Annotated in this window: 50 protein-coding genes (2 of these 50 only partly in view); 30 read left to right on the top strand and 20 right to left on the bottom strand. The window is 67.4% G+C overall.

What is annotated here, in order from left to right; translation table 11 throughout:
• On the bottom strand, positions 1 to 107 hold the 5' end (the start) of the coding sequence (locus EPA99_RS05770; RefSeq protein ID WP_129470236.1) for a glycoside hydrolase family 15 protein. It extends 1747 nt beyond the left edge of the window; 107 of the gene's 1854 nt are visible here — the first part of the coding sequence; its start codon is at positions 105 to 107; the stop codon falls past the left edge of the window.
• A 275-nt stretch (positions 108 to 382) separates the two neighbouring features.
• Here EPA99_RS05770 and EPA99_RS05765 point away from each other — a divergent pair, with 275 nt between their 5' ends.
• Positions 383 to 1966: a histidine kinase famiy protein gene (locus tag EPA99_RS05765; protein ID WP_277751641.1), complete on the top strand. Its 1584-nt coding sequence runs from the start codon at positions 383 to 385 to the stop codon at positions 1964 to 1966.
• A gap of 370 nt (positions 1967 to 2336) precedes the next feature.
• On the opposite strand, the gene EPA99_RS05760 is transcribed toward EPA99_RS05765, so the two are convergent.
• The 3 genes from EPA99_RS05760 to EPA99_RS05750 form a co-directional block, all read right to left on the bottom strand.
• Entirely contained in the window at positions 2337 to 2660 is a 324-nt protein-coding gene (locus tag EPA99_RS05760) for a hypothetical protein (RefSeq protein ID WP_129470234.1), read from the bottom strand.
• A 234-nt stretch (positions 2661 to 2894) separates the two neighbouring features.
• Positions 2895 to 3302, bottom strand: a complete 408-nt coding sequence (locus tag EPA99_RS18650; RefSeq protein ID WP_164978572.1) for a histidine biosynthesis protein HisIE — start codon at positions 3300 to 3302, stop codon at positions 2895 to 2897.
• 1 nt (position 3303) lies between these two features.
• Positions 3304 to 3651: a hypothetical protein gene (locus EPA99_RS05750; RefSeq protein ID WP_206733696.1), complete on the bottom strand. Its 348-nt coding sequence runs from the start codon at positions 3649 to 3651 to the stop codon at positions 3304 to 3306.
• 300 nt (positions 3652 to 3951) lie between these two features.
• On the opposite strand from EPA99_RS05750, the gene EPA99_RS05745 reads away from it, so the two are divergent.
• From EPA99_RS05745 to EPA99_RS05710, 8 genes are all read left to right on the top strand, one after another.
• Positions 3952 to 5154, top strand: coding sequence for an FAD-dependent monooxygenase (locus EPA99_RS05745; protein ID WP_164978571.1), 1203 nt, complete (start codon positions 3952 to 3954; stop codon positions 5152 to 5154).
• Positions 5155 to 5435: 281 nt separating this feature from the next.
• Positions 5436 to 6107, top strand: coding sequence for a thermostable hemolysin (locus EPA99_RS05740; protein ID WP_129470231.1), 672 nt, complete (start codon positions 5436 to 5438; stop codon positions 6105 to 6107).
• 5 nt (positions 6108 to 6112) lie between these two features.
• Positions 6113 to 7600, top strand: a complete 1488-nt coding sequence (locus tag EPA99_RS05735; RefSeq protein ID WP_425479173.1) for an AMP-binding protein — start codon at positions 6113 to 6115, stop codon at positions 7598 to 7600.
• Complete coding sequence (locus EPA99_RS05730) at positions 7597 to 8271, top strand: iron-containing redox enzyme family protein (protein WP_129470229.1); 675 nt, start codon at positions 7597 to 7599, stop codon at positions 8269 to 8271. Before EPA99_RS05735 ends, EPA99_RS05730 begins: the two co-directional genes overlap by 4 nt.
• The gene (locus EPA99_RS05725; RefSeq protein WP_129470228.1) at positions 8271 to 9110 is read left to right on the top strand and encodes an SDR family oxidoreductase; all 840 of its coding nucleotides are present in this window, start codon (positions 8271 to 8273) and stop codon (positions 9108 to 9110) included. Before EPA99_RS05730 ends, EPA99_RS05725 begins: the two co-directional genes overlap by 1 nt.
• Complete coding sequence (locus EPA99_RS05720) at positions 9091 to 9750, top strand: tetratricopeptide repeat protein (protein WP_129470227.1); 660 nt, start codon at positions 9091 to 9093, stop codon at positions 9748 to 9750. Before EPA99_RS05725 ends, EPA99_RS05720 begins: the two co-directional genes overlap by 20 nt.
• Before the next feature lie 23 nt (positions 9751 to 9773).
• Positions 9774 to 10448 carry a response regulator transcription factor gene (locus tag EPA99_RS05715; protein ID WP_129470226.1) on the top strand — a complete coding sequence of 225 codons (675 nt, stop codon included), beginning with the start codon at positions 9774 to 9776 and terminating at the stop codon, positions 10446 to 10448.
• A gap of 17 nt (positions 10449 to 10465) precedes the next feature.
• A complete protein-coding gene (locus EPA99_RS05710; protein WP_425479172.1) occupies positions 10466 to 11848 on the top strand; it encodes an ATP-binding protein in 1383 nt (460 codons plus the stop codon).
• Between the two features lie 229 nt (positions 11849 to 12077).
• Here EPA99_RS05710 and EPA99_RS05705 read toward each other — a convergent pair whose 3' ends face one another.
• From EPA99_RS05705 to EPA99_RS05665, 9 genes are all read right to left on the bottom strand, one after another.
• The gene (locus EPA99_RS05705; protein WP_129470224.1) at positions 12078 to 12620 is read right to left on the bottom strand and encodes a lipocalin family protein; all 543 of its coding nucleotides are present in this window, start codon (positions 12618 to 12620) and stop codon (positions 12078 to 12080) included.
• A gap of 8 nt (positions 12621 to 12628) precedes the next feature.
• Entirely contained in the window at positions 12629 to 13702 is a 1074-nt protein-coding gene (locus tag EPA99_RS05700) for an SAM-dependent methyltransferase (protein WP_129470223.1), read from the bottom strand.
• The gene (locus tag EPA99_RS05695) at positions 13699 to 14484 is read right to left on the bottom strand and encodes a DUF1295 domain-containing protein (RefSeq protein WP_129470222.1); all 786 of its coding nucleotides are present in this window, start codon (positions 14482 to 14484) and stop codon (positions 13699 to 13701) included. Before EPA99_RS05695 ends, EPA99_RS05700 begins: the two co-directional genes overlap by 4 nt.
• Positions 14481 to 15029: a DUF2878 domain-containing protein gene (locus EPA99_RS05690; protein ID WP_129470221.1), complete on the bottom strand. Its 549-nt coding sequence runs from the start codon at positions 15027 to 15029 to the stop codon at positions 14481 to 14483. Before EPA99_RS05690 ends, EPA99_RS05695 begins: the two co-directional genes overlap by 4 nt.
• Before the next feature lies 1 nt (position 15030).
• Complete coding sequence (locus EPA99_RS05685; protein ID WP_129470220.1) at positions 15031 to 16290, bottom strand: SAM-dependent methyltransferase; 1260 nt, start codon at positions 16288 to 16290, stop codon at positions 15031 to 15033.
• On the bottom strand, positions 16287 to 17054 hold the full coding sequence (locus EPA99_RS05680; RefSeq protein ID WP_129470219.1) for a DUF1365 domain-containing protein: 768 nt from the start codon (positions 17052 to 17054) through the stop codon (positions 16287 to 16289). Before EPA99_RS05680 ends, EPA99_RS05685 begins: the two co-directional genes overlap by 4 nt.
• Positions 17051 to 18328 (bottom strand): NAD(P)/FAD-dependent oxidoreductase, encoded by a 1278-nt coding sequence (locus EPA99_RS05675; protein WP_129470218.1) that lies wholly within the window; start codon positions 18326 to 18328, stop codon positions 17051 to 17053. The genes EPA99_RS05680 and EPA99_RS05675 overlap by 4 nt, the downstream gene beginning before the upstream one ends.
• 1 nt (position 18329) lies before the next feature.
• Complete coding sequence (locus EPA99_RS05670; protein ID WP_129470217.1) at positions 18330 to 19280, bottom strand: acyl-CoA desaturase; 951 nt, start codon at positions 19278 to 19280, stop codon at positions 18330 to 18332.
• Between the two features lie 80 nt (positions 19281 to 19360).
• Positions 19361 to 20128: a hypothetical protein gene (locus EPA99_RS05665; RefSeq protein ID WP_129470216.1), complete on the bottom strand. Its 768-nt coding sequence runs from the start codon at positions 20126 to 20128 to the stop codon at positions 19361 to 19363.
• Positions 20129 to 20275: 147 nt separating this feature from the next.
• Here EPA99_RS05665 and EPA99_RS05660 point away from each other — a divergent pair, with 147 nt between their 5' ends.
• The 4 genes from EPA99_RS05660 to EPA99_RS05645 all read left to right on the top strand — a co-directional run bounded on the left by EPA99_RS05660 (position 20276) and on the right by EPA99_RS05645 (position 23386).
• The gene (locus EPA99_RS05660; RefSeq protein WP_129470215.1) at positions 20276 to 20899 is read left to right on the top strand and encodes a sigma-70 family RNA polymerase sigma factor; all 624 of its coding nucleotides are present in this window, start codon (positions 20276 to 20278) and stop codon (positions 20897 to 20899) included.
• Entirely contained in the window at positions 20896 to 21576 is a 681-nt protein-coding gene (locus EPA99_RS05655; RefSeq protein WP_129470214.1) for a ChrR family anti-sigma-E factor, read from the top strand. The genes EPA99_RS05660 and EPA99_RS05655 overlap by 4 nt, the downstream gene beginning before the upstream one ends.
• Before the next feature lie 620 nt (positions 21577 to 22196).
• A complete protein-coding gene (locus EPA99_RS05650) occupies positions 22197 to 22616 on the top strand; it encodes a hypothetical protein (RefSeq protein ID WP_206733695.1) in 420 nt (139 codons plus the stop codon).
• 419 nt (positions 22617 to 23035) lie between these two features.
• Positions 23036 to 23386, top strand: coding sequence for a chloride channel protein (locus tag EPA99_RS05645; RefSeq protein ID WP_129470212.1), 351 nt, complete (start codon positions 23036 to 23038; stop codon positions 23384 to 23386).
• Positions 23387 to 23474: 88 nt separating this feature from the next.
• On the opposite strand, the gene EPA99_RS05640 is transcribed toward EPA99_RS05645, so the two are convergent.
• From EPA99_RS05640 to EPA99_RS05630, 3 genes are all read right to left on the bottom strand, one after another.
• Entirely contained in the window at positions 23475 to 23867 is a 393-nt protein-coding gene (locus EPA99_RS05640; protein WP_129470211.1) for a DUF4124 domain-containing protein, read from the bottom strand.
• Positions 23868 to 24390: 523 nt separating this feature from the next.
• Positions 24391 to 27195: a TonB-dependent receptor gene (locus tag EPA99_RS05635; RefSeq protein ID WP_129470210.1), complete on the bottom strand. Its 2805-nt coding sequence runs from the start codon at positions 27193 to 27195 to the stop codon at positions 24391 to 24393.
• A gap of 71 nt (positions 27196 to 27266) precedes the next feature.
• Entirely contained in the window at positions 27267 to 28493 is a 1227-nt protein-coding gene (locus tag EPA99_RS05630) for a cellulase family glycosylhydrolase (RefSeq protein WP_129470209.1), read from the bottom strand.
• A gap of 380 nt (positions 28494 to 28873) precedes the next feature.
• On the opposite strand from EPA99_RS05630, the gene EPA99_RS05625 reads away from it, so the two are divergent.
• The 11 genes from EPA99_RS05625 (at position 28874) to EPA99_RS05575 (ending at position 42876) form a co-directional block, all read left to right on the top strand.
• Positions 28874 to 29899: a glycoside hydrolase family 43 protein gene (locus tag EPA99_RS05625; protein ID WP_164978570.1), complete on the top strand. Its 1026-nt coding sequence runs from the start codon at positions 28874 to 28876 to the stop codon at positions 29897 to 29899.
• A 217-nt stretch (positions 29900 to 30116) separates the two neighbouring features.
• Entirely contained in the window at positions 30117 to 31046 is a 930-nt protein-coding gene (locus EPA99_RS05620; RefSeq protein WP_129470207.1) for a 2-dehydro-3-deoxygalactonokinase, read from the top strand.
• A gap of 78 nt (positions 31047 to 31124) precedes the next feature.
• Positions 31125 to 32270 carry an aldose epimerase family protein gene (locus tag EPA99_RS05615; RefSeq protein WP_241688273.1) on the top strand — a complete coding sequence of 382 codons (1146 nt, stop codon included), beginning with the start codon at positions 31125 to 31127 and terminating at the stop codon, positions 32268 to 32270.
• 370 nt (positions 32271 to 32640) lie between these two features.
• A complete protein-coding gene (locus tag EPA99_RS05610) occupies positions 32641 to 35391 on the top strand; it encodes a TonB-dependent receptor (RefSeq protein ID WP_129470205.1) in 2751 nt (916 codons plus the stop codon).
• On the top strand, positions 35388 to 36965 hold the full coding sequence (locus EPA99_RS05605; RefSeq protein WP_129470204.1) for an exo-alpha-sialidase: 1578 nt from the start codon (positions 35388 to 35390) through the stop codon (positions 36963 to 36965). The genes EPA99_RS05610 and EPA99_RS05605 overlap by 4 nt, the downstream gene beginning before the upstream one ends.
• 105 nt (positions 36966 to 37070) lie before the next feature.
• Positions 37071 to 37787 (top strand): FadR/GntR family transcriptional regulator, encoded by a 717-nt coding sequence (locus EPA99_RS05600; protein ID WP_129470203.1) that lies wholly within the window; start codon positions 37071 to 37073, stop codon positions 37785 to 37787.
• 10 nt (positions 37788 to 37797) lie between these two features.
• On the top strand, positions 37798 to 38433 hold the full coding sequence (locus EPA99_RS05595; RefSeq protein ID WP_129470202.1) for a 2-dehydro-3-deoxy-6-phosphogalactonate aldolase: 636 nt from the start codon (positions 37798 to 37800) through the stop codon (positions 38431 to 38433).
• Positions 38430 to 39578 (top strand): galactonate dehydratase, encoded by a 1149-nt coding sequence (gene dgoD, locus EPA99_RS05590; protein WP_129470201.1) that lies wholly within the window; start codon positions 38430 to 38432, stop codon positions 39576 to 39578. Before EPA99_RS05595 ends, dgoD begins: the two co-directional genes overlap by 4 nt.
• A gap of 5 nt (positions 39579 to 39583) precedes the next feature.
• Entirely contained in the window at positions 39584 to 40372 is a 789-nt protein-coding gene (locus tag EPA99_RS05585; protein ID WP_129470200.1) for an SDR family NAD(P)-dependent oxidoreductase, read from the top strand.
• Positions 40373 to 40374: 2 nt separating this feature from the next.
• Positions 40375 to 41286: an SMP-30/gluconolactonase/LRE family protein gene (locus EPA99_RS05580; RefSeq protein WP_129470199.1), complete on the top strand. Its 912-nt coding sequence runs from the start codon at positions 40375 to 40377 to the stop codon at positions 41284 to 41286.
• A gap of 30 nt (positions 41287 to 41316) precedes the next feature.
• Complete coding sequence (locus tag EPA99_RS05575; RefSeq protein ID WP_129470198.1) at positions 41317 to 42876, top strand: sodium/sugar symporter; 1560 nt, start codon at positions 41317 to 41319, stop codon at positions 42874 to 42876.
• Between the two features lie 661 nt (positions 42877 to 43537).
• Here the strand turns inward: EPA99_RS05575 and EPA99_RS05570 are convergent.
• From EPA99_RS05570 to EPA99_RS05560, 3 genes are read right to left on the bottom strand one after another with little or no spacing between them, the layout of a single operon-like run.
• On the bottom strand, positions 43538 to 44347 hold the full coding sequence (locus EPA99_RS05570; protein WP_129470197.1) for a MetQ/NlpA family ABC transporter substrate-binding protein: 810 nt from the start codon (positions 44345 to 44347) through the stop codon (positions 43538 to 43540).
• A gap of 45 nt (positions 44348 to 44392) precedes the next feature.
• On the bottom strand, positions 44393 to 45085 hold the full coding sequence (locus EPA99_RS05565) for a methionine ABC transporter permease (RefSeq protein ID WP_129470196.1): 693 nt from the start codon (positions 45083 to 45085) through the stop codon (positions 44393 to 44395).
• Positions 45082 to 46083 carry a methionine ABC transporter ATP-binding protein gene (locus tag EPA99_RS05560; protein ID WP_129470195.1) on the bottom strand — a complete coding sequence of 334 codons (1002 nt, stop codon included), beginning with the start codon at positions 46081 to 46083 and terminating at the stop codon, positions 45082 to 45084. Before EPA99_RS05560 ends, EPA99_RS05565 begins: the two co-directional genes overlap by 4 nt.
• Positions 46084 to 46383: 300 nt before the next feature.
• Between EPA99_RS05560 and EPA99_RS05555 the strand changes: the two genes are divergently transcribed.
• From EPA99_RS05555 to EPA99_RS05535, 5 genes are read left to right on the top strand one after another with little or no spacing between them, the layout of a single operon-like run.
• Entirely contained in the window at positions 46384 to 49503 is a 3120-nt protein-coding gene (locus tag EPA99_RS05555) for a hybrid sensor histidine kinase/response regulator (protein ID WP_129470194.1), read from the top strand.
• Positions 49500 to 50324 carry a CheR family methyltransferase gene (locus EPA99_RS05550; protein WP_129470193.1) on the top strand — a complete coding sequence of 275 codons (825 nt, stop codon included), beginning with the start codon at positions 49500 to 49502 and terminating at the stop codon, positions 50322 to 50324. Before EPA99_RS05555 ends, EPA99_RS05550 begins: the two co-directional genes overlap by 4 nt.
• The gene (locus EPA99_RS05545; RefSeq protein ID WP_129470192.1) at positions 50321 to 50911 is read left to right on the top strand and encodes a chemotaxis protein CheB; all 591 of its coding nucleotides are present in this window, start codon (positions 50321 to 50323) and stop codon (positions 50909 to 50911) included. The genes EPA99_RS05550 and EPA99_RS05545 overlap by 4 nt, the downstream gene beginning before the upstream one ends.
• Complete coding sequence (locus EPA99_RS05540; protein WP_129470191.1) at positions 50908 to 52032, top strand: hybrid sensor histidine kinase/response regulator; 1125 nt, start codon at positions 50908 to 50910, stop codon at positions 52030 to 52032. Before EPA99_RS05545 ends, EPA99_RS05540 begins: the two co-directional genes overlap by 4 nt.
• A 58-nt stretch (positions 52033 to 52090) precedes the next feature.
• On the top strand, positions 52091 to 53332 hold the full coding sequence (locus tag EPA99_RS05535; protein ID WP_206733694.1) for an FG-GAP repeat domain-containing protein: 1242 nt from the start codon (positions 52091 to 52093) through the stop codon (positions 53330 to 53332).
• 629 nt (positions 53333 to 53961) lie between these two features.
• On the opposite strand, the gene EPA99_RS05530 is transcribed toward EPA99_RS05535, so the two are convergent.
• Positions 53962 to 56799 carry a TonB-dependent receptor gene (locus tag EPA99_RS05530; protein WP_241688271.1) on the bottom strand — a complete coding sequence of 946 codons (2838 nt, stop codon included), beginning with the start codon at positions 56797 to 56799 and terminating at the stop codon, positions 53962 to 53964.
• A 142-nt stretch (positions 56800 to 56941) separates the two neighbouring features.
• Here EPA99_RS05530 and agaR point away from each other — a divergent pair, with 142 nt between their 5' ends.
• On the top strand, positions 56942 to 57409 hold the 5' portion of the coding sequence (gene agaR, locus EPA99_RS05525) for a transcriptional repressor AgaR (RefSeq protein WP_129470189.1). 321 nt of this gene lie beyond the right edge of the window; the window shows 468 of its 789 coding nt (coding positions 1-468); it begins with the start codon at positions 56942 to 56944; the stop codon falls past the right edge of the window.

The raw sequence follows: 57409 nt of genomic DNA, 5'->3' as shown, positions 1-57409 counted from the left end.
ACCGAGCGTCCCTCGCCCAGGGCGCCGTAATGCTCGATCGGCAGGACACCGTCGCGCCGCTCTGCCGTCTCGCACTGGCCGGTGGCCGAGCTTGCGTGATGTCCCATGATTGCCTGGCCTTGGTTCGACGGAAGAAGGGCGGACGTGCGTTTCGGCATGCGCGATGCCACGTCCGGCGCTGTGCTCTCAAGCTAGCAACGGACAGGCCAGAGGTCGTGAAGGGGCGCTCGTTCTCGCGTGTCCATCGCTGGAGGAAGCGGCCAGCCGCCGGTGTGAATACGGCGTGGGTGGAACTTGGACTCGCACCCAGCACAATGGCCGCGCCCATTGACCAGGACCCGCCGTGACGAGCGACCAGACCCGAGGTTTCCAGCCGCCCGCCATTCGCAACGCGGCGTATCAAGACAGTCTCGACATGAACCGGTCGGACATCTTCTTCAGCGCGGTGCAGACCACGCGCATGCCGATGATCATCACCGACCCGCATCAGCCGGATAATCCGATCATCTTCGCCAACCGCGCCTTCATCGAAATGACCGGCTATGCGCTGGACGAGCTGGTGGGACGCAACTGCCGCTTCCTGCAGGGCCCGGAGACCAACCGCGATGCCATCGCCGAGGTCAGGGAAGCCATCCACGAGCACCGCGACGCCGCGGTGGAGGTGCTGAACTACCGAAAGGACGGCTCCTCGTTCTGGAATGCGCTGTTCGTCTCGCCGGTCTTCAACGAGAAGGGCGAGCTGGTCTATTTCTTCGGTTCGCAGCTGGATGTCTCGCGCCGCCGCGATGCCGAGGATTCGTTGCGCCAGGCGCAGAAGATGGAGGCGCTGGGCCAGCTGACCGGCGGCATCGCGCACGATTTCAACAACCTGCTGCAGGTCATGTCCGGCTACCTGGAGGTCATCCTGAGCGCTTCGGGCGAGGAGGCCAGCGGCTCGCCGCTGATCCATCGCGCCGCCACCAATGCCCACGCCGCCGCAGGCAAGGCCGCCACGCTCACCCAGCAGCTGCTGGCCTTCTCGCGCCGACAGAAGCTGGAAGGGCGCACGCTCAACCTCAACGGCCTGGTGTCCTCGATGGTGGAAATGGCGGGCAAGACGCTGGGGGGCGATGTGGCCCTGAAGACCGACCTGGCCGAGGGCCTGTGGAACTGCAAGGTCGATCCGACCCAGGCGGAGGTGGCCTTGCTCAACCTGCTGATCAACGCACGCGACGCCTTGCAAGGCCGGGAAGACCGCCAGGTGACGCTGACCACCAAGAACGTGGACGTTAGCGAGTCTTCGCCCACGCATTACGACCAGCTGCCCCCCGGACGCTTCGTCATGGTGTGTGTGGCCGACAACGGGCACGGCATGTCGCAGGAAGTGCAGGGCCGGGTGCTGGACCCCTTCTTCACCACCAAGGAAGAAGGCAAGGGCACCGGCCTGGGGCTGTCGATGGTCTATGGCTTCGCCAAGCAGTCCGGCGGTACGGTGCGCATCCACTCCAAGGAGGACCAGGGCACCCGGGTCTGCCTGTATTTCCCGGCAACGGATGACGTCGCCAGTCGTGTGGCGCCGAGCAAGCGAGTGATGGACCAGGGGGGCTCCGAGCGTGTGTTGATCGTTGAGGACCGCGAGGACGTGGCCGCATTGGTGGAGATGCTGCTGGGCAATGCCGGCTACGACACGGTCACCGTCAACAACGGCAAGGCGGCGCTGGCGGCGATCGAAGAGGGGGGGCAATTCAACCTGCTGTTCACCGACCTGATCATGCCAGGCGGCATGAACGGCGTGGTCCTGGCGCGCGAAGTCCGTCGGCGGATGCCGAAGATCAAGATCCTGCTGACCACCGGATATGCCGAGGCGAGCCTCGAGCGCACCGATGCCGGCGGCAACGAGTTCGATGTCTTGAACAAGCCCTACACCACGGCGCAGCTGCTGAGGAAGGTGAGGGTGGTCTTGAATGGGCCCACTGGTGTGGGATGAGCCGTGTCAGAGCCGGGGCGCGGGATCGCGCCACCGGCTGCGCAATGGTCGGCTCGACACGAGGAGTCTTTGGCCAACTCGCCTCGAAGCGGACTGAGTGCGAGCAGGCAGTCTAGCGAGGGCCACCTAGAAACGACTTAAGGGCTAGCTCTTTAGGTAAGAGCAACCCGTCCTGGCGTAGCCCATGTGGCAACAACCGATTCGCGAGCAGCCCATGGGAGAGCTACTAATGCGACAGAAACTAATGTGGGAGCGGCTTCAGCCGCGAAGGAGCTTTCATGGGAAGGCCCTTCGCGGCTGAAGCCGCTTCCACAAGTTGTCATCGGCTAAGTTGAGCTTTCAGCGGCTTTGTAGCGCCGCCCGCCCTTGTTCAAATCGCAGTATCGAGATACTTCGAGGACAGCATCCCCACGCGCAGCTGATGCTCCCGAAGCGCCGCGTTGAGCCGGGTCAGGATCTGCGGATCTGCCTGTTCCAGCGTCTGCGCCAACTCGGTCCTGCTGGCGGCGTGCATGACCTCATCCAGCGTGCCCATCAACGTCGACGGTGCTGGGGTGGGGCTGCCCTCCAGGTTCCACAGCTCGGCCTGCCTGGCGCTGACGGCTTCGAAGATTGTCTTCGCACCGGCCGGCCAGCCCTGCCAATCCCCGTGTTCGGGCCCAAGAATTTCGAGAGGTGAGGTTGAGGTATTCATGCCGGTAGTTACGCATGGCCCGCATCTGCACGGTGTGAGCAATGCAGTGCCACGGAGTTGCACTTCGAGAAATCGGAGGGTCGCTGATCACATACGATCAGCGACCCTCCCTACGTTCGAACGGGAAAGCGGCGCGGGCCGCTGTCAACGCGCCCGGCCGAGGCTCGGCGGATGAGCACCGTGGCGATATGAGGGGGTCCTGACCATGCTTTCTCTGAAACAGGCAGCAATAGACTAGGCCTTGTTCGCCTTGCTGCGCGGGGCTGACTTTCTCGTCGTCTTCTTTGCTGATGTCTTGGCCGACTTCTTGGCTGCCTTTTTGGTCGACTTCTTGGTCGCTTTTTTGGCCACCTTTTGGGTCGTCTTCTTTGCAGCCCGCTTGGTCACCTTCTTCGCTGCTTTCTTGACCCTCTTCTTGGTCGCCTTCTTGGCGGTCTTCTTCGCAGCCTTCTTGGTCGTCTTCTTCGCGGACTTCTTGGCCACCGCCATGTTGTCCACCAGGTTCGGGTAGGGCCGGCCGGCCTTCTTCGCCCTGGCTTTGGCTTGCGACTTCTGCCCGCTGGACAGCTTCTTGGCCGTCGACTTCTTCGCGGGGCTGGGCTTCTTCCAGGGCGCTTTGGTTGCTTTCTTCGTAGTCGCCATCTTACTTCTCCTCTGCCTTGCGCATGCGTTGATCGAGCCGCTCGGCCCAGCGTTTGCCGGCGTCGCCGCCCCAGAGCTGCCAGGCGATGTAGCCCGCAGATGGATCGCTTCGGTTGGCCCAGCCCTTGCCCTGCTTGTCGACCTCGTGCCGGGCGAAATAGGACACCATGCGCCGCACGGTGGCCGGCGACAGGGTGGTCTGCGCGGCGAGATCGCGCGCACGGGCCACGCCCACGGCAGTGCCGCCCTTTCCATGTGCCTCGCGTAGCTTCAGGCCGCGGCTGGCCGCCTGCGCTGCACCCTTGGGCGGAGTGAAATCGATCGCGTCGTAACGACTGGAGCGGGCCATGCCGACTCTCCTGGGGACCAGCCGCGAGTCTGCGAACGGATCTGCCGACATGGCGTGAAAGGCGCAAGCGTGCTGGCGGCGTTGGTCCACTTCCTCGCGTCGCGTTCGCCCGGTGTCGCTGCGTCGATCGGCCGTGCGATGCGCACCCGATCACCTTGTGCGGTTCGGCCACTCAACGCACCAAAGGAGGAGTCGACCTCCCGGACACGGCTGGCACGCACGTGTCCAGCCAGCGTGAACCATGCACCTGCGGCACCATGCTCCAATGCGCGCACCACGCCACCCGAGCACAACGCCCGCATGACCACACCGCGCATCCTGATCACCGGCGCCAGCATCGCCGGCCCCGCACTCGCATTCTGGATGCGCAAGCTCGGCTGGGAGGTGGTGCTCCTCGAACGCGCCAAGGCCTTCCGTCGAGGCGGACAGAACATCGACGTCCGTGGCCCCGGGCGTGATGCGCTTGCCGCCATGGGGCTGCTGGATGCGGTCAAGGGTCGCAACACCACCGAACAGGCCTGGACCTTCGTCGATGAGGACAACACCGTCATCGCCCGCTTTGGACAAGAAGAGTTCGGTGGCGAAGGCCCCACCGCGGAGCTGGAGATCCTCCGCGGCGACCTGGCCAGCATCGTCGACGAGGCGGGCGATGGGGTCGAACATCGATACGGCGACTGGATCGAAACGTTGCACGACGATGGCGCCGGCGTCGAGGTCAGCTTCCACTCCGGCGCGAAGGAGCGCTTCGATCTGGTCGTCGCCGCCGAAGGCGCGCGCTCCCGGACCCGCGAGCTGGTGCTGGGCCAGTCCACGACGCTGGAACCCTTCGGCCTGTCCAGTGCCTACTTCTCCATCCCCAAGGGCCAGAACGATCACCAGGACGCACGCTGGTTCAATGCACCAGGCGGTCGCAGCGTGTTCCTGCGTCCGGATGCTCAGGGGCGCACGCGCGTGGTGCTGTCCATCCAGGAACAGCCCAGCGGCTGGGACGATCTCGAACCGCAAGCGCAGAAGCAGAAGATCGCCGAGCGCTTCGCCGACGCCGGCTGGGAAACCCCGCGGGTGCTTGAAGGCCTGTGGGCCACCGACGATTTCTACTTCCACTCCATCGAGCTGGTGAAGATGCCGCGCTTCAACAAAGGGCGCGTGGTCATGACCGGCGATGCCGCGTGGGCGGTCATGGGGTCGGGCACCACGCTCGCCCTGATCGGCCCGTATGTGCTGGCCGGCGAGCTGGCCAAGGGCGGTGATATCGCCGCGGCGCTGGACCGATACAACGACGTCATGCGGCCCTTCGTCGACAAGGCCCAGGACATTCCGTCCTGGGGACCCAAGGCCCTGCAGCCGCAATCGCGTGCCGGCATCGGCATCCAGCATGCCTTGCTCAAGGTCGCAGCCTCACCGGCAGTCCGCCCGCTGATCGCCCGCTTCGCCTCGGGCGGCAGCGGACTGCCCGAGCTTCCTGCCTATCCCGAACTCACCGGGCGCACACGCGTGGGCTGACACACGTTGTGCGCGATGGCGATGCCCGTCTGATGGGATCGACAACGGTTGAGCTTCTGGTCGAGCGCACGCGCTCAAGCCGTGCCCTCGGCCGTTGTCGCCCTTTGTGAAACGTTGCGACATGCGGGTTGTGACCGCCAAGCCGCCTGGGTGCGATGACGCTGTCTCTGCTTCGTTTCAGCACCCTTCTTGAGAGATTCACGGGATTCTCCTGAATCTCTAACAATCGGCTAACACGCGGCTAATTGAGCCTTAATCGAGCGTGCCCAGCATGCCCGGCCATGAACCAGCCATCCCCTCACATCCCATTGGCGCCCGTCCCCGGTCGCTTCGCCCAGGCGCGCTGTCTGTTGCCAGGGCATCCTGAGCGCGCAGCGGTGGAGTCGTTCATCGCGGGCATTTACCACGAGCGCTTTGGTGCCCAGCTCAGTCAGTTTCCTCGGCATCTGCTGGCCTACCACGATGTGGAAGGGAGGCTGCTGGCGGCCGTCGGCCTGCGCTATGCCGGCGACGGCCCATTGTTCCTGGAGCGGTATCTGGACGAGCCCATCGAGCAGGCCCTGGCCCGCGCCGGGCGTGCGACAGCAAGACGCGAGCGCATCGCCGAAGTTGGCAACTTCGCCACGCGCACGCCGGGAATCGCTCGTGAGCTCATCGTGCAGCTGGCCTGGCTGTTGCGCACCGGTGGCATGGACGTGGTGGCGTTCGTGGCCACGCGGCAGCTGCGCAACGCCTTCGATCGCCTGAATCTTGCGCCAGTGGAACTGGCCATCGCACAGGCAGCGCGCGTGGGCGAGCAGCGCCAGCACTGGGGCAGCTACTACGACACCCAGCCGCGGGTGATGTGTGGCGATCTCGCGCAGGGCATTGCCTTCCTTCGCAACCGCGCCGCGCAGCCGGCACCGGTGGACGAACCGGTGCATCGGTGCGTCGGAGCAGAGGCATGTGCGTGACGACCATCGACGCTCTGTGGCGGCAGCTGGGCCAGCATCCGCAGCGCATCCTCACCGCATCGGCCAGCCATGACGACCGCGACCTGCTGTCCCGCATTGAGCGTGTCGTCGCGGTGCTGCAGCAGCTCCAACTGCAGCGCGTGGCCAGCCGGCTCGACAACGGGCTGGACTGGCTCGTGCTCGACCTGGCGCTGCGACGCATCGGCGGCGTGCACGTGCCGTTGCCGACGTTCTTCTCGCCGGAGCAGGTTCGGCACGCGCTTGCCTCCAGCGGCGCGCAGGCGGTGTTCATCGCCTCCGGCACGGTCGCGCCGGTCTCCACGCGCAGCACTGGCCGAGAGATCGACGGCCTGGATCTTGCCTCTTGCCGGCTGCTGGATGAAGCCAATCCAACGCCATTGCCCGAAGGCACCGCCTGCATCACCTATACCTCGGGCACCACCGGTCGCCCGAAGGGCGTGTGCCTGGATGCCCAGACCTTGCTGCAGGTCGCCACCTCACTGGCCGAGGCCGCCGAACCGATCACGCCTCGCCGCCACCTTTGCCTGATGCCCTTGTCCACGCTGCTGGAGAACGTCGCGGGCCTCTACGCCGCGCTGTTGGCCAACGCCCAGATCGCGCTGCCGTCGCTGGCGGAGATCGGCTACACCGGCGCCAGCGGCCTGGATGTGCCGACGCTGATCCGGTGCCTGCACCGCTACCAGCCCGAGAGCATCATCCTGGTGCCGCAATTGCTGACCGCGCTGGTGATGGCCGCCGAAGCCGGTGTCGCCCTGCCAGGCTCCTTGCGCTATATCGCGGTAGGCGGCGGGCGCGTGGCGCCTCACATGCTGGCCCGTGCCGCGGCGCTGGGCCTGCCGGTGTTCGAGGGCTACGGACTGACCGAGTGCGCGTCGGTGGTCTGCCTGAATCGCCCGCAGGCCAATCGCGCCGGCAGCGTCGGCCGGCCCCTGGCGCATGTGCGCGTGGAAGTGGTCGATGGCGAACTGGTCGTGCACGGCCCGCGCGCGCTCGGCTACCTGGGAGATGACGGCCTGCCACCCGGACCGATCCACACCGGCGATCTGGGGCATATCGACGCGGAAGGCTACGTCCATGTCACCGGCCGTCGGCGCAATGTCTTCATTACCGCCTTCGGCCGCAACGTCTCTCCGGAATGGGTGGAAAGCGAAGTGCTGGCGCACCCACAGTTCGCGCAGGTGTTGGTGTGGGGGGAGGCGCAGGCCGACAACATCGCGCTGATCGTGCCGCGCGGGACCGGCGTGGATGAAGCGCATGTCCAGCACGCCCTGGCCCAGGTCAATGCCGGCCTTCCGGACTATGCGCGGATCGCACGCTACCTCCCCATCCAGACGCCTTTCAGCGCCGGCGATGGCCTGCTCACCGCCAATGGCCGCCCGCGCCGGGACGCCATCCTGGCCCGCTACCAGACCGAGATCGACGCCTGCTATCGGCGTCCCGCCAATGTTTCCGTCACAGGAGTCACCGCATGAACTTCCACGATACGCTGCTCGAGCGAACCGCGCCCGAGCGCCAGCAGCTCCTCTGCATTCCCATCATCCAGTCCGCGCTGGCCGGCAACATCGGCCGGGAGGACTACCTGGCCTTCCTGCAGCAGGCCTACCACCACGTGCGTCACACCGTGCCGCTGCTGATGGCCTGCGGGGCACGCCTGCCGACGCGTCTTGAGTGGCTGCGTGAGGCGATCGGCGAATACATCGAAGAAGAGATGGGGCATCAGGAATGGGTGCTGGACGACATCGCCGCCTGCGGCGGGAACCGTGCCGCGGCGGCCGCCTCCACGCCGGCCCTGGCAACGGAACTGATGGTCAGCTACGCCTACGACACCATCCAGCGCGGCAACCCGGTCGGCTTCTTCGGCATGGTGCTGGTGCTGGAGGGCACCAGCGTGGCGCTGGCGACCCGCGCCGCCGATACCCTGCAGCAGGCCCTTGGACTGCCGCGCAACGGCTTCAGCTATCTTCTCTCGCATGGCGACCTGGACGTGGAGCATGTCGGCTTCTTCAAGGGGCTGATGGACCGCCTGGAAGATCCGGACGACCAGCGGGCGGTCGTGCACGCGGCGCAGCGCTTCTACACGCTGTACGGCGACATCTTCCGCACCCTGCGGGCCGATGGCGCGCGCCTGGCGGAGGTGGCGTGATGGACCTGCGTGGACGCACCGTCATCCTCACCGGCGCCACCGGCGGGATCGGCAGCGCGCTGTGCGCCGAACTGGTGGCTGCCGGCGCCCGCGTGGTCGCGGTCGGGCGCAGCCCGGGTGCGGTTGGCGCGCTGGCGGGCCGGTTCCCTGCCGGATGCGTGGTGCCGGCGATCGCCGACCTGGCCAGCGCGCAGGGCAGGGCGCGCCTGCTGGAGATCTGCGGCCAGCTGCAGCCCGCGCCGAGCCTGCTCGTGCTCGGACATGCCCGGGCCGGGTTCGGCCTGTTCGAAGATCAGACCGATCAGGCGATCGAGGTGCTGCTGCAGACCAACGTGGTCGGCTCGGTCCTGCTGGTGCGCACGCTGGTCCCGATGCTCCGCCAGCAGCCACAGGCCGCCGTCGTGGTCATCGGCTCGACCTTCGGCAGCCTGGCCTTCCCCGGCTTTTCCGTCTACAGCGCCAGCAAGTTCGCCCTGCGTGGGCTGACCGAAGCGCTCTCCCGCGAATACGCCGACACCGGCCTGCGCTTCCAGTACCTGGCGCCCCGGGCCACCCGCACCAGCTTCAACAGCGATGCGGTCGATGCGCTCAACCGCGAACTCAAAACCAGCGTGGACATGCCGGACGAGGTCGCCCGGCAGCTCATCGCGGCAATCGCCAGGCAACGCCCCAGGTTGCAGCTGGGCTGGTCGGAAAGGCTCTTCGCACGCATCAACGGCCTACTTCCTGGGCTGGTGGACCGCAGCCTGCGCACGCAGTTGCCGGTGATCCGCCGTCACGCCTCCCATCACCACTCCTTTTCGCAAGAGATGTCCTCCCATGAAGCGCACTCACCGTAAAACCCTGGCGTTCTTGCTGCTGGCCTCGTTCGTCTCCGTCGGCAGCGCCTGCGCGGCTGAGCTGGCCGCCGACGTGGCGCAGGTGCGCGACCGCTGGGCGCAGATCAACTACCGACTGCCCAAGAAGGAGCGCGAGGCGGCGTTCGAGGCCCTGTCCAAGCAGGCCGCATCGGCCCGCGCGGCCCATCCGCAACAGGCCGACGCGCTGATCTGGGAGGGCATCGTGCTGTCCAGCCTGGCCGGAGAGAAGGGCGGCATGGGCGCGCTGGGCCTGGTCAAGCAGGCACGTGGCGATTTCGAGGCGGCGCTCAAGCTGGATTCGCGTGCCCTGGGCGGCGCGGCCTACACCAGCCTGGGTGCGCTGTACTACCAGGTGCCCGGCTGGCCACTGGGCTTCGGCAACGACAACACCGCCCGCCAGATGCTCGGCAAGGGGCTGGAGATCGATCCCAGTGGCATCGATGCCAACTACTTCTACGGCGACTTCCTGCGCGACCAGGGCCAATGGGCCGAGGCCCGCGCTGCTTTCGAGAAAGCCCTGGCAGCGCCGGCACGACCTGGCCGCGAGGTCGCCGATGCCGGTCGTCGCGCCGAGGCCCAGGCCAAGCTGGATGAGGTCAAGCGCCACCTTGCGCATTGATCGGCCGCGCTCGACACTGACGCATGCGCATCCTGCTGGTTGAAGACGACCTCTCGCTGGGCGAGGGCATCCGCACCGCCCTGAAGCGTGGCGCCTTCGCCGTGGACTGGGTGCAGGACGGCGCTGCCGCCGTGCTCGCGGTCGAGCATGAGACCTTCGAGCTGGTCGTGCTCGACCTGGGCCTGCCCCGGCTGGACGGCATCGAGGTGATCCGGCGTGTGCGCGCCCGCGCCAACCCGGTGCCGATCCTGGTCCTCAGCGCGCGCGAGAAGGCCGCCGACCGTGCGCTGGGCCTGGACGTGGGTGCTGACGATTACCTGGGCAAGCCCTTCGACACCGGCGAGTTGCTCGCCCGCGTGCGGGCCCTGGTCAGGCGCACGAGCGGACGCGTGCGCCCCTTGCTGGAAGCCGGCCCGCTGAGGCTGGATCCGGCCACGCTCGATGCCAGCTGGAAGGGCAGGGCCCTGGACCTGACCCGCCGCGAGTTCGCGCTCCTGCGGCTGTTGATGGAACAACACGGGCGGCCGATGTCCCGCGACTCGATCCAGAAGCATCTCTACGGCTGGGACGAGGACGTGGCCAGCAATGCGGTGGATGTCCACGTGCACCAGCTGCGCCGCAAGATCTCCGCCGACATCGTGCGCACGGTGCGCGGCATCGGCTATGCCTTCAGCGAACCGGTGGACACCGGCACATGACATCGATCCGTCGCACGCTGCTGTGGTGGGTGCTCAGCGGCACCGCGGCCCTGATGGCCGTCGCGGGATTCTTCAGCTATCGGGCCGGCCTGCAGGAAGCCGGGGAGATGTTCGATGCGCGCCTGGTGCAGTCCACCCGCGTGCTGGTCGGACTGGTCAACGAGCCGCTGGGCGACATGGCCGCCTATCCGGGCGAGCCGATCGTCCTGCATGGCTGGCACGGTCAGGCCAGCGGCGTGGGCGAGGCGCTGGCCTTCAAGGAAGGGCACGCCTACGAGAGCAAGCTGGCCTTCCAGGTCTGGGATGCGCAGCGGCACCTGCTGCTGCGTTCGGACAGCGCGCCGACCACGCCGCTGGCGGCGCTGGCCGATGGCTATGCCACCGTGCGCATCGATGGCGAGCAATGGCGCACGTTCACGCTGCGGACCTCGCAGGGCCGCTGGTTCCAGTCCGGGGAGCGCGCCGATATCCGCCAGGAACTGGCCGAAGACATCGCCGAGGGTACCTTGCTGCCCCTGCTGCTCGCGCTGCCCCTGATGGCCTTGCTGATCTGGCTGGCGGTCGATCAGGTGACGCGCTCGCTGCGGCAGGTCTCGGACCAGGTGGGCGAACGCGCGCCCGAGCGCATGACGCCGCTGGATGCCGCGCATCTGCCGCGCGAGGTTGGCGGGCTGGTGCTCGCGTTGAACGGCCTGCTCGCGCGGTTGGGCGCGGCACTGTCGCGTGAGCGACGATTCGTCGCCGATGCCGCGCATGAACTGCGCACGCCGCTCGGTGCGCTGAAGGTGCACGCCGACAACGCCCGCCACGCGACCTCCCGCGAAGAGCGCACCCGCGCCGAGGAACTGCTGGCCGGCAGTGTCTTGCGGCTTGAGCGCCTGGTGGCGCAGCTGCTGGCACTGAGCCGGGCGGAGAATGCTGGCGGCGTGGTCCCGATGCGTCGGCTGGAGCTGTCCGCGCTGGTCCAGGGCGAAGTCGACGAGCTCAAGCCCCTGATCGAGCAGCGCCAGCAGCGTCTGGTGGTTTCGCTGGCGCCCGGCGAGATCCTCGGTGCGGAAACCCAGATCGCGCTCCTGGTGCGCAACCTGCTGGAGAATGCCGTGCGCTATGCTCCGCAGGGCGGCCAGATCCTGGTGGCATCGGCGCTCGAGGGCCACACCGTGTCGCTGCGCGTGGACGACAGCGGCCCGGGCATCCCGCCTGAAGAACGCGAGCGGGTGTTCGACCGCTTTTACCGCGTGCTTGGCAGCGGCGTGGAGGGCAGCGGCCTGGGCCTGGCGATCGCGGGCGAAGTCGCGCGCCTGCACGGCGCCGACATCCGCCTGGGGAGCTCCCCCGAATTGGGCGGCCTGCGCGTTGAAGTCAGTTTCGAGAGGGCGGCCACCGGGGGCGGGGACTGAGCGGGAACGCCGGAACTCGGCGGCGGATCGGCGCAGGTCGCGGGGCGCTCCTGAGCAGATGCAGCGGGCGAGCCTGTCATCTCCACAACCGTCACCATGACGCCGGCATTCGAGGAGATCAGGCGATGCCTGCGTTCTCGGATGTAGCACCACCCGGATGCAACCCCGCGTCACGGGCCGAACCCGGCCCGTAGCGCATTGACACGCCAGCGGTCGCGATGCCTCCTGGTCAGGGAGCCTTTCGCGGCGACTGCGGAACGCGTCGAAGCTTGCTGATGTCGTAGCCCATCGCCTGCATGCGCTGCACGGCGGCGTCGTAGTCGCTCTCGGACACCTGCGGCGTGCGCGCCATGTACCAGACGTAGTCGCGCTTGCTGCGGGCCACGATGGTCTGGCTGTAGTCCTCGTTGAGCCAGGCGATGACGTACTCGGCCTGGATCGGCCAGATGAACTGCATGCCCCAGACCGCGCCGTTGCCTTCCTTCTCGACCCGGCCAATGGGATGCATCGTCTTCAAGGGCGCGGTGAAACTGCCCTTGCGGTAGGTGAAGGTGGTCTGGATGCGCTCGTCCGGCCGCCTGGCATAGCTTTCCACCGCGTCGTAGGCCTCGCGCTCGGGCCAGGAGGGGATGTGGGCGATCACGTACCAGTCGCCCATGAAGCGGGGAACATCCACCGAAGGCGGCCGCGGTAGCGGTCGGGTTTCATTGGAGCTGCAGCCGGCGTTGAACAGGGTCGCCGCAAGAAGGGGAAGCAGGGCATGCAATCGCATAGGGCACCTCAGCGTGGGCGGAACAGGTAATGGGCCACCAGCCATTGCTGGCCATCGTCGTAACCGAACAGTTCGGCGCATGCCATCCAGAACATGCGCCAGCGCTGCCACCAGACCTTGGCGGCCGCTTCGCCGTAGGTCGCCACCAGCACCGGCATGACCCGGTCCTGGGCGGCGTCCTGGTTGGCGAGCCAGTGGTCGGCGGTGCGTTGGTAATGGGTGCCGTCCAGCAGCCAGCGCGTCTCCAGCCGCAGGTCGCGCTGGAAATGCAGCAGCGTATCGGCCGCCGGCATCAGGCCGCCGGTGAAGAAGTGGCGGCCCATCCAGTTGTCGTCGCCCTCGGTCTCGAAGGGATACATCACGGTGCGATGCGCGAAGATGTGCACGAACAGCGCGCCATCGGGCTTGAGCCAGCTTGCGATGCGGCCCAGCAGGCGCTCGTAGTTGCGCACGTGCTCGAACATCTCCACCGACACGCAGCGGTCGAAGGTCGCCGCCGGCAGTTCTAGCTGGTTGACGTCGCGGGTCAGGACCTCGACGTTGTGCAGCCCGCGCGACTGGCATTGCGCCATGATGTGCTCGCGCTGGCTGTTGGAGTTGGAGACCGCGGTGATGCGGGCCTGCGGATAGCGCTCGGCCATCCACAGGGTCAGTGAGCCCCATCCGCAGCCGAGTTCAAGGATACGTTGGCCGTCGGCCAGGCCGGCGCGCTCCCCATACAGCTCCAGCATCGCCTCCTCGGCCTGGTCCAGGGTCTCCGCGCCGGTGGGATAATAGCAACTGCTGTACTTCAGGCGCTTTCCAAGACAGGCCTGGAAAAAGGCCGCCGGCACTTCGTAGTGCTGTCGGTTGGCCGCGTCGGTATGCAGCGCCAGCGGGCTTTCGGTCAGCTGGACAAGGCGCTGGTTGAAGCGCGCAGCCTGCGCCTGGATGCCTCCGGCGGTTTCTTCCTGCAAGCGTTGCGCGCACAGGCGGCGGATCCCGGCGCGCAACACGGCATCGGGGAGCAGCCCGCGTTCGGCCCATGCGACCAGACCGGTCTCGGTCTGCTCGATGGGGGGCAGCGGTGTGGTCGCGCTCATGCGGCATGCTCCTTTGAAGGGCGGGGGAACCAGGGAAAGATCATCGGGGTGCTGCGCTGGTAGTTGCGGTAGTCCTCGCCGCGCGAGCGCAGTGCCTGCTGTTCGGTGAAAGGAATGCCGCTGAGGTAGCGGAGGAACAGGTACATCACCACCGGCCCGGACCAGGCCAGCCACCACAGCGGCGAGCCAACGGCCAGCAGCACGTAGCTGAACCAGTGCAGCCATTCGAAGAAGTAGTTGGGGTGCCGGGAGTAGCGCCAGAGCCCGGCGCGACAGGTGCGGCCCTTGTTGCCCGGTTCGGCGCGGAAGCGCGCCAGCTGGCGATCCGCCACGGTCTCCCCGCCCACGCTGACAAGCCACACCAAGGCGGCCGCAACCACCCAGGGCGACATCCCGGTGCTTGGGTTGCTGGCCACCGCGACGAAGGGCAGGGCGAACAACACGACCAGCAGCGCCTGGGCCATGAAGAAGCCGAAGATCTTGCCCTGGTGGCCGTGCCAGTGATTGCGCAGGTAGTGGTAACGCCCGTCCTCGGGCTCGCTGCGGACCCGGTGCCACAGATGCAGGGCCAGCCGGCCGCCCCAAAGCCCGCCCAGGACCGCCAACGCAAGGCGCGGCGCCGTCGCGCCTTGGCCCAGCAGCGCCAGCAGCACCGCGGCCACCCCGACGCTCTTGGCCCACAGCACGTCCACGATGCCGATGTTGTCGTGGCGCTTCTGCCAGGCCCAGCCCCAGCTCATCACCAGCACGGCGTACAGAAGCACCCAGAGAAGGTGGATCATGATCGAGCTCCGGTGATGAAAGCTTGCCGGGTATGGCGCTGCGCGCGACGCAGCGCCAGGCACAGCAGGGACAACGCCACGCTCCATCCCAGGCCGAGCACCAGCGGGCCCTGCCACGCGGGGCGAGGGAACTGGATGGCGTCGAAGCCGCGGGCGGCAGAGAGATAGGCCAAGGGGGCGAACAACAGCCCGAACACGAACGGAAGCGCGATGTGGCGGTTGAGGAAAGTCATCGAGCTGGTGAGCGTCATCGCAAAGGCTGCCCACAACGCCAGGATCCAAGGAGGCGGGGCCCAGCCCCAGGGCGCGGCGGCATAGCGCACCGTCCCGCTGGCAGCCGCACTGCCATCGACCAGGAAGGCGCAGGCCAGGGCCGGCGCCATCAGCCGCAGGTCCAGTCGTGGCTGCGGCGAGCTCGCCAGCTGCAAGGGGACGTAAAGCGCGGCGGCGATCAGCGCCGGCCATTGCCAGCCCCGTCCCGCGCCGGCCACCGCCGACAGCCAGACCAGCTGGTTGCCGATCAGGTTGGGCCAGAACCGGCGCATCTCAGCCCTCATCCCCGGCGATGCCCGCCGGGCGATACCCCGGACGTGCCAACAGCAGGTGGGAGACGCCGATGGAGCGTTCGAGGAAGCCGCCTTCGCAATAGGCCAGGTAGAACTCCCACAGCCGGCAGAAGCGATCGTCGAAGCCCTGCGCAAGCACCGCCGGCAGTTGCGCCAGGAAGCGCTGGCGCCAGTGGCGCAAGGTCAGCGCGTAGGAATGGCCGAAATCCTGCTGGGCGATCAGCTGAAGGTCGCTGGCCCGGGTCTTGGCCGCCACGATCGCGTTGATCGAAGGGATGAAGCTGCCGGGAAAGACGTGGCGCTTGATGTAGTCGACGCTGCGTCGCGCCTGCTCGTAGCGATGGTCCTCGATGGTGATGGCCTGCAGCAGCGCGACGCCATCGGGTTTCAACAGGCGCTGCAGCGTCGCCATGTAGGTGTCCAGGTAGTCCGCGCCGATGGCCTCGATCATTTCGATGGACACCAGCTTGTCGAACTGTCCCTGCAGATCGCGGTAGTCCTGCTTCAGCAGCGTGATGCGCTCCTGCAGGCCGGCGTCCTGCACGCGCTGGCTGGCCAGCGCATGCTGCTCGGTAGAGATGGTGGTAGTGGTTACGTGGCAGCCGTAGTGCCGCGCCGCGTGCAGGGCAAAGCCGCCCCAGCCGGTGCCGATTTCCACCACGCGATCGCCCGGCGCCAGCTGCAGCTGCTGGCAGATGCGGTCCAGCTTGCGCTGCGAGGCCGACTCCAGCGTCTCGCTGTCCTGGGTGAACAGGGCGGAGGAATACATCAGGTCCGGCGACAGGAACAGCGCGAAGAAGTCGTTGCCCAGGTCGTAGTGCGCGGCGATGTTGCGGCGGCTGCCTTCGCGGCTGTTGCGGCGCAGGCGGTGCCAGCCCCGCAGCAACCAGCCGCCGAGGCGGGCCGGGCCGCTTTCCATGCCGTCGAGCAGGCTGCGGTTGCGCACCAGCAGGCGCACCAGCGCCACCAGGTCATCGCAGGCCCAGTCGCCGTCGATGTAACTCTGGCCCGCGCCCACGCTGCCTTGCGCGGCGAGCTTGCGGTAGAAGGCTGGGTCATGAATGGTGACCGTCGCGCGCAGCTCGCCAGCGGTATCGCCCAACCACGCCTCGCCGGCCGCGTCGCGCACGCAGATGCGGCCATGCTGCAGCGTGGCCAGCTGGGCCAGCAGTCGACGGCGCAGGAAGCCGTCCAGGGCGCCAGGCAGCGGCAGCGGCACCGACGAGGTCATCTGGTTCATCGCGATTTCTCGGCAAGGGAAGGGTGGTCGTGCACCGGGTTGCGCTTGAGCCACAGGCGCAAGGCCTGCCAGTGGATGGCGGCGACCACCTGGGTGGTCATCAGCGGATAGCGGGCCAGCACCGCGGCCAGGCCTGACGCGTCGAGCGGGCGCCGCTGCATCTGCTGGGTGGCGTCGAACTGGCGTTCGCCGTCGCGCCACACCTGCATATGCACCCGCAGCTGTGTATCGGGGCGATTGAAGCGCCAGTCGTAGCGGCAGTCCATCGGCATGAACGGCGAGACGTGGAAGCGCTTGTCGAAGCGCCAGCGCAGCGATGGGCCGTCCTGCGTGGCCGCCGCCACCGGCAGCACGTAGGCATGCCGCTCCTTCCAGGGCGTGTTGGTGATCTCGGCGACGATGCAGTCCAGCGTGCGTCCGTCGGCCTGATAGCAGTAGTAGAAACTGACGGGGTTGAAGACGTGGCCGGCGAAGCGCAAATGCGTGAGCAGGCGCACCGGCCCGTTGGGGCGGTGGCCAAGGATCGGCGCGGCATGGTCGCGCACGGCGTCGGCAAGCGGCTGCGAGGGGTCGCCGAAGTAATCGCTGCGGCGGAACTCGGCCAGGTTCGGCCGGTCGACCGACCACAACCAGCGGTCCTTGAACACGGTGTCCAGCTCGTCCAGATCGAGCATCAGCTGCGCGATCGGATAGCGGAAGGCATGCGGAACCGGACGATGCCGGCGGTGCAACACTTGGCCGAAGTAGATGGCGCTGGCGCTCACGCGGCTACCTCGTCTTCCGTAGGCGCCAGCCGTTGCCGCGCCGCTGCGTGCAACGCGTCCACGACGCGGCGGGCGCTGCGGATGCCATCCTCATGGAATCCCCAGCCCCAGTAGGCGCCGGCAAACCAGGTGTGCCGACGGCCCTGCACCTCGCCCCAGCGCTGCTGCGCACGGACCGCGGCGTGGTCGTGCACCGGGTGGGCATAGTGCAGGGTGCGCAGCACCTTGCGCGGATCGATGGCGTCGCTGCGGTTGAGCGTGACCACCAGCGGCGTATCTCCCGGCAGGCCCTGCAGCAGGTTCATACAATAGCTGACCGTGCAGGCCGCAGCGGCATCGCGCGGCACATGGGCATTCCAGGCGGCCCAAGCCTTGCGGTCGCGCGGCAGCACAGTCGCGTCGGTGTGCAGGACCGCCTCGTTGGGCTGGTAGCGGATGGTGCCGAGCACCTCACGCTCAGACAGATCGGCATCGGCCAGCAGGGCCAGGGCCTGGTCGCTGTGGCAGGCCAGGACGACCTCGTCGAAGGCTTCCACGCCCGCGGCGCTATGCACCCGCACGCCTTGCGGCATCCGCTCGACGCTGTGCACCGCACAGGCCAAGCGCTCGCGCACGCTCCAGCGGGCGCGCAGTGCATCGACATAGCGCGCCGAGCCGCCATTGACCACGCGCCATGGCGCGCGTCCGGTCATCTGCAGCATCTGGTGGTTGGCCATGAACTGCACCAGGTAGCGCGCCGGAAACTCCAGCACGGTCGCGGTCGGCGAGGACCACAGCGCCGAGGCCATCGGCAGCAGGTGCTCCTCGACAAACGCCTCGCCGTAGCGCTGGGCCCGCACATACTCGCCAAGCGTGGGGCCTTCGGCTTGCTCCAGCAGGCGCGGTGCGTCGCGATAGAAGCGCCGCAGGTCGGCCAGCATGCCCCAGAAGCGCGGCGAGACCAGGTTGCGGCGCTGGCAGAACAGGCCATCGAGCGAGGTGGCGTTGTACTCCACGCCACTGCGCTCGCTGTGCATGGAAAAGCTCATCGTGGTCGGCTGCGAGGCCACGCCGAGTTCTTCGAACAGGGCCGTCAGCAGCGGATAGTGGAGGGGGTTGAAGACGATGAAGCCGGTGTCCACGGCCAGGCGCCTGCCCTCGACCTCGATGTCGTGTGTATGGGTGTGGCCGCCCAGGTAGTCGTTGGCCTCGAACAGCGTGACCTCGTGCTCGCCATCCAGCCACCAGGCGCTGGCCAGCCCCGCGATTCCCGATCCGATGACGGCGATGCGCATGTCAGTGCCTCGCCTTGGCCAGAACCCAGTCGGGGATGGGCTTGAGCCCCTTGACCAGTCCCACCGCCGCCAGCAGGCGCAGCCCATACCAGGACAGGTCGATCTCCCACCAGCGAAAGCCCTGGCGGGCCGTGCCAGGGAAGAAATGGTGGTTGTTGTGCCAGCCTTCGCCGAAGGTCAGCAAGGCCAGCCACAGGTTGTTGCGGCTGTCGTCATTGGTGTCGAACCGGCGCCGCCCGAAGCGATGGGCCAGCGAGTTGATCGTCACCGTGGCATGGAACAGCACCACCGTGGAAACGAAGAAGCCCCACACCAGCAGCTGCGGGCCGGAGGTCTCCAGCCCGGGCGCCCAGCGCTCCAGCGCGGCCCCCAGGGCATACAGGCTGACAGCCAGCAACACCGGCACCAAGGTGTCGAAACGGTCCAGCAAGCGCAATTCGGGGAATCGGGCCAGATCGGGGACCCGCGAAAGATCGGTTGCGAAGGCTTCGCGGGTCAGGAACCAGCCCATGTGGCTGCGCCAGAACCCACGCTCGCGCGGCGAGTGCGGGTCCTGGGGCTGGTCGGCATGTCGGTGGTGATGCCGGTGATGCGCGGCCCACCACAGCGGCCCGCGCTGTACGCTGGACGCAGCGATCACCGCAAACACGAACTGCACCGGCCGCGAGACCTGGAAGGTGCGATGCGAAAAATACCGGTGGTAGAACGCGGTGATGGCGAACATGCGCACGGCGTACAACAGCGCCGCGCAGGCCACGGCCGCCCACGACACGCCGACCCACAGCACGCCCAGGCAGGCCAGATGCATCAGCGCGAATGGCACCGCACGCAACCAGTCGATGCGATCCGGCCGCTCATCCTGGACCTGCGTGGCATCGCCGGTGTCCACCCAGCGCTGCAGGCTGCGCAGCAGGCGCCAACGTCGGTGGGGCAGGGGCGGTGCGGAGGCCATGCGGAGTCCCGGCGGGTGTCGTGGCGGCCTGTACGCAGCACGAGGCGCAATGGATGCAGGGCCCTTGCAACCGTCCATGTTCACCCCGCCACGCCAGGGCATCGCCCTACCAAGGGGCGCTCCCAATCCTCCTGCCACTGGCTCGCCGGGCGCTCGCTGGGCGCGGCCTGAAAGCGAACGATCACCTCGGGATAGTCTCCCCGGCCGTCACGGAGATTACTGGTGCCGCGGAACTCCAGCAGGCGCCGGTCCGCATCGGCATAGACCAAGGCCAGATGAGGGGCGACCCCGCCATACCAGGTGTCCAGACTGACCTCGATGGACTGGGCGGCCAGTCCCTGCCACAGCACCGGTCCGCTGCGCCGCACCAGAAGCGGATAGAAGCGTTGACGGCCGGGCACCAGGAACGGCAGCGAAACGCGTTCACCGCGCAGCAACGCCGTCCAATGCCGGCGAACCGCCGCGTCGAATCCGGTATCGATCACAGCCTCCGGCGCCAGGGAAAGCTCATGCTCGCGTTGCGGTGCGTGGGCATCTTCCTTCCAGACGATCCAGACCTTGCCGTCCGTGGCCCGGACCTCAGCCGTCTGGCCGCTGCGTCGGTCTTCCAGGACATAGCCGCGGGCCTGGTGCTGTGGGGTGGCGGGTAGGTGCTTGCGAGCGAAGGGCTGGCCGTCCGCGCATTGGTAGACCACCCAGCGCTCCGCGCCGTCGGCCGGGCCGTGCTGCCAATGCACCTCCCGATAGGCGACGGCGCCTTGGGGTGTCGTCGCAACCCCTTCCGTGCGCAACCACGGCGTGGCCAGGGCGGGGGCGGGCAGGCAAAGCAGCAGCCAGGTGGTACGCATGCGGTCGTCCAGGCAGGCAGGTTGGGTCGATACGGCCGGCAGAGACGAGCGGATGCACTGCAGATCCTGCATCCAATCGCGGCCCGGGGACGTACATGTCCCCACAACCTCACCTTCCCGCGACGACTCACCAAGTACCGAGTCACGATGTACCCTGACGCCGCCAGCCCCTTCAGCCCCTTCGACAGCGCACGTATCGTGTCCAGTTCCCAGCAGCCGACAAGCGAGCCGACGAACTGGCCCGGTGAAATGGACGGCGTGGCGCGACTGCGCGACCGCGAATGCTTCATGCGCATCTACGACTACTTCATGCCGCGCCTGTGCGTGTATCTGCGCGGGCTCGGCGCGATCGAGGCGGTCGCCGAGGAGCTGGCGCAGGACAGCCTGCTGCGGGTGTGGCTGCGGGCCGCGGACTTCGACCCCGCACAGGGTGCCCTGAGCACCTGGCTGTATCGCATTGCGCGCAACCTGCACATCGACAGGGTCCGGCGCGAGCGCAGCTGGATGCAGGTCCAGACCGCGGTGGAAGAGGCGGCCGTGGTGGATGTCGTGGAGCGCAGCACGGCCGAACAGTTCGCCGACCACGCAAGCCTGCGCCAGCGCATCAACGAGCTGCCGGCCGTGCAGGCGCGGCTGGTGCGCATGTCCTATTTCGAGGCCAAGAGCCACAGCGAAATCGCCCAGGCACTGGCGATGCCGCTGGGGACGGTCAAGTCGCACCTGCGGCGCGCCTTCCTGCAGCTGCAATCCAAGGTGGGAGGCGCGCGATGAACCCGCACCACCACCTGCACGAATCCACCCTGATCAGCTATGCCGCCGGTGGCCTGCCTGCACCGCTGAGCATCGTGGCCGGCGTCCACCTGGAGCAGTGCCCGCACTGCCGGCGGCGCCTGCGCGATGCCGAGGCGATCGGCTCGGTCCTGCTGGAGCAGACCCAGCCCCAGCCCACCGACAGCGACGCGCGCAGGCAGGCACTGCGCGAAGCCATGCTGGCACGACTGGATTCCGAAACGCCTGAAGTCACCGCATCAACGGTGCAGGCGCCACCCCCGCCACGGCCCGGCGCGGACCCGGACCATCTGCCGGCAGCGCTGCACCCGTACTTCGGACCCTCGATCAGCGCGCTGCGCTGGCGGTGGATGGGACCGGGGATGTATTGCATCCGCGCCGAGCAGATGCCCACCTTGGTCATGCTCAAGATCGCCCCCGGCAAATGCCTGCCCATGCACAGCCACGGCGGCAGCGAACTTACCCAGATCCTGCGCGGCGCCTACAACGACGCCCTCGGCGTGTTCGCCGCAGGCGACGCGGCCGACCTGGACGGGGAGGTCGAGCATCAGCCGGTGACCGCCCCTGGCGTGCCGTGCATCTGCGTCTCCGCACTGGACGCGCCGCTGGTGTTCAGCGGCTGGCTGGCGCGGAAGATGCAGCGGTTTGTGAAGCTTTAGGGTTTGCGCGCACGGTTGGCATGAGGATGAAAGCTCTGCCTGCTGGCCGCGGCCGCTAGTCTGAGATAATGGGCCGAGACCTCCATTGGGACAACGCAGTGAGTCAAAGGACGGCTCACCGGGAGTTGGTCGAGCTTGCGCTGGCGGCGATGTTGATCCTCTAACCGCAATCTTCGACGAAGTCAGTAACGGCTGGGCCATTCGTGAGGCCGCCATGCGACCAACCAGAGCTGGACGTTGTCGCCACCGCGTTGCTGAGTGAAAAGTCACGGTTTTCAATTCTTAGCGAGACGATCAGTGTCGAGTAGCCTGGGCTGAAACCTCGGGAGACTCATTGCGTTTACTTCTCGAAAGCATTCGGTTTCCGACTCAGATGTTCAAGCGAAGATGCTGATTGCAAAAAACAAAGCGCCGCTTCAAGCTGGCACACGGTCGCTGGGGAGCGACACTTGGGGAAGAGGTGCAGGATGCGGTTCAGGCTGTTTTTGCTTGTCGCTGTGCTTTCTGGCGTCATCTGGATTGCGGGTTGCTCGACAACCATGAAGTCTAGGTACAAGGCCGGACCATCAGAACCAACAGCCAGGGTCCTTCTGATAGCAGACACCGATTCGACCGGGGCGATGGGGCATCACTACAATTTCTACCTTTATCAGAACAGCGCCTGCGAACATGGCAGTGCCATCTCTTTGGGCGGACAGCTGATCGCAGATCTGCATCAAGAGCTGCCCGCTGTCGATATCCCCGCCGGCAGGGAAATATCCCTGATGGTGATCCATGGCGAAGGGCGCTTCGGCCAGAGCCGCACCTGTGGTGATGTCGTCCGATTACAGCCGCAATCCGGGCAGAGCTATGTGCTCAACTTCCAGGTAAGAGAGCAAGGCATGCAATGCACGGCCAAGCTCCGCAGCCCCGATTCCGGTGAAGTCGCATCGTTACCCTTCACCGGGTGCCATGCGCTCAAGGGGCAGGGGGGCAAGCCTGTGCCCAATGGGCAGGCTCTGGTCACCCAGTTCCATGTGAAGGTGGTCAGAGAGCCATAAGTACGGTGGTCCATTGATGGACCCGGCTTATATCTGTAAGGGGAACTGGGGTCTTTCACAGATAGTTGAGAGGTGGAGTTGCCCCCTGATTTCCCGGAGCTCGGGAATGCAACGGTTGGCCGATTTTAAGCAGGCTGCAGATGGTACGCCTACGCTAGTGAGTTACAGAGCTTGACTCCCTTACGCACGATGATGTTCCTGGAAAGCACCGCCTCAATGGATGCGGCAATCTCGCCAGAGGCGCGCGAAGGTCCTTCGCAAGCTGGACATAATATGCATTATGCGAAGTTTGATAGGTCCGACCTCCGAGCCCACCTGACTCTGGATCAGCTCTCCCGGTCCCCTTGCTCCGTTGCAGGATCGCCACAGGACCGCTGCGTCGATCAAGGCTGACCATTGGCCCCGGCCGCGCCCCTATGATGAGCACTGCGCTGGGCATCTTTGTCGGACAGGTCATGACTGCAGCGTTGGCGGGCTTCCTGGCGCTTGCTTGGTCCGCATACGTTGACCACGAGCTGTCCAAGCAACGAATGTCCCGACCGGCGCGAACCCAGCGGCCTGTGCAACCCAATCCGCAACCGACCACGACCCCAGTGACAACGCTGGAACCACTGCGCGCCAACCAGCGCTGCATCAAGGGCCAGCGCTTCCAGCGGGTCGAGCACGGCTGGGTCGAGGTGCCCAACAGGCCTGCTGGCCCGGCTAACGTGCAGCTACAGGACGCGGTGGCGTCGGTATGCTCCGCGATCGCACCAGAAGAGGTCATGTGAGCGCTCGACTGGCGCTTTGGAGACGCATCCAACCACAGCGCCGGGCTCTCAGGCGCTCAGTGTGCGCAGCGGCTTGAGATGAAAGCGGTCAACGGCACGCTCTGGTTACCTGTTCGTCCAAGGCGCGCAGCAGATCGTGCGTGCGTCGGATGCCGGCGGCCGCCAGGACCGCTTGCTGGTGCGCCTTGGCTGCGGCGCAGGCATCTGGACTGTTGTTGCCAGGCATGGGTGTGGGCATGCGCGCCGCTGTTGCCGCACGATCCGACGCGTAGCGGCGCTGCAGTTCCTGCCTGATTCGATATCGACGCCATTGCTCGGCATTGCTGGGCTCCGGCACCGGGACGGCGTCCCAGGTCTTGGCGGCTGGTCCGGCGCACGGCGAGGATTGATAGCTGACGTCCTTGCCCGACACGCACTTGTAGACCTGCTGGGCATTTGCCGCTGGGCAGAACGCCACGAGCACCCAGATCCAACGCTTCATCCTTGACCCCTACGCTTCCCCGAGGACGATGTTAGCCGAGGAGCGACGGGACCAGTGATGTTCCGTGAGCGCCGCGGCCGATCGCTGCTTGCAATGGATGACGCAGCGGCGGGGGTCCGATGCGGATGCGATGCCAGCAAGGTCGTCGTCCCAAGCCGCGGCCGCGGCTCAAGCCGCCATGATCGGATGATGCGGATCAGCGGCGTCGTCCGCCTTCGACATCTTGCACAGATGCCCTGCCCGATTTGCGTGTCCCCTGGCGCCTCCGAGCGCTCACGAGCCACGCGTTGCGCCTCACATGCCCTGCCCCCTGCTCCCTACTCCGCCGCCCCGCCGAGGACGGCACGGTAGCCACGGCTGTGTGGACGGATCGCACATGCATGACCATGCGCTGCCACCACGCCGCGGATTTCCGGTCTCCCGGCTCGCCTTGCTTACAAACTGAAAAAAAAGGCGGCACAGGCACACAGGCCTGGCCGCCATCTGGAGGTAAGCAAGCGCCAGGTCGGGGCGACCTCCGGGATCAGAACCGGAAGCGCACGCCCAGCGAGTACAGGGTTTCCAGGTACTTGACCTGGCGGGTGTAGGTGTCCCCTTCCACGTTGTAGGTGCGCGAGTTGGTGATGGGATCGCCGAGGATGTTGTTGACGTCGAAGGCGATGGTCATCGACGGGATCGGCGTGTAATTCAAGGACAGGTCCAGCGTGCCCCGCTCGTCCTGCACCAGCGGCAGGAACGGGCCCGGGCCACCCAGCGCCGGGTCGTTGATCTGCAGGTATTCCTGCACCCACTTGGAGCGCCAGTTGTAGGCCAGGCGCGCGGAGAACACCGGCTGCTCGTACATCAGCACCAGGTTGTAGGAGTTCTTGGACACGCCCGGGATGCGTGGCTCGCCGGGGATGGACTCGGCCACGGTCGGGCCCTGCTCCGCACCTGCGTCGATGTAGGTGTAGTTGGCCTGCACGCCGAAGTTGCGGGCCCACGGCGGCAGCGCGTCCAGGTCCAGGAAGCTGGTGAAGGCGATCTCCGCGCCTTCCATGCTGCCCTCGCCGCCGTTCTCCGGCCGGGTCAGGCGCAAGGTGCCGTAGATCGGGTCGGGCTGGTCGGTGGTGACGTTGGCGATGAAGCCCTGCACGTCGCGACGGAACAGCGCCACGCTGGCCGAGCCGCTGCGCGAGAAGTAGTACTCGAAGGACAGGTCGTAGTTCTTCGACTCCAGCGGCGACAGGTTGGGATTGCCGCTGTTGGCGCTCTGGAAGCAGTTGATGCTGGTCGGGTCGGTGTTACAGGCGCCCTGCCGCGGGTTGATGATGGTCGAGGGGTTGAGCTGGTCGAAGTTGGGACGCGTGCGGGTCTTGGTGGCCGCCGCGCGGATCTGGAACTCGTCGCTCAGCCTGAAGCGGATGCTCGCGTTGGGCAGGTAGTCGGTGTACTTGTTGCGGCTGCTGACCGGGGTGAAGGTATTGGTGCTTTCATCGCGCGAGGTGCCGTTGACCTGGGTCTCGGTCTGCACCGCGCGCATGCCCAGCGAGCCATCGATCGGGATGGCGGTATCGAAGGCATAGCGCACCTGCGCATAGGCGGTGCTGGCCTTCTCGTTGGCGGTGAAGGTCTGCAGGTCGTTGTAGGCCGGGTCGCCCAGGGTGTCGAAGTCGGTGTTGTCGGCCGGCAGCAGCGAATCGGTGATCTGGCGCAGCTGGTCGGCATTGCGGCGGATGCTGTTGCGGGTGGCGCTGATCCACTTGCGCGGCGGGCCGCCGCTGGAGCCCTCGAAGCCACCGCCGGTGGTGGTCAGGCCCACCGGTAGGTCCAGGTAGGTCAGCCCGGCGCTCTCGATGTAGCCGTAGCGCTCGCCGTTGTGGCGCTCGGCATCGCGGTCGGTGTAGCGCACGCCGGCCTGGTACTTGGTGATGAACCCGCTCTCCGGGGTGAATTCGAAATCCGTACGCGCCTGGAAGTCGTTGCCGCCGGCCATGTAGTTGCGGTCGAAGAAGCCGCGGAAGATGTAGTTGGCCGGGTCGAACAGGTTGAAGTCGCGGAAGCTGTAGGACGGGCCGCCGTCGCCGGTCGATTCGAACTGCACGTCCCGCACCGGCGTGGACGCGAAGGCCCAGTCGATGTTGTTCTGGGTCAGCGAATACTCCGAATCGGTAAAGGCGATATCCGAGGACCAGCGCACGCCCTCGTTCTGGTACACCGCGCCCAGCCCGAACTGGTAGGTGTCGGTCTTGGCGTCGACCGAGGCCTGGTAGCCCTCCGGGCGCAGGCCGCCGGTGGCGGTGAAGCCGCGCGCCTGCGGTGCCTGGTTGCCCTCGGCCAGGTCCACGTCGGACATCTGCATGTCGGCCGAGTACAGCGGCACGAACATGTAGCTGTCGTTGTCGCGGCTGCGGAAGGCCTGGTAGAGGAAGTCGGCGTTGATTTCCCAGTGCTCGTTCGGCTTCCACTGGAAGGCCGCATTGAGCGAGGGACGCGTGCGCCTGCCCTGCCCGTAGAAGGTGCCGACGCCATCGGGATAGCGGAAGCCCGGCTGGTCGGTCTGGCCGGGCTGGGCCACGCCCATCACCAGCGAGTTCTCGCGGGTGGAATCCAGAAAGCGCAGGCGGTTCCAGGCGGCGTTGACCAGGAAGCCCATCTCGCCAACGCTGGTGTCCCAGCGGTCGCTGAAGAGGAAGTTGCCGTTGAGGTCGGCCTTGTCGGATTGGTCCAGGTACACGGTATTGAGCGAGCCGGACATCTCGCGGCCTTCGAAATCGAAGGGCCGGCGCGAGCGCACGTTGATCAGGCCGGCGATGCCGCCTTCGACCAGCTCGGCGGTGCTGGACTTGTAGACATCCAGCCCGGATACGCCGCCGGCCGGAAAATCCTGCAGCGCCACACTGCGGTTCTCCGCGGTGAACAGCTCGCGCCCGTTGTAGGTGGTGGTCAGGTTGGGCAGGCCGCGCACCTGCACGTCGGCGGCCTCGCCCGCCGCGCGCGTCACCTGCACGCCGGTCACGCGCGCCAGCGAGGCCGAGGCGGTGATGTCCGGCAGCTTGCCGATATCCTGGGCGACCACCGAGTCGATGATCTGCTCCGAGTCGCGCTTGATGGCCTGCGCGGACTGCAGGCTCTCGCGCATGCCCAGCACCTGCACGGTGTCCATGGTGGTGGCGGTGCCGGCCTGCGGCGTGGCCTGCGAGGATTGGGTGTCAGGTGCAGCCTGCGTGGACTGCTCGGGCGTGTCCGAGGCGGACTGGGTGGTGTCCTGGGCGAGCGCCGGCGTCACTAGGGCGATGGCGATCGCACTGGCCAGCAGGGTGGCGTGGATGGAACGGGTGGTGCGCATGCCGGTTCTCCGGGTGGCGCGGTCGCATCTGCGACCGCGGGAGCGTGATGGGTCGTGGGTGTGCTAAGGGTTCAGCGTGCGGCGGCCGCGGAGGCCGTTGGCTGCTTGGCCAGATCGCGGAACAGCTGCGCCTCGCGCTCGCGGTACGGGGTGCCATCGCCCTTCATCAGGTCGTGGAACCACAGCACCGGCTCTTCCATCGTGTAGGGGCGCTTCCAGCTGTCCCAGGGCATGCGCGTCTGGATCGCGCCATCGACCAGGCCCCAGTTGATCATGCCGATGTTCTCGCGGCGGGCGATCGGCAGGATGCTGTCCACCGCCGAGCCGCTGCCGCGCGCCATCCACTCGGTGCAGATCAGCGGACGCCCGTAGGGCCGCAGCTGGGCGATGCGCGCCTCGAAGAACTCGGGTTGCTCGTAGTTGTGGAAGGTGATGATGTCCGAATGCGCCAGCTGCGCGGTCTGGATGGCATTGAGCGTGGGCGCACCCGGCGACCAGTCCTTGCCGATCCACACGCCGCTGGTCAGGGGCTGGATCGGCGATTTGCTGCGCGCCCAGCCGAAGGCCTTAGGCAGGATCTGCGCGATGCGCGCCTGCTCCTGCGGCAGCTGCTTGCCTTCGTAGTTGCCACCGCCGGGGTTGTCCGGCTCGTTCCAGATGTCCCAGGCCAGCACGCGCTTGTCCTTGGCGAAGGCGCCGACCACGCCTTCCACATAGCTGCGGAAGTGCGCGTCGCTGGCCGGGTCGACCAAGGCATGGCGGCCCGGGCTCTGCAGCCAGCCGGAGTTGTGCACGCCGGGAATGGGACGGCGCTGCGCGCCCAGCACCGGGTCCGGGTCCCAGCAGCTGTCGAACAGCACCAGCACCGGACGGATGCCGTGCTTCTGCGCGATCGCAAGGAAAGCATCGATGCGCTTGACCAGGCCCTTGGGGTCCTGCTTCCACAGCAAGTCGTGCAGGTACACGCGCATGGTGTTCATGCCGTACTTCTCATGCGCCCAGCCCAGCTCGCGGTCGATGGTGGCCGCATCGAAGGTCTCAGCCTGGAACATCTCCAGCTGGTTGATGGCGTTGGACGGAATGAAGTTGGCGCCCACCAGCCAGGGCTGCTCGCGGTACCAGGCATTGGCCCGGTCGGCGCTCCAGCGGTCGGCGGCGCCGGCCACGGCCGCGGCCTGGTCCTGCGGTGCGGCGGCTTGGGCAAAGACGGCGGCCGGGGCGGCGAGCGCGAGGCACAGCAACAGTGCGATGGCGGATTTGCGGGGCGCGCGGGTCCGCGGCCTGGGGTTCAACGGCATGGTGTGCTCCTGAGTGGTGTGGCCAAGGCCAATGGGGACGCAACGCGGCGGCGTCGAAACGCCGAGGCGAACGCGATCGGAATGGAACGGTGTGGGGTGCGCAGGCGCGTGCGCGCCGCGCCAGGCGATGCCATCGCCGGTGATGGGGCACTGACGGCCGCATGCGGGCTGGCCACGCCGGAATCGATCCAACGATCACCGGCGGTGCGATGCCGCATGCGAAATGTGCGCTTCATGCGCGCACCCGCTCGGGTGCACGGACAGCTGCCGCTCTACGCATGTCCCCTCCCAAGGTGTGCGTAATGGCCGACTCGAATGCGCCGGGCTTTACAGTCCAGCGTGGCGGCATATTATCCGACAATATGATTTTTTCAACTTTTATGACAACCGGCCGCTACGCCGTGTCCGCGATGCTCGCCTTTGGCCTGGCCGCGACCTGCAATGCCACGCCCGCCACGCCTGGCGCCCAGCCCTCCGCAGCCCCTCGCCCGGTGCTGGATGAGGAGTTCGCGGACCCATTCGTGCTGCCGCTGCAGGACGGTTCGCTGGTCGCCTTTGCCACCAATCGTCGCGGGAAGGACGGCACTGCCCTGCACGTCCCGATGTCCACCTCGCAAGACGCCCTGCACTGGACAGCGCCGCGTGAGGCCATGCCGCAGCTGCCGGCATGGGCGCGCGCCGATCGCCCGGACCTGTGGGCGCCAGAGGCCATCCGTGCCGGCAATGGCTACGTGCTGTTCTTCAGCGCACGCCATGCCACCCGGCGCCGGCCCGATGGCCTGACCCTGTGCATCGGCGCGGCGGTGTCCAGGGACGCCACCGGCCCGTACGTGCCCCAGCCCGAGCCGCTGACATGCGGTGGCGAGCATGGCGTGATCGATGTCAGCCCGGTGCGCGAGCGCAGCGCCTCGGGCGGGGAACATCTCTGGCTGCTCTACAAGACCGACGGCAACTGCTGCGGCGCGCCAACCACCTTCGTGGCGCAGCGCCTGCGCGCGGATGCGCAGGCGCTGGTCGGCGAACCGCAGGTGATCCAGGGCGCGGTCAACGACCAGCCGTGGGAAGGTCATGTGGTCGAGGCGCCGCAGATGGTGCAGCACGCAGGCCAGTGGTACCTGTTCTTCGCCGGCAACGACTATGGTTCGGGCGCGTACGCGACTGGCTATGCGCGCTGCGACAGTCCGCTGGGGCCGTGCGTGGACGCCGGGGAAAATCCCATCCTGCGCAGCCGCGACGGCGATCCGCCGCTGGTCGGCCCGGGGCACCAGTCGGTGTTCGAGCATGCTGGGCGAAGCTGGATCGCTTTCCATGGCTGGCGACCGGCCGAAGGTGGCAGGCCGCGCTATCGCGCCATGTATGTCCTGCCCCTGGACTGGCGCCAGGGTCGTCCGGTGCCGAGGGAATGACGCGCGCGGCAGCGCGGGCGCGGCTGCGTGCTTGCTTCTTGGACCAATGGTGTAGAACCCGCGCGCTCCAGCGACCACGACTCCTGCCCTCGTCGCATTGCGTGTCCGTGACGGAATCATATAATCAGACAAATAGATCCGACCGCGGGTGGCACAGGCTGACGGGCCTGCGACGACTTCCCCGACGGCCCGCTTCAATGTCCCAGGGACCTGCAGCATGAATGACACGCACGCGGATGCCTTCATCGGCATCAACTGGGGCAGCTCGAATTGCCGGGCCTACCTTATCGATGCGCGCGGCCAGGTGGTGGACAGCCTGGAGGCGGCCGCGGGCGTGGCCAATGCGCAGCGCGATGACATGGTGGCGCTGGCCAATCGCATCCGCCGCCAGTGGCCACAGGCCGAACGCGTCTATGCCGTCGGGATGATCGGCTCCAACATCGGCTGGGTGGATGCGGGCTACGTCGACGCCCCGGCCGGGATCGCCGAGGTGGCCGCCAGGCTGGTGCCTGCGCAGATCGGCGAGCTCGCCCTGCGCATCGTGCCCGGCGTGGCCTGCGAGCGCGCTGCCGATGGCGCGCCGGACATCATGCGTGGCGAGGAGACCGAGCTGCTCGGCCTGCTGGCCGCGGGAAGCCTGCAAGGCGCGTCCATCGTCGCCCTGCCCGGCACGCATACCAAGTGGGTCGCAGTGCAGGACGGGCGCATCGGCGAGTTCATGACCGCCATGTCCGGCGAACTGTTCGACCGGCTCGCCAGTGGCGGCGTGCTGGCCTCGGTGCTGTCCGGTCCCGGCGAGGATGGCCCGGCCTTCCGTGCCGGGGTCCGCAGCGCGGTGGAGGGCCACCATGGGCTGTCCACATTGCTGTTCGGCGTGCGCGCGCGCTTCATTCGCGGCGTCCTGCCCCGCCAGGAGGCCAGCGCTTACCTGCGTGGCGTGCTGATCGGTGCGGAGCTGGCCGACGCGCGCAGGCTGTTCCCTGCCCTGGCCACCTGCGCCGTACCGCTGGTTGGATCGGCCGCGGTTTGCGCACTCTATGCAGCTGCGCTGCAGGAGATCGGCATCGCCTCGCATGTGGTGGCCTCGGCCGATGCGGTGGCACGCGGCCTGATGGAAATCGATGCGCTGGCACGCCACCAAAGTTGAGTGGCGCCTGCTGCATCGCAGCGTTTAAATTGTCTGATTATATGTTTTAGTACCATCACGCACGAGGGAGGTTCCATGATGGGGATTGGGAGCAGGCAGGTGGGTCTGTGTGCCGGTGTCGTTGCGATGGCGCTGGCGGGCTCGACCGCCGCCCAGGAACGGACGGTGGTCGGCAGCCTGCCGGACGGGACCAAGATCGAATCCATCGCCCTGCGCGATGCCAGCGGCATGCGCGCGAGCATCCTCACCCTGGGTGCGGCGCTGCATTCGCTGGAAGTGCCGGACCGCGATGGCAAGTCCGCCGACGTGGTGCTGGGCGACAAGTCTCTGGAAGCCACCCTGGCCAAGCCGCAGTATTTCGGCACGATCGTCGGACGCTTCGCCAACCGACTGGCCAAGGGGCGTTTCACCCTGGACGGGCGCAGCTACAGCGTGCCGCTCAACGATGGTCCCAACAGCCTGCATGGCGGCAAGCAGGGCTTGGACAAGGTGGCCTGGACGGTGGTCAAGTCCTCGCCGACCAGCGTGACCTTGCGCTACGTCAGCCCCGATGGCGACCAGGGCTTCCCCGGCAAGCTGACCGTGGATGCCACCTATGCGCTGGAAGGCGACGGCAAGCTGGCCATCGAATACAGCGCCAAGGGCGACAAGGACACCATCGTCAATCTCAGCAACCACACCTACTGGAATCTTTCCGGGGAGGGCGCGGGCACGGCGATGGACCATGAGCTGACCCTCAAGGCCGATGCTTACACCCCGGTCGATGCCACCTTGATTCCCACCGGCGAGATCAAGCAGGTGCAAGGCACGGTGTTCGACTTCCGCAAGCCCAAGCCGATCGGCCAGGACCTGCGCAATGTCGGCGTCGAACCGCAGCTGCTGCTGGGCCTGGGCTACGACCACAACTGGGTGGTCAGCCGCAGCGTCTCCAAGCAGCCGCGCGAAGTCGCACGCGTGCGCGACCCGCGCTCTGGCCGGGTGATGACGCTGACGTCCAACCAGCCGGGCCTGCAGTTCTATTCGGGCAACTTCCTGGACGGCAAGACCGTGGGCAAGAGCGGCCGGCTGTACCGCCAGGGCGATGCCTTCGTGCTGGAGCCGCAGCTGTTCCCCGACACGCCCAACCAGCCCAACTTCGGGTCGGCCAAGCTTGCCGCGGGACAAACCTACGTCAACCGCATGGTCTACCAGTTCAGCACCGACCGGGGCGTGCGCACGCCCTGACCGGAGCGTCCTGGCGGGCGCTGCCACACCGTATGGAACCCTGACGCGATGGCCGCCGGCCACCGCGGACGGGAGTGTCATGTCATTGCATCTGTCTGGGAGGGTCGATGCAGACCACTGAAGGGAGGGCGTCAGCGCCTTTCAACGCCACCGGATGCAGATGTTCCCCACCCACCCGTCCGGTTCGCAAACCTGGCGAGCGTGGAAGCCACAGGCCATGCCGGGCCACTGAGCCGGCGTGGTCGCGGCAGGGCCTGGTCGCAGGGTCCTGTCCGAGCGTCTGAAACATCCGCTGCCTGATCCGCTGAACCCTCACTGCCGCAGCCTCCGCCGCGGCGGCCACCCAACGCTTTCGTCCGGAGACGACGTCATGCAACACCGGCCTTCCCGTTCCCTGTTGTCCGTCTCGATCCTGTCCGCACTGCTGCTGCCCGCCCTGGCCGCCGCACAGCAGACCCCCGCCACCGATACCACGGCCCAGGAACAGGCCGGCGCCAGCGCGGGCGATGCCACGCAGCTGGATGCGGTCAAGGTCACCGCGCTGCGACAGAGCCTGGAGACCGCGCAGAACATCAAGCGCGATTCGGACATGGTGGTCGATTCCATCGTCGCCGAGGACATCGGCAAGCTGCCGGACAACAGCGTGGCCGACGCGCTGCAGCGCGTGACCGGCGTGCAGATCGCCCAGGGCACGCAGGGCGAGACCACCGGCGTGGTGATCCGTGGCCTGCCCGACGTCATCAGCACGCTCAACGGCCGCGAGATCTTCAGCAGCTCCGGCCGCGGCTATGCTTTCCAGAACCTGCCGGCCACGGCGGTCAAGACTCTCAGCGTGTACAAGACCAGCGAGGCGCAGTTGCCGCTGGGCGGCATTGCCGGCGTGGTCGATATCCAGCTGCGGCGTCCCTTCGACTTCGACGGCCGCGAAGTCGCCGCGACCTACAACGCGGTGCAGAGCAAGTACGGCGGCTCGCTCGATCCCAACGCCAGCCTGCTGCTGAGCGATCGCTGGGACACCGGTGCCGGCGAATTCGGCGCGCTGGTGAACTTCGGCTACATCGAGAAGGAGTACGCCTACGACGCGGTCTGGGGCGATTTCCCCAAGGTCCTGACCGATGGCAGCGGCACCCCGATCCGCACCGAGGGTGGCGACCTGATCGCCGCGCCCAACGGCTTCGGCACCGCCTACAACCATGGCGATCGCAAGCGCGGTTCCTTCAATTACGCTCTGCAGTGGAAGCCCAGCGAAAACACCGAGGTCTACCTGGAAGGCCTGTACGACTGGGTCAGGGACGACTACTCGCAGAACTACTACTTCTCCTTCCCGGTCGGCAGCGTGGCGCCCTCGCAGCTGGGCGTGGGCAACAACTGCTATGCCAACCAGCTCCCCGGGGAATTCTTCGGGCAGAACATCTGCGATGCCACCAACGGCACCTGGAGCGGCGACACCTACTCGGCCACCAGCACCCAGGCCCATGAGCAGAAGGGCCAGGACATCCAGAACGCGCTGGGCTTCAAGTGGCGCGGCGACCAGCTGCGCTTGTCCACCGAACTGTCGCGGACCTCGGGTTACTACTACAACCCGAACTTCATCATCGACACCTTCCTGGCCGGGCCGATCACCACCAACTGGGGCGGCAGCGGCGGCGGCCACGTCAACTGGCACCTGTCGGGCAACCCGGCCCTGGACCCGAACAACTTCTACCTCAACGGCCTGTTTCAGACCTGGAGCCGCAGCGAGGGCGAGGAGAACGCCTGGCGTGGCGATGGCGCCTTCCAGTTCATGGACGGCCCCATCGACACCCTGCAGTTCGGCGCGCGTTATGCCGACCGCACCTCGATGCAGCGCGGCAGCGTGGAGATCTCCACCCCGCCCCCCGGCGGCCCGGGCACCGGCAACATCACCGCCAACCCGAACCCGGACAACCAGGTGACCGCGCGCTTCCCCGGCACCGACTTCTTCTGCAGCATGCGCGACAACAGCGCGATGAGCCAACGCTGGCTGACGCCCTGCTTCGATAACCTGATCGCCAACCGCGACGCCTACCGCAACTTCTACGGCTTGCCCTCCGGCGAGCCGGTGGAGAACCCCGGGCGCTTCTTCGAGATCCAGGAAAAGAAGCTGGCCGGCTACCTGCAGGCCAGGTACGACACGGAACTGTTCGGCCTTGCGGTCAGCGGCCTGGTCGGCGCGCGCGTGGAAAAGGTCAAGCGCTCGCTGGATGCGTTCTCCTTCGACGCCAGCACCGGGCTCTACAGCCCGCTGGCGCTGGAGACCGAGGACACCAACGTGCTGCCCAATGCCAGCATGAACATGAAGTTCAACGATGCCTGGCAGCTGCGTGTCACCGCGGCCAAGACCCTGGCCTACCCGGCATTCGGTTCGCTCAACCCATCGCTTTCGCTCAACCCGGGCACCATCAACCGTGCCGGCCAGGCCGCCAGCGGCAACGCCAACCTGACCCCGATCGAATCCAAGAGCTATGACGCCTCGCTGGAGTGGTACTTCTCGCAGGTGGGCTACGCCAGCCTGGGCCTGTTCTATCGCGACATCGACGGCTACATCCAGAACTACACCACCGACGTCACCATCGGCGGCGAGGCCTACCAGCTGACCCAGCCGCAGAGCGCAGGCAGCGGTTACCTGCAGGGCGTGGAAGCGGCCTGGCAGCAGACCTTCGACTTCCTGCCCGGCGCCTGGAGTGGGTTGGGCGCGCAGTTCAACTACACCTACATCGATGGCGAGACCGAATCGCCGGCCTTCATCGGCGGCCCCACGGTCAAGCGCCCGCTGCAGAACGTCTCCAAGACCAACTACAACGCAGTGCTGTTCTACGAGAACTTCGGTGTCTCGGCGCGTCTGGCCTATGGCTATCGCGGCCGCTATGTCGCCGGCTTCACCCAGAACACGGTCTCGGGCAACGAGGACCAGATCGTGCCAGCCAACCAGCTGGACTTCTCTGTCAGCTACGACGTGACGCCCAAGACCACCCTGGTCCTGGCCGCCACCAACCTGCTGGGCGAGAACCTGTACCAGTACTGGGGCGGCGGCAAGACCCGCCCGCGCGATATCCGCTACCAGGACCAGACTGTGTCCTTCGGCGTCCGGGTCAAGCTGTGACCCAGCGCTGCGCTCTGCTGGTCGCCGCGCTGGTGCCGACGCTGCTCTGCGTCGGTACCAGCGCTGCCTTGGCCGCGCCCAAGCCGGAAGCCCCGGTGGTGGGCACGCGGCTAGCCAAGGGCATGAGCTATGCCTCGGCTGTGCGCCTGTCGCATCAGCGCGATGCGGCCGACAACGGGCGCACGTTGATGGTGTTCGAGATCGCTGGCGATCCGACACTGCCGCTGTACGTCAGCCGCGACGAGGGCGATCACTGGACGCTGAGCGGCAAAATCGCCGACCAGACCCACGGCGGCTCTGCGCACTGGAGCCTGCACTGGCAGCCGCACCTGAGCGAGCTGTCGCGCAGCAGCGGTGATCTGCCGGCCGGCACGGTGCTGCTGGCGGCCAATGCCATCGAGCGCAATGCCGACAGACGCATCACCGCCCAGGACATGCAGCTCTATGCCAGCGCCGATGGCGGGCGGACCTGGAAGTACCGCAGCTCGATCGTCAAAGGCTCGGGCCAGCCCTCGGACCGCCTCAACGGCGGGGTGTGGGAGCCTTATATCGTGGTGCTGGACGATGGCCGCATGGTGGCGTTCTATTCCAGCGAGCGTCACAAACGCGCCGGCTTCAACCAGCTGATCGCGCACAAGGTCTCCAGCGACGGCGGCAGGACCTGGGGTGAGGAAGTCTTCGATGTCGCCCTGCCCGGCGGCGTGGACCGTCCCGGCATGGCGGTGGTCCAGCGCCTGCCGAACAAGCAATACGCCATGGTCTACGAGACCATCGACAACACCGCCGCGCCGAACAGTGGCCAGGTGCATATCAAGTTCAGTCGCGACGGCCTGGAATGGAATGCGGCCGATCCGGGGGTTGGCCTGCAGACCCTGTCCGGTGGCTGGCCTTCGGCCTGTCCCATGATCCAGTGGCTGCCGGGCGAAACCCGTGAGGGCGTGCTGATCGTGGCCGCGCAGCGCGCCGGTGGCGGGGCCGACCCAGGGGCCCGCACGCTGTACCGCAACGACACCGGTGGCCGCGGTCCCTGGTGGGAAACCGTGGCACCGGTGCAGAAGCGCACGGGCAACACCCACGCCGGCTGGACCCAGGTGATCCTGCCCCGCAGCGACGGCAAGCTGCTCCATGTCACCTCCTCCTCCGTGGCCGCCACCCCGCAGGTGGACGAGGACAACGAGATCCTCTACGCCAGCGCGCCGCTGGACTTGAACCGATACGAGGCCGAGAACGCCCTGCGCACCGGCGCGGCGCAGATCGAGGACGTCTCTGCCTCGGCCGGGCGTCGGGTGCGCGTGGCCGGGGTCGAGGGCGCGCGGCTGGTCTTCCCCGTGCAGTCCGCGCGGGCCGGCCAACGCCAGGTGCAAGTGCGCTTCCGGGACATCGGCCTGGGAGGCGCACCGCAGCTGCAGGTCAACGGTCAGCCGGGCCAGGTCCTGGGCACCAGTCAGGACGTCGGCTGGCGCACGGCAACGTTCCAGGCCGCGTTCAAGTCCGGGGAGAACCGCATTATCGTGGACAACCCTCGGCAGCCGCTGGACTACGACGCCATCGACCTCGGGGCCGTGTCGCCATGATGCAGCGGGCCAGCTCGTGCTTGACGAACGGGGTTGATGGGGCCCCTTATTGTCGGATAATCAAAGCGTTCGCATCGCGCGGCGCGGCCGGCGTAAGGGGATCCAGTGAGACAAATCGCGGTTCGCAACCTGCACGACCAGGTGATCCAGGAGATCGGTCGCATGATCGTGGTGGGCGAGATCAAGCCTGGCGATCTGCTGCCACGCGAGGAAACCCTGGCCCAACGCATGGCGGTCAGCCGCTCGGCGCTGCGCGAGGCGCTGAAGGTGCTGGGGTCCAAGGGCTTGATCGAGACCAAGCAGAAGACCGGCACGCGGGTGCGCGATCCTCGCTTCTGGAACCAGCTGGATGCCGACGTGCTGGCCTGGCGCTGTGCCTCCATGCCCACCGACGACTTCGTCGAGAAGCTGGTGGAGATGCGCGAGATCATCGAACCGGCCGCGGCTTCGGCAGCGGCGCGCCGGCGCACGCCCGCGCAGCTGGAGGCCATCCGCAATGCCTACGAGGCGATGGAAGCCGCCCAGGACCAGCAGGCGTGGACGCGGGCGGACCTGGAGTTCCATGCCAGCGTGCTGGAGGCGGCCAACAACGAGTTGCTGGGCTCGCTGTTCTCGGTGATCGACACCGCGCTGGAAGCCTATCTGCTGCTGTCGGCCAGCACCGCGGCCAACTTCAAGTATTCCCTGCCGCGCCACCACGCGGTCTACGACGCCATCCGGCTCAAGCGGCCGGAGATGGCGCGCGAGGCGATGCACGGGATGATCGTGGACTCGCGCGCCAACATCAAACGACGCGGACGTACCCGCAAAACCAAAAGCTGAGGAAGTTTGTATGAGTACCGCATGGCTGCAACCCCTTCCACTGGTTGCGATCCTGCGGGGGCTCACGCCGCAGGAGGCATTGTCCATCGGCGGCGCGCTGGTCGAGGCTGGCTTCCGCACGCTGGAAGTGCCGCTCAATTCGCCCGACCCGCTTCAGAGCATCGGCCTGCTGGCCGAGGCCTTCGGCGACCGCTGCCTGGTCGGCGCCGGCACCGTGATGACGCCGGCACAGGTCCAGGACATCGCCGGCGTCGGCGGCAAGCTCATCGTCATGCCGCACGCCGACACCCAGGTGATCGCCGCGGCCAAGGCCGCCGGCCTGGTCTGCGCGCCTGGCGTGTCGACCATGACCGAGGCGTTCGCCGCGCTGGCCGCAGGCGCCGATGCGCTCAAGCTCTTTCCCGCCGAGCAGCTGCCGCCGGCCGTGCTCAAGGCCTGGCTGAGCGTGCTGCCCAAGGGCACCGCGCTGCTGCCGGTGGGCGGGATCACCCCGGACAACATGGACGCTTATCTCGCCGCGGGCGCTGCCGGGTTCGGCATCGGCTCGGCGTTGTTCAAACCTGGCGTGGACGCGGCCGAGATCGGCCGTCGCGCCCACGCTTTCATCGATGCCTGGAACCAGGCCAACAGGGCCCCCACCCCATGAAGATCACCGCTGTCACCACCTTTCTCGTCCCGCCGCGCTGGCTGTTCGTCCGTATCGATACCGATGCCGGCATCAGCGGCTGGGGCGAGCCCGTCGTCGAGGGCCGCGCGCACACCGTCGCCGCCGCTGTCGATGAGCTGTCCGACTACCTGATCGGCAAGGACCCGCGCCATATCGAAGACCACTGGCAGGTGCTGTACCGCGGTGGCTTCTATCGCGGCGGGCCGATCCTGATGAGCGCGCTGGCCGGCATCGACCAGGCCCTGTGGGACATCCATGGCAAGGCCCTGGACCAGCCAGTGCACAAGCTGCTGGGCGGCCCGGTGCGCGAGCGCATCCGCGTGTACTCGTGGATCGGCGGCGACCGCCCGGCCGACACCGCGCGCGCGGCCAAGGCCGCGGTCGAGCGCGGCTTCACCGCGGTCAAGATGAACGCTACCGAAGAAGTGCAGTTCGTCGACACCCACGACAAGGTCAGCCGGGTGCTGGAAAACGTGCAGGCCGTGCGCGATGCGGTGGGCCGGGACGTGGGCCTGGCGGTGGACTTCCACGGCCGCGTGCACAAGCCGATGGCCAAGGTGCTGATGCGCGAGCTGGCGCCCTTCGGCCTGATGTTCATCGAAGAGCCGGTGCTGTCCGAGCACTTGGAAGCGATCCCCGAGCTGGCCGCGCTGTCGCCGGCGCCGATCGCGCTGGGCGAGCGGCTGTATTCGCGCTTCGACTTCAAGCGCGTGCTGCAGCAGGGCGGCGTGGACATCCTGCAGCCCGACCCCTCCCATTCCGGCGGCATCACCGAGACCCGCAAGATCGCGGCGATGGCCGAGGCCTACGATGTGGCCATCGCCCTGCACTGCCCGCTGGGGCCGATCGCCCTGGCCGCCAACCTGCAGCTGGATGCGGTCTGCTACAACGCCTTCATCCAGGAGCAGAGCCTGGGCATCCACTACAACGCCACCAACGACCTGCTGGATTACCTGGTCGACCGCGCGCCCTTCGCCTACAACGAGGGCTACGTGACCATCCCCGATGGTCCGGGCCTGGGCATCGAGATCAACCAGCAGTACGTGGACGAGCGCGTGGCCGAAGGCCACCGCTGGCGCAACCCCATCTGGCGCCACGCCGATGGCAGCGTGGCCGAGTGGTGAGCGCGATGAGGGAGGACATCGAGCACACCCGGGACGACATGGCCCGTTACCCCAGCCTGGCCGGGCGCGCGGTGCTGGTCAGCGGCGGCGCCACCGGCATCGGCGCCAGCTTCGTGGAGCAGTTCGCCCGCCAGGGCGCACGCGTGGCGTTCCTGGACATCGACGACGTCGGCGCGCAGGCCCTGCTGGCCAGCCTGCAGGACGTGGCGCATGCACCGGTCTACCTGCACACCGATGCGACCGACGTGGCCGCTCTGCAGGCTTCCATTGCCCAGGCGCGCACGCAGATCGGACCGATCGGCGTGCTGGTCAACAACGCCGCCAATGACGTGCGCCACGACTTCAGCCAGACCACCCCGGAGGACTTCGAGCGCAGCATCGCGGTCAACCTGCGCCACCAGTACTTCGCCACCCAGGCAGTGGTGGAGGACATGCGCGGGCTGGGCGGCGGCTCGGTGATCTGCTTGGGCTCGACCAGCTGGATGATCAAGAACGCCGGCTACCCCATGTACACCATGGCCAAGTCGGCCGTGCACGGGCTGGTCAACGGCCTGGCGCGCGAGCTGGGCCGCGACCGCATCCGCATCAACGCCCTGGTGCCGGGCTGGGTGATCACCGAGAAGCAGCGCCGCCTGTGGCTGGATGCCGAGGGCCAGGCGCAGATCGAACGCGCCCAGTGCCTGCCTGGCTACCTGCAGTCGGAGGACCTGGCGCGCATGGCCCTGTTCCTGGGCGCCGACGACAGCCGCATGTGCACCGGCCAGCAGTTCATCGTCGACGGCGGCTGGGTGTGAGCATGGCCCTGGCAAGTCACGATGCGCGCACCGTGGTGCCGGCCGGCAACCGCCTGGGCGAAGGCGTGGTCTGGTGCGAACGCGAGCAGGCCCTGTACTGGACCGATATCCACAACGCGGTGCTGTGGCGCCACCGCCCGGCCGACGGCCAGACCCGGCAGTGGCCCATGCCCGAGCGGCTGGGCTGCCTGGCGCTGTGCCAGGCGCCGGGCTGGCTGCTGCTGGCGCTGGCCTCGCGCCTGGCCTTCTTCCACCCCGAGACCGGCGAGCTGCGCGAGCTGCATCGCCTGCCCGGACGTGGCGACACCCGCGCCAACGATGGCGGCTGCGACCGCCAGGGGCGCCTGGTGTTCGGCACGCTGCACGAGCCCGCCCAAGGCGACAAGCAGCCAGTGGGGGCGTTCTGGCGGCTCAATGCCGACCTGTCGCTGGAACAGCTGCCCCTGCCCGGAGTGGCCATTTCCAACAGCATCGCCTTCAGCCCGGATGGCGAAACGATGTACTTCTGCGATTCGCTGGACAAGCGTATCCAGCGCTGCGCCTATGGCGATGTGATCGGGCCGGTATCGACTTTCGTCGCATTGTCCGACCAGCCCGGTGAGCCCGATGGTTCCGCAGTGGACGCCGAAGGTGGCCTGTGGAACGCGCAGTGGGGGGCGGCACGCATCGTGCGCTACCTGCCCGACGGCCGCCTGGACCAGATCCTGGTGGTGCCCACCGGCCAACCCACGCGTCCTGCCTTCGGCGGCCCTGCCCTGTCCACCCTCTACGTCACCAGCGCCCACGACGGCATGGACGATGCGGCGCGGTCGCAGGATCCGCAGGCCGGCCATGTGTTCGCCCTGGACGTGGGCGTGCGCGGCCTGCCCGAAGTCCGATTCGCCGGCCATCCAGATTCAGCCGCGCCTCGCTAGGGGCGCGGTTCACTTGCGGAGATTCACCGAATGCGTCTTTCCACCCTCGACATCGCCATCGTGCTGGTCTACCTGGCGGGCATCTTCATCCTGGCCCAGCTGGTCTCGCGCGAAAAAGGCGGTCGCGAGAAGTCCGCGCAGGACTACTTCCTGGCCAGCCGCAGCCTGCCCTGGTGGGCCATCGGCGCCTCGCTGATCGCGGCCAACATCTCGGCCGAGCAGATCATCGGCATGTCCGGCTCGGGCTATGCCATTGGCCTGGCCATCGCCTCCTACGAATGGATGGCGGCGCTGACGCTGCTGATCGTGGGCAAGTGGTTCCTGCCGATCTTCCTGCGCAACCGCATCACCACCATGCCGCAGTTCCTGGAGGAGCGGTACGGCACCCGCATCCGCACGGTGATGGCGGTGTTCTGGCTGGCGCTGTACGTGTTCGTCAACCTGACCTCGATCCTGTGGCTGGGCTCGATCGCCATCGCCCAGGTCACCGGCCTGAACCAGGACGTGGCGCTGGTGCTGCTGGCGCTCTTCTCGCTGGCCTACCAGCTCTACGGCGGCCTGAAGGCCGTGGCCCTGACCGACATCGTCCAGGTCAGCCTGCTGGTGCTGGGCGGGCTGATGGTCACCGGCATCACCCTGAGCCAGATCGGCGATGGCAGCATCGTCAACGGCTTCACCACGCTGTGGCAGCAGCACCCGGACAAGTTCGAAATGATCCTGCATCCGGACAACCCCTTCTACAAGGACCTGCCGGGCCTGTCGGTGCTGCTGGGCGGCATGTGGATCGCCAACCTGAGCTACTGGGGCTTCAACCAGTACATCATCCAGCGCGCCCTGGCGGCCAAGGACATCAAGGAAGCGCAGAAGGGCATCGTGTTCGCCGCGTTCCTGAAGCTGCTGATCCCGGTGATCGTGGTGCTGCCGGGCATCGCCGCGGTGATGCTGGCCCCGGGCCTGGAGCGCCCGGACGAGGCCTACCCGACGATGATGCGGCTGCTGCCCAGCGGCGTGCTCGGCCTGGTGTTCGCCGCGCTGATCGCCGCGATCGTGGCCTCGCTGGCGTCCAAGATCAATTCGGTGGCCACCATCTTCACCCTGGACTTCTACGCCAAGCGCGCGCCGCAGGCCTCGGAGAAGCGGCTGGTCAACGTCGGCCGCCTGGCCGCGGTGGGCGCGATCATCGTGGCCACCCTGACCGCGCGGCCGCTGCTGGGCGGCTTCGACCAGGGCTTCCAGTACATCCAGGAATTCACCGGCTTCTTCACCCCGGGCATCGTGGTGATCTTCTTCCACGGCATGTTCTGGAAGCGCGCCAACGAAGCCGGCGCCCTGACCGCGGCCATCAGCTCCTTCGTGCTGTCCATGGTGCTCAAGCTGGCGCTGCCGCAGATGCCGTTCATGGATCGCATCGGCGTGGTGTTCCTGCTGTGCCTGCTGCTGTCCACCGTGGTGGCCCTGTTCACCAAGGCCACCGGCGACCGCGACCGCATCCAGACCCGCGACGTCAGCTACGCCACAGCGCCTTCGTTCAACATCGCCTCCATCGCGACCCTGGCGGTGATCGCTGCGTTGTACGCCACGTTCTGGTGAGGCGTGGGAGGTTGAGGAGTGAGTGGAGAGGAGTGAGGAGTGAGCGTTAGAACCGCGCTCGCGGCGGGTCACTTCTCACCACACTCTCCTGGCTCCTGCTTCAGGCGAGACCACGCACATCGATCCGACGATCAATGGCCGATCACCCGAGTGTCCAGGCGATGGCGGCAGCGCCGCCGCTTTCTGTGGGAGCGGCTTTAGCCGCGAAGGGGCTTGCCACGCGAGCTCATGGGCTGAGGGTAAGGCCCTTCGCCGATGAATCGGCTCCCACAGGTTGGTGAGCTGGTTCTTCCCAGGCTGGCAAGAGAAGTGGGCCAAGACAATGTGAGGTATGCGCACCAGGACAGCGCTCCTGCTCTTGCACTTACTCACTCCTCACTCCTCCCCGCTCACGCCTGCTTCAAGCAACGCGGCACTCGAAGGGCTGCAGCGCGACCGCCGTCGCTTCCCGTGGGAGCGGCTTCAGCCGCGAAGGGGCTTGCCACGCGAGCTCATGGGCTGAAGGCAAGACCCTTCGCCGATGAATCGGCTCCCACAGGTTGATGAGCCGCTTCTTCCCAGGCTGGCAAGAGAAGTGGGCCAGGAGAAGTGAGGAGTGAGCGCCGAGACAGTGCTTCTGCTCTTGCACTTCCTCACTCCTCACTCCTCCCCGCTCACTCCTCTACTTGGGAGCGACGGCCAACACCGCCCCCTTGTACTTCTGCCCGATGAAATCCCGCACCGGCTGGCTGGTCAGTGCCTTGGCCAGGGCCTGGATGCGCGGATCGTCGCGGTTGTCCTCGCGGGCGACCAGGAAGTTCACGTAAGGCGAGTTGGAGTCCTCAATCGCCAGCGCGTCGGTGGTCGGGTTGAGGCCGGCGTCCAACGCATAGTTGGTATTGATCAAGGCCAGGTCCACCTGGTCGAGCACGCGCGGCAGCATCGCCGAGTCCAGCTCGCGGAATTTCAGGTGCTTGGGGTTCTCGACGATGTCGCGCTGGGTCGACAGCGCATTGCTGGGATCCTTGAGCTTGATCACCCCGGACTTGTCCAACAGGATCAACGCCCGGCTGTTGTTGCTGGGGTCGTTGGGAATCACCACGTCCGCGCCATCGCGCAGCTCGGCCAGGGTCTTGATCCGGCGCGAGTAGGCGCCGAAGGGCTCGATGTGCACGCCGGCCACCGTGACCAGCTTGGTGCCGCGGTCGCGGTTGTAGGCGTCCAGGTAGGGCTCGGTCTGGAAGTAGTTGGCGTCCAGCTGCTTCTGCACCACTTGGTCGTTGGGCTGCACGTAGTCGTTGAACACCCGCACCTTCAGGTCGATGCCCTGCTTGGCCAGGATTGGCTTGACCACCTCCAGCACTTCGGCGTGCGGCACGGCGGTGGCGGCCACCGACAGCGTCTGCTGCGGGGCGGCCGCGCTCCCGCCTTTGCCGCAGGCGGCCAGGGCGACGGTGGCAAGGGTGAGGAACAGGGCGTTGGTGAGCTTCATGGGGGTTTTCCGTGGAGGTCTTGCCGAATCAGGCACAAGCCTGGATCAGCGGCGGGTGAAATGGGCGGTGAGGCGGTCGCCCAGCATCTGGATCAACTGCACCAGCACCAGCAGCAGGGCCACGGTGACCACCGCCACGTCGGTCTGCGAGCGCTGGTAGCCATCGCGATAGGCCAGGTCGCCCAGGCCGCCCGAACCGATCGCCCCGCCCATGGCGGTGAAGCCGACCAGGGCGATGGCGGTGATGGTGGCGGCCGAGATCAGCCCCGGGCGCGCCTCGGGCAGCAGCACCCGGGTGATCAGCTGCCAGGTGGTGGCGCCCATCGCGGTGGCCGCCTCGACCACGCCGCGGTCCACCTCGCGCAGCGAGGCCTCGGCCAGGCGCGCGAAAAACGGCGCCGCGCCCACCACCAGGGGCAGGATCGCGCCGCGCACGCCCAGCGAGGTGCCCATGACCGCCAGAGTGATCGGGATCAGGCTGATCATCAGGATGATGAAAGGCACCGAGCGCAGGATGTTCACCACGAAGGCCAGGCTGTTGTACAGCCACGGCCGCGACTGCGGCCGGCCCTTGCCGGTCAGGAACATCAGCACGCCCAGCGGCAGGCCGATCAGCAGGCTCAGCGGCAGCGAGGCCGCCAGCATGATCAGCGTATCCAGCGTGGCCGCGGCGATCTCCTGCCCCTTGGCCGCATCGACGTTGGGGAACCAGGCGCTGCCCAGCACCAGCGCGCTCATGCCAGCACCTCCACGTCCACGCCCGCGTGTTCCAGCGCGGCGCGCACGGACTCGACCTGGCCGGTGAAGGCCACGGTGAGCTGGCCGTACGGCGTGTGGCGGATGCGGTCGATGCGGCCGGACAGGATGCTGAAATCCGAGCCGGTCTGCCGCGCCACGGCCGCCAGGATCGGCTGGTAGGTGGTGTCGCCGGTGAAGGTCAGGCGCAGCCGCAGGGCGTTGCCGGCCTCGATGGAGACCTCACCCTGGCCGTGGGCGGGATCGGCCTCGCGCACGAAGCGCCGGGTGGTGGGGTGCTGGGGGTGCAGGAACACCTGGGCCACCGCGCCCTGCTCCACCACGCGGCCGGCATCGAGCACCGCCACGCGGTCGCAGATGCGCCGCACCACGTCCATCTCGTGGGTGATCAGCACGATGGTCAGGCCGAGCTCGGCGTTGATGTCGGCCAGCAGGTCCAGCACCGAGGCGGTGGTCTGCGGGTCCAGCGCGCTGGTGGCCTCATCGCACAGCAGCAGCATCGGATCGGTGGCCAGGGCGCGGGCGATGCCGACGCGCTGCTTCTGCCCGCCGGACAGCTGCGCCGGATACTTGCGGGCATGGTCCTGCAGGCCCACGCGCGCCAGCAGCTCCGGCACCCGCTGGGCGATGCGGCTGGCCGGTTCGCCGGCGAGCCGCAGCGGGAACGCCACGTTGTCGAAGATGGTCAGCGAAGACAGCAGGTTGAAGTGCTGGAAGATCATGCCCACCCGGCGCCGCAGCGCACGCAGGCCCTCGCCATCCAGCCGGCCCACGTCCTGGCCCTGGATCAGCACCTGCCCGCCCGAAGGCGCTTCCAGGCCGTTTAGAAGGCGGATCAGGGTGGACTTGCCCGCCCCGGAGTGGCCGATGATGCCGAACACCTCCCCGTCCTGGATCTCCAGGTCCAGCGGATGCAGCGCCGCCACGGTGTGGCCGCCGGCGACCGGGTAGTCTTTTCGAACCTGCTGAAGTCTGATCACGTTGCCTGGGGGCCATGCCGAACACGCATGGCCAACCCATGCAGGGCGGCCATTTTGCGCTGTCGGCGGGCAGAAGTCAGTTACGTGAGGGCTACGCCACGGGTGCAGGCTGCTGCCGTGCGCGGCTCATTGCATGCCGTGCATTCGATCAAGGTGTGATCGGCCAGTGGCGAATCTGATGACCGCGTGAAATGCATGTGAAGTCCATAGCCTTACGAAGACGATATTCCTCCGTCAATTCAATGGCTTGGACGGGCCTGCTGCGCTAACATCAGTGCCCTTTTGACGGCGAAGCGCAGCATGCAGGATCCGATTTTGTCCCGTGACCGCTGGGTCCTGCTGGCCGCGGGCGCGTTGATGGCTGCCACCATGGCGCTCGAGCTGGTGGTCCCGCTTGGCTACGCGATCTGGCTGACCTACTTCTTTGCCGTGGGCATCACGGTGTTCCAGAGCCACATCCGCGCGCCCCTGGTGGTGGCACTGCTGTCCTGCGTCCTGCTGGCCGTCGGTTATGAGTTGGCCCCGGCCAGCCACGGCTCGGGCTTTTCGCATATCAATCGCAGCATCGGCGGGGTGTCCTTCCTAGCCATGGCGATGGTGGTGACCCAGGCGCTGCGCGCGCGCCAGGCCGCCGAGGCGGCGCTGTGGCTGCAGGAGGCGGAGAACGCCGTGGCCCTGAGCCTGCGCGGGGAGCAGGAAGTGGAGACCCTGGCCAACGCCGCGCTCGGCGCGCTGTGCGAGCAGATGCGCTGCCAGGTCGGCGCGCTGTATCGCCTGGAAGAGTCCAACCTGGTGCTGGTCGGCGGCGTCGCCGTGCCCGCCGGCATCGCCGGGACTTTCCCGGTGGGCCAGGGGCAGCTGGGCGAGGTGGTGCGCGGCAACCGCGTGCTGCGCCTGCGCGATGTCGAGGCCGGGCACCTGAGCATCGAGACCGGGCTGGGCCGCAGCGCTCCGCGCGAGCTGTTCATCGCCCCGGTGACCGCCGATGGGCGCGTCATGGGCGCGCTGGAGCTGGCACGCACCCAGCTGCACGCCCCGGCCCCGCGCGAGCTCGCCCTGCTGGAGCAGTGCGCCGAGACCATCGGCCTGGCCCTGCGCGCGTCGCTGCAGCGCCGGCGCCTGATCGAGCTGCTGGAGGAGACCCAGCGCCAGAGCGAGGAGTTGCAGGCCCAGCAGGAAGAACTGCGGGTGGCCAACGAGGAGCTGGAGGAGCAGAGCCGCAGCCTGCAGCACTCGCAGGCCAGCCTGGAGCAGCAGCAGGCCGACCTGGAGCAGACCAACGTCGTCCTGGAAGAGCGCACCCACGAGCTGGAAGCGCAGAAGCAGGCCTTGCTGGCCGCACAGGCGCAGCTGATGCGCAGCGCCGAGGAGCTGGCCACCACATCCCGGTACAAATCCGAGTTCCTGGCCAACATGTCCCACGAGCTGCGCACGCCGCTGAACAGCTCGCTGATCCTGGCCAAGCTGCTGGTGGACAACAAGGACGGCAACCTCAGCCAGGAACAGGTCAAGTACGCCCAGGCCATCCTGTCCTCCAACAACGACCTGCTGGCCCTGATCAACGACATCCTGGACCTGTCGCGGATCGAGGCCGGCCACGTGGAGCTGGCCGAGGAGCCGACCCTGCTCGACGGCGTGGCCCAGCGCATGAAGGACACCTTCGAGCCGATGGCCCAGCAGAAGGGGCTGCAGCTGGCCATCGAGATCGGGCACGGCGCGCCGGAACGGATCGAGGTGGACAGCCAGCGCCTGCAGCAGATCCTGAAGAACCTGCTGGCCAATGCGATCAAGTTCACCGAGCGCGGCTCGGTCAGCCTGAAGATCCAGGCCGGCGCGCCCGGACGGGTGCGTTTCGAGGTCTGCGATACCGGCATCGGCATCCCGCGCGACCAGTTGGCCGCCATCTTCGAGGCCTTCCGCCAGGCCGACGGCAGCACCCGTCGCAAGTACGGCGGCACCGGGCTCGGGCTTTCGATCTCCCGCGACCTGGCCTCGCACATGGGCGGCGGCATCACCGTGGACAGCGAGCCTGGCCGCGGCAGTTGCTTCATCCTGGACCTGCCGGCCGCCGGCGCCGGTGCCAGCGCGTCGAACCAGGCACCGCCCGCGCCCCAGGCCGCCCCGATGGCCAGCGCGGTCAGCCAGGTCCTGGGCAGCAGCGCCACCCCCAGCCTGGCGCGGTCCGTGGCCGAATCGCCGCAGGCTGCCGCCACGCCGGGCGCCGATGCGCTGGTGCGGCGTTTCCCGGGCCGGCTGATCCTGGCCATCGAGGACGATGCGCGCTTTGCCCAGGCGCTGGCCGAGCTGGCCAACGAGCTGCAGTTCGACTGCGTCGTGGCCCCCAGCGCCGAGGAAGGCCTGGCCCTGGCGGCCAAGATCCAGCCCGACGGCATCCTGCTGGATATCGGCCTGCCGGACGTGTCCGGCCTGAGCGTGCTGGAGCGGATCAAGCGCGACCCCAGCACCCGGCATATCCCGGTGCACATCGTCTCGGCGCTGGAGCGCGCGCAGGTGTCGCTGGAGCTGGGCGCGGTGGGCTTCCTGCTCAAGCCGGCCACCCGCGAGCGCCTGGCCGAGGCCATCCAGCAGCTGGAGGAAACCAATGCCCGGGCGGTGCGTCGCCTGCTGATCGTGGAGGACGACCAGGACCTGCGCGCGAACCTGCAGCTGCTGCTGGCGCGCGACCAGCTGGAGATCGTGCCGGTGGGCACGGTGGCCGAGGCCATGACCCAGCTGGGCCAGGCCAGTTTCGACTGCATGATCACCGACCTGGCGCTGCCCGACGGCACCGGCTACGACCTGCTCGAGCGCATGGCCGAGAGCCCGTCGCTGGCCTTCCCGCCGGTCATCGTCTACACCGGCCGGGCGCTCTCGCGCGAGGAAGAACAGCGCCTGCGCCGCTACTCCAAGAGCATCATCATCAAGGGCGCGCGCTCGCCCGAGCGCCTGCTGGATGAGGTCACCCTGTTCCTGCACAGCGTGGAGTCGCAGCTGCCCAGCAGCCAGCAGCGGCTGCTGAAGGAAGCGCGCCGTCGCGATGCGGTGCTGGACGGGCGCACGATCCTGCTGGCCGAGGACGACGTGCGCAACATCTTCGCCCTGTCCAGCGTGCTCGAGCCGCTGGGCGTGAAGCTGGAGATCGCCCGCAACGGCCGCGAGGCGCTGGAGCGTCTGCAGACCCTGGACCCGGACCTGGTGCTGATGGACATCATGATGCCGGAGATGGACGGGCTGACGGCCATGCGGCATATCCGCGCCGCGCCCAACACCCGCGACCTGCCGATCATCGCCCTGACCGCCAAGGCCATGGCCGACGACCGCGAGCGCTGCCTGCAGGCCGGGGCCAACGACTACATCGCCAAGCCCATCGACGTGGACAAGCTGGTCTCGCTGTGCCGGGTGTGGTGCTCGCGGCAATGAACGAGGCCGAGCTGTTCGACCTGGAGCTGCGGGTGCTGCTGGAGGCGATCTACCAGCGCTACCACTACGACTTCCGCGAGTACGCGATCTCCTCGCTGCGGCGGCGCGTGCGCCAGGCCATGAGCCGCTTCGGCTGCCCGCGCCTGGCCGACCTGCAGCACCGCCTGCTGCACGAGCCGGAGCTGTTCGCGCAGGCCATGCAGTTCTTCACCGTGCAGGTCTCGGAGATGTTCCGCGACCCGGAATACTTCCTGGCCCTGCGCGAGCACGCCGTGCCGGTGCTGCGCACCTATCCCTCGCTGAAGGTCTGGGTGGCCGGCTGCAGCACTGGCGAGGAGGTGTGGTCCATGGCCATCCTGCTGCAGGAGGAAGGCCTGCTCGAGCGCACCCTGCTCTACGCCACCGACATCAACCCCGAGGCGCTGGAAGCGGCCGAGCGCGGGGTGTTCAACATCGATCGCATGGCGCAGTTCAGCGGCAACTACCTGCGCGCCGGCGGCAAGGCCTCGCTGTCGGATTACTACAGCACCGCCTACAACGGTGCGGCGATGGACCGCCAGCTCAAGCGCAACATCGTGTTCGCCGACCACAGCCTGGCCACCGACGCGGTGTTCTCCGAGGTGCAGCTGGTGTCCTGCCGCAATGTGCTGATCTATTTCAACCGCGAGCTGCAGGACCGCGCCATCGGCCTGTTCCACGAGGCGTTGGTGCATCGTGGCTTCCTTGGGCTGGGCAGCAAGGAGTCGCTGCAGTTCGGTCGTCATGCGCACGATTTCGAGGCCGTGGCGCGCGAGCAGCGGCTGTACCGCCGGATCTCATGAGCGCTGACGCCCTGTCTCCCCTGCGGCGCTACGACGCGCTGGTGATCGGCGCCTCGGCCGGCGGCGTGCACGCGCTGCAGGCGCTGCTGTCCGCGCTGGATGCGCGCTGGCGGCTGCCGGTGCTGATCGTGCTGCACGTGCCGCGCGACCGCCCCAGCCGGCTGGCCCCGCTGCTGGACGAGCAATGCGTGCTGCCTGTGGGCGAGGCGGTGGACAAGCAGCCGCTGCAGGCGGCGACGGTGACCGTGGCCCCGCCGGATTACCACCTGATGGTGGAGACCCGCGACAGCCTGGCGCTGTCGCGCGATGCCGACGTGCTGTTCTCGCGGCCGGCGATCGACCCGCTGTTCGAATCGGCCGCGGCGGTGTTCGGGCCACGCCTGCTCGGCATCCTGCTGACCGGTGCCAGCAGCGATGGCACCGATGGGGTGGCCGCCATCCGTGCCGCTGGCGGCACCGTCTGGGTCCAGGACCCGGAGGAAGCCGTCGCCCCGCTCATGCCCGCCTCGGCCCTGGCCGGACCGGGCGCCGATGCCGTGCTGACCCTGCGCGCCATGGGCGATGCGTTGAAGGACCTTGTGCAATGAACCTGATCACCACCGATTCCACGGCCGCCGCCGAGGCGCCGGAGACCATCAACCTGCTGATCGTCGACGACATCGCGCAGAACCTGATCGCGATGGAGGCGCTGCTGCGGCGCGAGGGCCTGAACATCCTGTGCGCGCAGTCCGGGCCGGAAGCGCTGGAAATGCTGCTGCAGCACGACGTGGCACTGGCGCTGCTGGACGTGCAGATGCCGGAAATGGACGGCTTCACCCTGGCCGAGCTGATGCGCGGTTCGGCGCGCACGCGCGATGTGCCCATCATCTTCCTCACCGCTTCGCCGGACGACCCCCTGCGCTCGTTCAAGGGCTACGAGGCCGGCGCGGTGGATTTCCTGCACAAGCCGATCGAGCCCCACATCATCCTGGGCAAGGTCAAGGTGTTCATCGAGCTGTACGCCCAGCGCCGCCAGCTCAAGGCGCAGAACGAGCGCCTGGAACACGCGCTGCGCTTGAACGAGACCATGATGGCCGTGCTCAGCCACGACCTGCGCACACCGCTGACCACGGTGCTGCTGTGCACAGATGCGCTGGATCTGGCCCTGCCGGAAGGCGAAGACGCGCCGGCGCGCAAGCCGCTGCAGCGCATCGAAGGCGCGGCCCGGCGCATGGCGCGCATGGTGGAGCAGCTGCTGGACTTCTCGCGCATCCGCACCGGCGCCCTGCGCCTGGAGACCCGCCCCTGCCAGCTGGGCGAGCTGGCGCGCACCGTCATCGACGAGCTGGCGCAGGCCCATCCGGACCAAACCATCCGCCTGGAGGAGCACGGCAACCTGTCGCTGCTGGCCGACCAGGACCGCATCCTGCAGGTGTACTCCAACCTGCTGGGCAATGCCCTGGCCCACGGCGGCGGGCAGCCCATCGTGGCGACGGTCGATGGCCGCGGTGGCGCCACGCTGGTGCTGGAAGTCCGTAATGCCGGCAGCATCCCCGAAGCGCTGATGCCGCGCCTGTTCGAGCCCTTCAAGGCCAGCTTCAACCCGACCCAGGGACTGGGGCTGGGGCTGTTCATCGCCCAGCAGTTCTTGCAGGCCCACGGCGGTGCGTTGCAGGCCAGGAACGAGGACGGCCAGGTGGTGTTCCGTGCGGAGCTGCCGCGCAACTGAGGCGCTTTTAATGGGCAGGCGCCTAGCCTGTCCTGCCCAACCCAGCGCGAGGCCTGCGATGCCAGGACCGATCATCCCACGGCTGCTGGCTGCAGCCCCCCTGCTCTGCTGCGCGGCCGCAGCTTGCGCGCAGACGCGCTACATCGATGCCACCACTACCCATGTGCCGCTGGCGCCGGAGCTGCACGCGCTGGATGCGGCGCTGCTGGACGTCGATGGCGATGGCGACCTGGACGTGGTGCTGGCGGTGGAGAACGGCCAGAACCTGCTCTACCTCAACACCGGCGGCGGCAAGCTGGTGCGCAAGGAAGGCGCCTTCGGCCCGCGCAAGGCCGACAACGAGCACGTGCGCACCGCCGATTTCGATGGCGATGGCCATGCCGACGTGGTGTTCGTGGCCGAGGACGACGAGACGCCGCAGCTGTTCCTGGGCGATGGCAAGGGCGGCTTTCGCGACGTCAGCGAGCGTCTGCCCGCGCGCGGGCAAGGCAATGGCCTGGCCGTGGGCGACGTCAACGGCGACGGCATCCCGGACATCGTGGTGGGCAACACCTCCGAGGGCAAGGCCGGCGGTGCAGGACCGTTCCTGTGGCTGGGCGATCCTGCCAGGCGCGGGTACTTCATCGACGCCACGGCCACGCACCTGGCCGGGCTCAAGGCCGAGACGCAGGGCGTGGCCCTGGCCGACCTGGATGGCGATGGCGACCTGGACATGGTGCTGGCCAATCAGCAACCACCCAATCGCCTGCTGCTCAACGATGGCAAGGGGCGCTTCACCGAAGCGAAAGGCGCGCTGGAGCTGCGTGTGCCGCTGGAAACGCGCGAGGTGCATGTGTTCGACGCCACTGGCGATGGCCATCCCGATATCGTCTTCTTCAACATCACCAGCAACGCGCAAGGCTGGGACAAGGATCCGCAGACGCGCCTGCTGGTGAACGATGGCAAGGGGCACTTCCGCGACGAGACCGAGGCGCGCCTGCCCAGGCATCGCTTCTCCAGCTGGGGCGGATTGCCGATCGATCTGGACGGCGATGGCGCGATGGACCTGCTGGTCGGGGCGATCGAGGTGCCCGGTTTCAAGCCGCTGCAGCTGCGCGCCTGGCGCAACGATGGACGCGGCCACTTCCGCGATGTCACCGCCGCGGTGGTCCCGGACAGCATGGTCGGGCGCAGCTGGAGCATGGCCAGCGGCGATCTGGATGGCGATGGCAAGCCCGACGCGGTGATCGGCGGCTGGGGGACGCAGCTGCGGCTGCTGCTGAGCGGGCAAGGGAAAAGCGCTCGCCCTGCGGAACACTAAGGGCGCGTGAGTCGAGGAGTCGAATAGCTTCGTTTGGCTGGACTTCCACTGCTACTGTCGTTTGGATCGTGCAGGCCTGAGGTAGGTTCCCACTTCGGACGGGCAGCGGTCCGGCGGCCGGTAGCCGCTCTTCCCTCGGTCAGGGCATCCTGCCTGCCTTAAGGCGCTCGGCTTCCTGCCTCGCTTGCCGCGGCCACCGGCCGCCGAACCGCTGCAGCACGCGTGAGGTCTTCTGGCTTCGGCCAGGAGAATCCCAGATTCATCAGATTGCGAGCCTGGTCCTGAGCCGGGCATGGCGGAAAGCGGGCCATGGATGGCCCGCGGCGGCGAGTCAGCCATGGATGGCTGACCGAGCCGAGGAGCCATGTACGGCTCAGGGCCGGGCTGCTTGACGAAGTTGGCTTTCCGCGACCAGCCATATCCCATCGCGATCGCACGTCCCGCAGTGAGCAAGCAGCCGGCTTCGGCAGCTTGCGCATGTATCTGGATGGCGACGCCATCGCCGGCGATCGCCTCGCAAAAAAAAGCGGCCGGGTCGCAACCGGCCGCTGCTCGGACTCGGGACTGAGGGCTCGGTGCCTGCATGACGGCGTCGGAGACACGCCGCCATGCAGGCCGGGCCGACCGCGTCAGAACTTCATGGCGATGCCCAGCGTGAAGGCGCGGCCGTAGCGGTAGTAGCTGTTGAGCAGCAGCGGGTTGCCATTGATGCTGGTGGTCTGCTCGTCGTCCAGCAGGTTCTGGCCTTCCAGGCTGATGGTGAAGGTGTCGTTGATGCGGTACATCACCTGCGCGGTCAGCCAGGTCAGCTTGTCGGCCTGCTCGTTGTAGCCCTCGCCCAGCACGTTGGTGGCGGTGGTGAAACCATCGGTGTGGTCGGCGGTGGTGCTGATGGACCACGGGCCCTTGTCGTAGATCAGGCCCAGCGAGTACACCGCCGGTGCGATGCCTTCCAGGGGACGCTCCAGGCCGTTGACGAAGCTCTTGGACCAGTTGCGGGTGTACTGGGCGCGGAAGCCGAAGCCGTTGTCCCAAAAATGCTGCAGGCCGGCCTCGATGCCGCGGACCTTGGCGTAGTCGCCGTTGATCGGGCGCATGACGTTGAACAGATAGCCCGGCACACCGATGTCCTGCTGCGGCTCCCAGCTGGTGGTGATCTGGTTCTCGATGCGCTTGTAGAAGGTGGCGACGTTGAAGATCGAGCTTTCGCTGAAGTACCACTCCAGCGACACATCGCCCTGCTTGGCGGTGTACGGCTTGAGGTCGGCATTACCGCCGTAGACCTGGGTGAACTCGCCCCAGGACACGCTGGCGGTGGTGTTGGTCGGCGCCAGCTGCTCCACCGAGGGACGGGCCATGGTCTTGGCCGCACCCACGCGCAGCTGCAGGTCGTCGGTGAACCGCCAGGTGAAGTTGGCCGACGGCAGCCAGTAGTGGTAGTCGGCATCCTGGACCACCGGCGTGGGCTCGGCATAGGCGGCCACGTAGTTGAAGGCGCCGTTCTCGGTGATGCTGGTGATCTTGGCGTCCCAGGCCTGCGAGCTGGTCTTGGTCTTGACGAAACGCACGCCCACATCGGCGTTCCAGCGCTCGCCGGACAGGTCGGCCTGCACGTAGAAGGCGTCGGTCTTCTCGCTCACGCGATAGCTTTCCAGCGGGTTCCACTGCGGGGCGGCCATCGAGAAATCGTAAGGCGTGCCGTCCGGGCGCAGGTTGCCGTTGTAGGCCTCCAGCAACGACAGATAGTTGGGCACGTCGAAGCCGAGGAAGCTGCGCGGGAATTGCGAGCCGACATCGTCCATGAAGTGCGGGGGCGCCAGCGTGCCGCGCAGCACGCCGCTGCCCAGCTCCCCGACGTTGATCGCATTGTCGCCGGAGTAGTAATCGGCGCCGCCGCTGAGGGTGTTGTTGATCAGGTCGCGGCGCTTCTTGCGGTCGGTACGGGAGACGCCGAACTTCAGGTTGTCCACGCCCCAGTCGCCGACGAACAGCTTGCCGCCCAGCGTGCCGCCGTTGATCTCGTCGTCGATGTTGTCGCCACGCAGCTCCATGTAATGCGTGTTGAAGTCCGAGCCGGTGAACTGGCTGTTGGCCAGGCCCGACGCCAGCTCGCGGCCGTCATCGAAGTTGGTGGTGACGTTGGGGATCCCGTTGGGGCTGAGGGTGATGCGCGAGGTGTTGGGCTGGTTCATGCGCAGCACCACGTAGGTGTCCTGGCCGCCGGAATGGCGCTTGGAGGTGGAGCGATACAGATCGCCGGTCAGGCTCAGGCGGTCGTTGACGTCCCACTGGCCGTTGACGCCGAACAGTTCGGTTTCCACCACCCGGTACTGGGTCTCGTTGAGCAGCTCCGGGTTGAGGCGTTGTTCCGGATCGGGGTTGGCCAGGGTCAGCCCGGTGACGATGCCGTTCTGCACACTGACGTCGGACCAGCGCCCTGGCGCGAACAGCGGGTAGTAGGACTGCTGGTAGGAGACCTGCGGCGAGTCCAGCTTGGTTTTCAGGCCATCGACGGTGATGCGCACGTCATCGGTCGGACGCCATTCGAACTTGCCCGAGAACGCGGTGCGCTTCTTGTCTTCCAGGATCGAGCCCATGTTGAACTGGCCCGGGCCGATCAGACCGTACTCGTCCGGGTCCAGCTCGCCGTTTCCGTTGGGGTCGATGGCGCCGCCCCAGGCGTTGCCGGACCAGTCGGTTCCCGGCACCGCGTTGCGCGTCCAGCTGGACTGGGCCACGTCGGTGCGGTCGCGGCGGTTGGCATAGACCGCGCCGACCAGGATGCCCACCGTGTCGTTGGCGAAGGTGTTGCTGTAGGTGGCCGAGACCTTGCGACCATTGAGCTCGGACATCTGGTTGCGGTCGCCTTCCAGGCGCACGATGCCGTGCTGGCCCTTCTGGTCGAAGGGGCTGGCCGAGCGCAGGTTGACCAGGCCGCCGATGGCGCCTTCGGTCAGCGAGGCCTGGGTGCCCTTGATCACGTCGGCGCCGCTGATCACGTCGGCCGGCAGCACGTCGTAGGCGAAGTCGCGGCCCTCGCCATCGGTGGCCAGGATGCGGTCGTTGAAGGTGGTCAGGGTGTACTCCGGGCCCAGGCCGCGCACGCTGACCTTCTGGCCCTCGCCGCCGGCCACGCGGCTGATGGACACGCCGGTGATGTGGCTGAGCGAGTCGGCGACGTTGTCGTCGGGGAAGCGGCCCAGTTCCAGCGCGCTGATCGAGTCCTGCACCACGGCCGCATCGCGCTTGATGTCGGTGGCGCGCGCCAGGCTGGCGCGCACACCGGTCACTACGACCGTATCCAGGTCCACCGCGCGTCCTTCGCCCGTGGTCTGGGTGGTGCCGTCCTGGGCGGCGGGCGCCTCGGCGGCTGGGGTGGCAGTCTGCGACCAGGCCGTGGCCGGCATCAGCAGGGCAAGGGCAATTCCATGGCACAACGTGTGGCGATGCAGGCGGGAGGCATTCACAGGGTCACTCCTGGTGGCTGGCGGTGCGTGCGGGGACGGTGGGCAGTCGAACGAAACCGAATCTAGACTAAGTTTCGTTTTGTATCAACATCGAAATGTAACGAACTGACCTATACTTTGGAACGTTTGCTAAGGACCCCCCATGGCTGCTACCCGCGATACCAGTCAGCGCCGTCTCCAGATCAGCGAGTTGGTGCGCCAGCACGGCAGCGTGCAGGTGACCGCGCTGGCCCGCCAGTTCGGCGTGAGCATGCAGACCGTGCGCAAGGATCTGCGCTACCTGGCCGAACGCGGGGTCATGGCGCGCGCCTACGGTGGGGCGATCGATGCCGGCGTGGTCGGGCCGGCGCCGGTGGCGGCCATCGAGCCGGCCTTCGAGATCAAGCGCAGCGTGCGCCTGGACGAAAAGCGGCGGATCGGCTTGCGCGCCGCGGCCTTGGTCAAGCCTGGGGACACCATCGCCATCGACTCGGGTACGACCGCGATCGCGGTGGCCGAGGCCTTGCCGGACATCGAGGTCACCGTGGTCACCAACGACTTCGGCGTGCTCAGCGCGCTGACGCCCAAGACCAACGTCAACATCGTGATGCTCGGCGGCGAGCTGCGCCGC

Origin of the sequence: Pseudoxanthomonas composti, assembly GCF_004122095.1 — a bacterium.
GTDB classification, from domain to species: Bacteria; Pseudomonadota; Gammaproteobacteria; order Xanthomonadales; family Xanthomonadaceae; genus Pseudoxanthomonas_A; species Pseudoxanthomonas_A composti.
The sequence above is the reverse complement of the archived record's forward strand: the minus strand, read 5'-3'. Positions and strand labels throughout refer to the sequence as shown.

Coding starts and splice junctions, on each gene's coding strand:
- EPA99_RS05720 (WP_129470227.1), top strand. CDS start 9,091: ATGAAGCGCACTCACCGTAAAACCCTGGCGTTCTTGCTGCTGGCCTCG.
- EPA99_RS05620 (WP_129470207.1), top strand. CDS start 30,117: ATGAATGACACGCACGCGGATGCCTTCATCGGCATCAACTGGGGCAGC.
- EPA99_RS05550 (WP_129470193.1), top strand. CDS start 49,500: ATGAACGAGGCCGAGCTGTTCGACCTGGAGCTGCGGGTGCTGCTGGAG.
- EPA99_RS05655 (WP_129470214.1), top strand. CDS start 20,896: ATGAACCCGCACCACCACCTGCACGAATCCACCCTGATCAGCTATGCC.
- EPA99_RS05535 (WP_206733694.1), top strand. CDS start 52,091: ATGCCAGGACCGATCATCCCACGGCTGCTGGCTGCAGCCCCCCTGCTC.
- EPA99_RS05580 (WP_129470199.1), top strand. CDS start 40,375: ATGGCCCTGGCAAGTCACGATGCGCGCACCGTGGTGCCGGCCGGCAAC.
- EPA99_RS05545 (WP_129470192.1), top strand. CDS start 50,321: ATGAGCGCTGACGCCCTGTCTCCCCTGCGGCGCTACGACGCGCTGGTG.
- EPA99_RS05700 (WP_129470223.1), bottom strand. CDS start 13,702: ATGAGCGCGACCACACCGCTGCCCCCCATCGAGCAGACCGAGACCGGT.
- EPA99_RS05695 (WP_129470222.1), bottom strand. CDS start 14,484: ATGATCCACCTTCTCTGGGTGCTTCTGTACGCCGTGCTGGTGATGAGC.
- EPA99_RS05670 (WP_129470217.1), bottom strand. CDS start 19,280: ATGGCCTCCGCACCGCCCCTGCCCCACCGACGTTGGCGCCTGCTGCGC.
- EPA99_RS05745 (WP_164978571.1), top strand. CDS start 3,952: ATGACCACACCGCGCATCCTGATCACCGGCGCCAGCATCGCCGGCCCC.
- EPA99_RS05610 (WP_129470205.1), top strand. CDS start 32,641: ATGCAACACCGGCCTTCCCGTTCCCTGTTGTCCGTCTCGATCCTGTCC.
- EPA99_RS05575 (WP_129470198.1), top strand. CDS start 41,317: ATGCGTCTTTCCACCCTCGACATCGCCATCGTGCTGGTCTACCTGGCG.
- EPA99_RS05540 (WP_129470191.1), top strand. CDS start 50,908: ATGAACCTGATCACCACCGATTCCACGGCCGCCGCCGAGGCGCCGGAG.
- EPA99_RS05725 (WP_129470228.1), top strand. CDS start 8,271: ATGGACCTGCGTGGACGCACCGTCATCCTCACCGGCGCCACCGGCGGG.
- EPA99_RS05715 (WP_129470226.1), top strand. CDS start 9,774: ATGCGCATCCTGCTGGTTGAAGACGACCTCTCGCTGGGCGAGGGCATC.
- EPA99_RS18650 (WP_164978572.1), bottom strand. CDS start 3,302: ATGGCGACTACGAAGAAAGCAACCAAAGCGCCCTGGAAGAAGCCCAGC.
- EPA99_RS05645 (WP_129470212.1), top strand. CDS start 23,036: ATGAGCACTGCGCTGGGCATCTTTGTCGGACAGGTCATGACTGCAGCG.
- EPA99_RS05705 (WP_129470224.1), bottom strand. CDS start 12,620: ATGCGATTGCATGCCCTGCTTCCCCTTCTTGCGGCGACCCTGTTCAAC.
- EPA99_RS05675 (WP_129470218.1), bottom strand. CDS start 18,328: ATGCGCATCGCCGTCATCGGATCGGGAATCGCGGGGCTGGCCAGCGCC.
- dgoD (WP_129470201.1), top strand. CDS start 38,430: ATGAAGATCACCGCTGTCACCACCTTTCTCGTCCCGCCGCGCTGGCTG.
- EPA99_RS05565 (WP_129470196.1), bottom strand. CDS start 45,085: ATGAGCGCGCTGGTGCTGGGCAGCGCCTGGTTCCCCAACGTCGATGCG.
- EPA99_RS05630 (WP_129470209.1), bottom strand. CDS start 28,493: ATGCCGTTGAACCCCAGGCCGCGGACCCGCGCGCCCCGCAAATCCGCC.
- EPA99_RS05595 (WP_129470202.1), top strand. CDS start 37,798: ATGAGTACCGCATGGCTGCAACCCCTTCCACTGGTTGCGATCCTGCGG.
- EPA99_RS05650 (WP_206733695.1), top strand. CDS start 22,197: ATGGGGCATCACTACAATTTCTACCTTTATCAGAACAGCGCCTGCGAA.
- EPA99_RS05760 (WP_129470234.1), bottom strand. CDS start 2,660: ATGAATACCTCAACCTCACCTCTCGAAATTCTTGGGCCCGAACACGGG.
- EPA99_RS05730 (WP_129470229.1), top strand. CDS start 7,597: ATGAACTTCCACGATACGCTGCTCGAGCGAACCGCGCCCGAGCGCCAG.
- EPA99_RS05555 (WP_129470194.1), top strand. CDS start 46,384: ATGCAGGATCCGATTTTGTCCCGTGACCGCTGGGTCCTGCTGGCCGCG.
- EPA99_RS05665 (WP_129470216.1), bottom strand. CDS start 20,128: ATGCGTACCACCTGGCTGCTGCTTTGCCTGCCCGCCCCCGCCCTGGCC.
- EPA99_RS05585 (WP_129470200.1), top strand. CDS start 39,584: ATGAGGGAGGACATCGAGCACACCCGGGACGACATGGCCCGTTACCCC.
- EPA99_RS05640 (WP_129470211.1), bottom strand. CDS start 23,867: ATGAAGCGTTGGATCTGGGTGCTCGTGGCGTTCTGCCCAGCGGCAAAT.
- EPA99_RS05750 (WP_206733696.1), bottom strand. CDS start 3,651: ATGGCCCGCTCCAGTCGTTACGACGCGATCGATTTCACTCCGCCCAAG.
- EPA99_RS05615 (WP_241688273.1), top strand. CDS start 31,125: ATGGGGATTGGGAGCAGGCAGGTGGGTCTGTGTGCCGGTGTCGTTGCG.
- EPA99_RS05690 (WP_129470221.1), bottom strand. CDS start 15,029: ATGCGCCGGTTCTGGCCCAACCTGATCGGCAACCAGCTGGTCTGGCTG.
- EPA99_RS05635 (WP_129470210.1), bottom strand. CDS start 27,195: ATGCGCACCACCCGTTCCATCCACGCCACCCTGCTGGCCAGTGCGATC.
- EPA99_RS05740 (WP_129470231.1), top strand. CDS start 5,436: ATGAACCAGCCATCCCCTCACATCCCATTGGCGCCCGTCCCCGGTCGC.
- EPA99_RS05685 (WP_129470220.1), bottom strand. CDS start 16,290: ATGAACCAGATGACCTCGTCGGTGCCGCTGCCGCTGCCTGGCGCCCTG.
- EPA99_RS05570 (WP_129470197.1), bottom strand. CDS start 44,347: ATGAAGCTCACCAACGCCCTGTTCCTCACCCTTGCCACCGTCGCCCTG.
- EPA99_RS05625 (WP_164978570.1), top strand. CDS start 28,874: ATGACAACCGGCCGCTACGCCGTGTCCGCGATGCTCGCCTTTGGCCTG.
- EPA99_RS05660 (WP_129470215.1), top strand. CDS start 20,276: ATGTACCCTGACGCCGCCAGCCCCTTCAGCCCCTTCGACAGCGCACGT.